This is a genomic window from Brevibacterium sp., from assembly GCF_031179145.1.
GTDB lineage: Bacteria > Actinomycetota > Actinomycetes > Actinomycetales > Brevibacteriaceae > Brevibacterium.
In genome coordinates this window covers 89,867-134,384 of sequence record NZ_JAPSIB010000010.1, presented here as the reverse complement: position 1 = coordinate 134,384, position 44,518 = coordinate 89,867, and the positions used below count along the sequence as shown (strand labels likewise).

Below are 44,518 nucleotides of genomic sequence, written 5' to 3'. Positions count from 1 at the left end.
GGCCCACCTGGACCGGGCCTGGGCCCGGCACCCACAACGATTCCGGCACCGTCCCATCGCTGCCCGAGTCGAACCCACTGGCATCAATATCCCGAAAGTGTCTCAAACAAGTTGACAACTTCCGTGCCTGCCATGTGTTCACGAACCTCCGAGCTGCCTAAGCGTAGCCGAACGGAACACCCCACGCCCAGGGCGATCCAGACCAGCGCACCACGTGGTCCGGATCGCCCTGGGCACCTTTACCACTGAGCCGCTGAGAAAGGAGGAGTCTGCTATGACATTGAACCCAGATGACGAATCGACCCCCACGTCCGTCCCCGATACGACGCTCCAGCCTGTGAATAACCCAAGGTCAGAGGCACAGAACGGGCTGGACTCTTCAGGGCATTCAAGCGTCAATGGACACATGGATACCTCTGCCACCAGTCCGCTCACTGCCCCTCCCCCGGTCGCCATCGCCGATCCGCTGGCCGCGTTCACCCAGTCGTTCACTCTCAAACGCGCTGTCTCATACCTACGCGTCTCAACTCGGGAGCAAGCCCACCGTGGCGGTCGGGAGGAAGGCTTCTCTATCCCGGCTCAGCGCGAGGCCAACAAGCAGAAGGCTGGAGCCCTCGGCGCAAAGGTCGTCAAGGAATTCGTCGAACCCGGGGCTTCGGGAACTTCGCTAAATCGGCCCGGACTCAAAGAGATGCTGCGCTACCTTGAGCAGGAGCACGCGAGAATCGACTACATCATCGTGCACAAGCTCGACCGGCTCGCACGCAACCGCTTCGACGATGCCGACCTCGGTCGGAAGTTCGCCGAGTGGAACATCCGTCTCATCTCGACGAGCGAGAACATTGACCAGACACCAGGCGGCATCTTGCTTCACGGCATCATGTCCTCGATCGCGGAGTTCTACTCGAATAACCTCTCGAACGAGGTCAAGAAGGGCATGACCGAAAAGGTGCGCTCCGGCGGCACCCACGGGAGAGCTCCAATCGGCTATTTGAACACTCGCGAGATCATCAACGGACGGGAGAACCGCACTGTTGTCGTAGATGAGAAACGTGCACCGCTCGTCCGATGGGCGTTTGAGGAGTATGCAACTGGTAATTGGAGTGTCCGGAGACTCACTAACAGCTTGGTCTCGCGGGGACTGACGACTGTCCCTTCGCCGCAAAAGTCCGCAGAACCGATTGGCCGTCGCAGCGTAGAACTCATGCTCAAGAACCCCTATTACACAGGTATGGTGCGTTTTAAGGGGGCTCTATACCCCGGTAGCCATGAGGCGCTGGTCGACAGGAAGCTCTTCGAGACTGTGCAGGCCGTTCTCGCAGGGAAGGCCAACGGCGAACGCACTCGCACTCATGAACATCACCTCAAATCCACACTGTACTGCGGTCACTGTGACTCACGGATGATGATCACGAATGCCAAGTCATCCAGAGGCGAGATTTACCCCTACTATGTGTGCCTTGGAAGACATTCGAAACGGACCCCCTGCACATTGAAGTCGGTTCTCATTGACGCCGTCGAAGAGCAGATGTCCGGTCTATACAAACGGCTGGCTCTGGGCCATCAACTGAGGGGGCAAATGGAACGGCTGTTGCGCGAAGGTCTACGACTCTTGCGCAAGGACGACCGCGAAGCACGCGACCAACTCTGTGCTACACGAGATGAGATCGAGAGGAAACAGCGCAAGCTTCTCGAAGCGCACTACAACGATGCCATCAGTATCGACATGCTGCGCGAAGAACAAAAGTCACTCGGTGCCCAGCTGATCGCGGTACAACGCGATCTGGAGCGCTTCGAGGCAGACGACGCCGACTCGGAACGCGTGCTATCCCAGGCACTGGACTTTGCCGAGTACTGCTTCTCCATGTACACACAGGCTCCAGACCACATCAAGCGAATGTTCAATCAGGTATTTTTCGAGAAAGTACTCGTCATCCAGGATGGTCACGAACACAGAGTCGAGCCGGTATTCAATGCACCGTTCGATGTGATCTTTGATCCATTGTCGGCATCATTGGCAACGAAGGCATCATCGTCCACCAACGCGTCCTCGGCGAGCTCAGAGCAATCAGTAAAACAGCCCGTCGAAGCCGACGGGCTGTACTTGGACGTTCTTGATCAAGCGGCGCTTACTCAGGTCGAATGTTTGAGTAAGAGCGCCGTGGTGGGCCCAGAGGGACTCGAACCCCCGACCCTCTCGGTGTAAACGAGATGCTCTAGCCAACTGAGCTATAGGCCCGTGCCGGTGCCCCGAGGACTCGGGAATCACTGTGCCCGTCAAGTATGTCATATCCTCGATGGGGGCCCGGGCTCCACCACCTGCCTGTGGTGGAGATCACCGACTCGGGGCGAATGGAACGACAGGACGGACTCATGGACACACACTCTTCGGCACGATCAGGCCACCGCTCCACCAGGTGGAAACTGCACGGAGACGGGCGAACCGTGAGGCCAGGTGAGGTGGTGCAGCCTGATGAACGGCTGACGTGGCCGCGGACGATCGGCATCGGCGCCCAACACGTGGTGGCGATGTTCGGCGCCACCTTCCTGGTTCCGCTGCTGACCGGCTTCCCACCCTCGACAACCCTCTTCTTCACGGCCATCGGAACCCTGCTGTTCCTGCTCATCACCCGCGGAATGCTGCCGTCCTATCTGGGGTCCTCGTTCGGGCTGCTGGCTCCCATCGGAGCCGTCACCGGCTTCGCCGCCGGACCGGGCGAGACTCTCGACCCGACCGGGATGGCCCTGGCCCAAGGTGGAATCATCTCAGTGGGTGTGACTCTGGCTCTCGTGGGCCTCGTCGTCCATTTCGCGGGCACTCGCTGGATCGAAGTGACCATGCCCCCGGTGGTCACCGGGGCCATCGTCGCCCTCATCGGCTTCAACCTCGCTCCCGCAGCCTGGGGCTGGGTGCAGAAGGCACCGCTGACGGCAGCAATCACAGTCGCTGCGATTCTGCTCACCACGGTGCTGTTCAAGGGGCTCATCGGCCGGCTCTCCATCCTCATTGGGGTCCTCATCGGTTATGTCGCAGCCTGGCTGCAGGGCGAGGTCGACTTCTCCACAGTCCGTGAAGCCTCCTGGGTCGGCCTTCCCCAGTTCCACGCTCCCGCCTTCGACTTGGGATACCTGAGTCTGTTCGTTCCCGTCGTGCTGGTCCTGCTCGCCGAGAACATCGGGCATGTGAAGTCTGTGGCGGCGATGACCGGCCGAGATCTCGACCCGGTCACCGGCCGCGCACTGTTCGCCGACGGCCTCTCCACTGTCATCGCCGGCACCGGCGGAGGATCGGGCACAACCACGTACGCGGAGAACATCGGGGTGATGGCGGCGACCAGGATCTACTCGACCGCGGCCTATGTCGTCGCTGCCGTCATCGCTCTGGTGCTCAGCCTGCTGCCGAAGTTCGGGGAGATCATCGCGACGATCCCTCCCGGTGTCCTGGGTGGAGCAGCGACGGTGCTGTACGGGATGATCGGCATGCTCGGAGTGCGGATCTGGGTGGAGAACCGAGTGGACTTCTCCGACCCGATCAACCTCAATACTGCGGCTGTGGCGCTCATCGTCGCCATCGGCAATTACGCCTGGGCGCCCGGTGGGATGGTGTTCGAGGGGATCGCTTTGGGCTCGGCCGCAGCCATCGGAATCTACCAGGGGATGAAGCTCATTGCTCGGTGGCGAGGCACCGACGCTTCCGCTCGGTCAGGCGGTGATACTGACGAGACCCATGAAGAGACCCGGCTGGACGGTTCACGCCAGAAGAGCGTTGACGCCCAAGGCGAATGAGTCAGTATCATCGTTTCCGGTGATCTCGAACAGACCGCGATTCTGCTCGATCTGCACTGCGCCGAGCGTGAACGATACCAAGGCCGCCGATCGATCGGCCCCCAGCAGATCGGGATGCAGGGCGTCCGGCGTGGTCTGAGCCGCCTTGATCGAATAGCCGAGCAACACGATTTCGGCACCGTCCCGATAGGCGAGCATGACATCCCGCAGAGCCAGTACCGCCGCGCGCGCACCGGTGCCGGGCGGACACCGACGATTCACCTCCGCGATCATGCGTGTGGCCAACAGCACAAGCAGCTCCTGCTTGTTCTCCACGTGCCAGTACAACGCGGACGGTTGAACCTCGAGTTCTCGGGCCAGTCGGCGCATCGACAGGTCGCCCAGGCCGTAGCGCGACAGAATGTCGAGCGCTGTCTCGGTGATGCTCTCGGCCGTCAGGGCCACGCAGAAGTCCTTCCCTCAGATATCGGTGTCGAACCCGATTTTTATTTTTGGGTCCGCCCTAGATATAGTAGTTCCTGGTCACGGGATATGGCGCAGGTTGGTAGCGCGCCTCGTTCGGGACGAGGAGGTCGTGGGTTCAAATCCCGCTATCCCGACCAGGTGAAATGCCGCGACATCGATTGTTCGATGTCGCGGCATTTCTTCGTTCCGGCGCGATCGGTCATGACAAGGGGTCTTCCTGCTTGCCAGAACGCATGATAGGACTGACGCATACGCGGTCTTCCTGATGATTGGAGTGCATCATGGCCGGCAAGGAACGCAAGAGCCCGACCACACCCGCAGGCCAGGGCAAGGGCGCTTGGCTCGCAGCATTGGAACAGGGCGCGAACCTGCTCCAGAACGCAGCACCACTCAAAGATTTCGATGTCTATGTGGTGGGATTCCACCCCGCGAAGAACGACCCGCAGATGCAGATGGAGGCCCACCATTTCTGTCGCGTCGTCAACGACGATTTCATCCAGTGCGTCCTCTTCGACGGCAATACCCGCGACGCGAACCTCATCGGAATCGAGTACATCGTGTCCGAAGACCTGTTCAACACCCTTCCACCCGAGGAACATGCCTACTGGCATCCGCACAATTTCGAGATCCTCTCCGGCCAGCTCATCGCCCCGGGACTGCCCGCGGCGGCGGAGAAAGCCTTCATGAAACGTCTGCTCAACAGCTACGGAAAGACCTGGCACACGTGGCACACCGGGCGGCACGACGGAGACGCGGGACACCGGTTGCCCCTGGGCGACCCAATGCTCATGTGGTCCTTCAATCGTGACGGCGAGTGTGACAGTGCGTTGGAGAAGGACCGTGAGGCAGCCATGGATCTCGACACCGCCAAGACACGCGAGCAGAGACAGTCCTTCGTCGAGCAGGCGCATCCTCAGGAAGGCGTGAACGTGCTCAAGGACGCATTCGTCGGCACATCTCCTGTGCGCGGTGTCGTCGATATCGCCGATGCGTGAGTATCGCGCTCCGACGACCGGTCGGAGGATGGACGACTACTCATGACGTTACAGCACCACGATGACGAGCAGGTCATCGACGTCCGCACCGTTCCCCGACCGCAGCGCCACCCGCTCGTCTTCCGCGCTTTCGATGATCTAGCGGTGGGCGCCGGACTCATCCTCGTCAATGACCATGAGCCGACGAACCTCCGGCGGGAGATGGAAGAGGAATTCGCCGAGGCGCTCGGCTGGGAGCCGCTGAGCGACACGGCTGAGTTTCGGGTCCGGATCAGCAGACGGGCGTCAACGGCTGTGCCGCGCATCGTTGGTGAAACCGGCGGGTCCGACCATGCCCGTGCCGACAGCTCCCCCAATGCCGCCGTCAGCAGTTCACCCGGCACCGAGGTGACCTCGGGGTCCGTCTGGCAGCTGCGGCCGCAACGGAGGAGCCTCGACGCCAACGTCATCGCCCTCACGCCGGGTGACGAGATCCGCGAGCATGTCGGACCCGACCTCGATGTGCTCATCCATGTGCTCTCCGGCACCGGGACCTTGACCACCGAGCTCACCGAGATCAGACTGGAACCGGGTCAGATCGTGTGGCTGCCGCGCCGGTCCCATCGCCGGTTCGTCGCAGGAGACCAAGGCCTGCGCTACTTCTCCGTGCACCAGCGCAAACAGGGGTTGAGCATCTCCAGCTCTCCCCCATCTCGCGGACACTGAAGGATTCTCATGGCACCCACACCCACCGGAACCAGGGAACAGCGATCAGGAGAGGATATTCTGGTCCTCACCCGCCGGATCAGGGCAAGCGTCGCCGAGGTGTGGGCGACGATCACAGAATCCGACCGGTCCGCGTTGTGGATCGGCACCTGGACGGGAGAGCCGGCGAGCGGGACGGTGCAGTTCACGATGGGATTCGAGGGAGACGCTGCCGAGCCGGAGGTCTTCACGATCGACTCCTGCCGAACGCCCGTGCATCTGGCCGTCACCTCGGCGATGCCCTATGACGCGGAGGCCGACGAGGAGAACCCGACGGTCTGGCACGTGGCATTCGACCTCAGCGATGCCACGGACGGCGGCGACGTTGACGAGACGATCATGCGGTTCTCCCAGACGGTCCCCGATCCGAGTTGGGCGGAGAACATTGGGCCGGGCTGGGAGTACTACATGGACCGACTCGCGGCAGCAGCTGTCGGCGCCGACGCGCTGGCGATCGACTTCGACGACTACTATCCGGCGCAGAGCGTGTTCTACCAGGAGCTCTTCGCCGCTGACCGCTGAGCGAGATATCAGGGCGGTGAGCGACGAGCCGGGATGATGAGTGGCTCGTCAGGACTTCGAACGACGTGTCAGTCGGCCGAAGGATCGGGATCGTCCGGCCTCGCGAAGGCGATTGCGACCAGCCTGGCCAGCACCGCCTCGTCGATGTCTTCGAGCTTTCTGACATACACGCAGCCCGCCCCTTCGGTGAATGTTCCCAGTGAGGGCAGCAGTCGGGCCCCCTCGGGCTGGTCTTTGAGGCCGTAGAGGGACAGCTGCGCTTTCCGCGGGGAGAATCCGGTCTTCGGCCAGAACCCGCGAGTGCGCGGATTGGCCGGGGAAATAAACTGGTACTGCCCGTACCCGACCATCGACGGTCCCCACATGACCGGCTCGACGCCGGTCACAGCAGTGAAGATCGACTCGAGCTTGAGACCGTCGAGCCGTCGCTTCGCCGGGGTCACAGCATCCAGGAACTCGTGGACGTCAGCATCGGTCGGCAGGGTCTTCTGGGTGGCCATGGATCAATACTGCCACGACCTCGCGGTTCCCCAATCTCACCCCGCACCGAGTGCATTCTCGCCGTCCGATCCCCTCACCGGTCTCGGGCTCAGATCTGACCGAGTGTGCCGATCCAATCCGCACCGTCCTGCACGCGGTAGATGAGGTTGGTGCGGGTGTGGGCGACCGCAGGGTACCGGGTCAGGTAGTCGAGGACGAACGATTGGACCTCTTCCGTGTCGGCGGCGACGATGTGGAGGAGGTAATCGTCGGCACCGGCCATGTGATACATCCTCACGACTCCGGGAAACCGTGGGGCGGCTGCGGTGAAGGCGTCGATCTCCGCCCGATCGTGCTTCGCGAGGCGGATCGAGATCAGCGCCTGGAGGGGAATGCCCACCGCGGAAGTGTCGATGTCGACGCTGAAACCCCTGATCACCCCACTGGACTTGAGCCGCTTGAGGCGCAGGGACACCGTCGACTCGGAGACCCCCACGGCGGCGGCCAAAGCCGAGCCCGAGGCCCGGGCGTCCTCCCTCAGTGCCCGAAGCAGCTTCCGGTCGACGTCATCGAGTTCCACTTTCTGCGACATGAGTCACAGTGTCGCACAACGGATGCAAGAATCTCCCGATTCGACCGTCTATTTCGCAGGATCATGAGGTTTGCTTGCCCGGACTTGGAGGAAGCGCTTCCATGGAGGCATGACCGAACTGCATCCCGAAACTCTCATGGTCCACGGCGGACTGGACGGGCTCACCGCCGCGGGCGTCCACGTGCCGGCCATCGACCTCTCGACCACCAACCCGGTCACGGACATCGGCAGCGGAGGCGATTCCTACGAGTGGCTGGCCTCCGGCCATGCCCTCAAAGACGGTGATTCCGCCGTCTACCAACGGCTCTGGCAGCCGGGGGTGGCTCGCTTCGAGACAGCTCTGGCCGAGCTCGAATCCGCCGAGGAGGCGGTGGCCTTCGCCACCGGCATGGCCGCGCTGACCGCAGCGCTGCTGGCCGCCGTCCAGGCCGGGACTCCCCACATCGTGGCTGTCCGCCCGCTCTACGGCGGCAGCGATCACCTCCTCGATTCCGGGCTCCTGGGCACCACGGTCACGTGGACCACTGAGTCCGAGGTCGCCTCGGCGATCCAGGACGACACGGGTCTGGTCATCGTCGAGACTCCGGCCAATCCCAGCCTCGAACTCGTCGACATCGATGCGGTCGTCGCGGCGGCCGGCGAGGTGCCGGTGCTCGTCGACAACACATTCTGCACTCCGGTCCTGCAGAAGCCGATCAGGCACGGGGCAGTGCTCGTCCTCCACAGTGCGACGAAGTACCTCGGCGGGCACGGCGATGCCATGGGAGGGATCATCGCGACGAACTCTGCGTGGGCGATGCGCCTGCGTCAGGTCCGAGCGATCACCGGAGCCATACTCCACCCCCTGGGCGCCTACCTCCTCCACCGGGGCCTGCGCACCCTGGCGGTGCGGATGAACGCCGCGCAGGCGACGGCGGGTCAGCTGGCCCGGCGACTGAGCGTCCACCCGGCGATCGCCGCCGTTCACTATCCCGGTCTGCCCGGCCAGGACGAACGCAGCCTGCTGGGGCGGCAGATGTCGGGCGCCGGGGCGATGATCGCCGTCGAACTCGCCGGCGGATTCGGGGCCGCCCGGTCCTTCGTCGAGCACTGCCGCCTTGTCGTCCACGCTGTCTCCCTGGGCGGGGTCGACACCCTCATCCAGCACCCGGCGTCACTGACGCACCGTCCTGTCAGCGCCGCGGCCAAGCCCGGCGATGGGCTCGTGCGCATCTCCGTCGGCCTCGAGCATGTGGACGATCTCGCCACCGACCTCTTCGCCGCACTCGACGCCGTCCGTTCCGTCGCCTGAGCCGCTCCGTCGCGTGATGCACTGCGTCGTGTGAGTCCAGGCGTCGGCGACGCTGCGGATCTCGACGAACTCCTCCGCCCCTCATCATTGACATTGACGCGTCGTCAACTTCTAAGCTGACTGACATGGACTGGTCCATACAGGAAATAGCGCGGCTGACGGGAACGACGAGCCGAACTCTGCGTCACTACGACGCGATCGGACTTCTGCCCCCGACCCGCAAGGCCGGCAATGGGTACCGACACTATGACGAGGAGAGTCTGGTGCGTCTGCAGCGCGTCCTTCTGCTCAGAGAGCTCGGACTGCCGTTGCCCCGGATCGCCGAGGTGCTCGACTCCGCCGATGATCCGACCAGTGCCCTGCGGGAACATGTGCGCGAGCTCGAACGCGAGCGAGCACGCATCGAGCGGCAGATCGGTGCCGTCACCGCGACGATCGCGCGATTGGAAGCAGGTGAGTCTCTTATGGCAGAGGAGATGTTCGATGGTTTCGACCATCGTCAGCACGAAGAAGAAGTGACCGAGCGCTGGGGCCGCGACGCCTATGAGCGCTCGACGAAATGGTGGGAGTCGATGTCGCCGCAGGAGCAGTCGGCCTGGAAGGCCGAGGTCGCCGAACTCAGCAGCGATTGGAGGGCGGCCGCCGAGGAGGGTGCAGGCCCCGATTCACACCGGAGTCAGGAACTGGCACGGCGCCACGTCGAGTGGCTGCGGTCCGTGCCCGGGACACCCAGGGGTGGAGGCTTCGACGGCTATGTGCGCGGGCTTGCCGACATGTACGTCGACGATCCCCGGTTCGCGGCCAACTACGGCGGGACCCAGGGCGCACAGCTCGTCCGTGATGCCCTCAACCACTGGCTCGACGCGCAGTGACCACCGTCCGGTGATCCACCGCGAACAGTGATCAGCGCGCACGGTGATCAGCGCGCTAGATCAGCGCGCCGCGATCACTGCTGGTCCAGGGCCTGCCGAAGTTTGTCGGCGGGCCCTGCCAGTTCCTCTCCACTGAGCATCGGTGAGCGGTCGCTGAGATCGAAGTCGGCGATGGAGTTCGTCGGCCAGACGTGGATGTGCAGATGCGGGACCTCGTAGCCCTGGATGAGGACGCCGATGCGGTCGCAGTCGAACGCGACCTTCTGGGCTCTGCCGATCCGCCTGGCCACGGCCATCAGATGGTCGAGCAGATCCTGATCCGCGTCGATCCAATGGGAGATCTCCTCGCGGGGTACGACCATCGTGTGCCCCTCGGTCAGCGGGGACACGTCGAGGAAGGCGACGCAGCGGTCGTCCTCGTAGACGAAGGTGCCCGGAATCTCGCCGTTGATGATCTTGGTGAACAGAGTCGGCATGGTCTAACCCTCCTGGAATGCACTCATCGCCGAGGCGATGTCGAGTTGGAAGTCGCGGGCGGCAGACCGCGCGACTTGGCGACTGCTCACGATCGTACCCGTCCGGGAGATGACGAACACCGCGCGTTCGGCCACTCCGTGCTTCTCGTCGAGGACTCCGTACGCCTCGGCGACCTGACCGTGGGGCCAGAAGTCCGAACCCAGGGAGAAGGTCACTCCCGCGTCCCGGGACCACGCCGCCAATGTGTATTTGGAGTCGGCTGCGATGCCGATGACCTCGATCGGGCGGGAGGCGGCCCGGAGCTCCTCATGCAGTTCCTGCAGGGCACGGATCTCGTCGCCGCAGACAGGAGAGAAGGCGAAGGGGAAGAACGTCACAACCGCGACCGAACGTTGCCGTACCTCGGCGAGGTCGAGAACGCTCCCGAACTGATCGGGCACCTGGAAATCAGGCGCCCGATCACCGGGAGCGAGCATCACGAATAGTTCTTCTTGCCGACGAGACGGAAGCCGGCCCAGTCCTCAGCGGCGCTGGTGGTCGACGTCACATGCATCCCCGCTGTCGGGGCGGCCTCCGAGATCTCTGCGGGGCTGATGTGGCCGGGTCGATTGGCTTTGGGGGTCAGAAGCCACACGACTCCCCCTTCTTTCAGCGTGACCTGGGCGTCCACCAGGCCGTCGATGAGATCATCGTCGTCCGAGCGCCACCACATGAGGATGACGTCGAACACGTCGTCGACATCCCCGTCCGCTAATTTCTCACCTGTTATCTTCTCGATCGCCTGACACAGATCAAGATCGACGTCATCGTCGTAGCCGATTTCTTGCACATAGTCTCCCGGTTTCAGGCCAAGGTTCTGACCGAGTTCACCCGGGAGAGTCGACGTGGAAGATGTCCTTTCCGAAGCGGAGTTGCTCATGCCCTCATTGTTCCGTCAACAGCACCCAAGGCGCAAATGCCCGCGCGCCCAATCAGCAACATTCGTCAGCAATCGACAGCGAAGTACACGAACCGGTCGCCGGGTCCCGTGCCGGTCTGACAGATCACGTCGAACCGGGTCAGCCAACCTCAGCGAGACAGGACTAAGGTGATGAATGCATCGGGTGGACCCTGCGCTCAATCAACGTTTGAACCGTATTCCACTTGGTTGAATGATCTTCGAACCTCGGGAAGATCGTGACAGCGACAGAGAGGAACACATCGTGGACAATCGCAATCAGGGCGGACCGATCCTCAACGGCCTGCCCAGCCAGGTTCCCGACATCGATCCGGAGGAGACCGAGGAGTGGTTGGACTCCCTGGACGCGCTCATCGACGAAGGCGGCCGGTCCCGTGCCCGCTATGTCATGCTCCGCATGCTCGAGAGGTCCAGGCAGAAGCAGATCGGCGTTCCCAGCCTCACCGCCACTGATTACGTCAACACGATCGGCCCCGAGGACGAACCCTGGTTCCCCGGCGACGAGGAGGTCGAGCGTCGGTACCGGAGCTGGAACCGGTGGAACGCCGCGATGATCGTCCACCGCGCGCAGCGTCCGGGCATCGAGGTCGGCGGACACATCTCGACCTACGCGTCCTCGGCCACCCTCTACGAAGTCGGGCTCAACCACTTCTTCCGCGGCAAGGATCATCCCGGTGGCGGAGACCACATCTTCTACCAGGGTCACGCCTCACCGGGCATGTACGCACGCGCCTTCCTCGAAGGCCGGATGAGCGCCGATGAGCTCGACGGGTTCCGGCAGCAGCAGTCGCACTTCATCGACGGCAAACCGGGAGGGCTCCCCTCCTATCCGCATCCGAAGCAGCTCGAGCACTTCTGGGAGCATCCGACGGTGTCGATGGGGATCGGCCCGATGAATGCGATCGCCCAGGCGCAGTTCGACAAATACCTGCACAACCGCGGCATCAAGGACACCTCAGGGCAGCAGACCTGGGCGTTCCTCGGCGACGGCGAGCTCGACGAGCCCGAGAGCCGCGGCATGCTGCAAGTCGCGGCCTACGAGGAGCTCGACAACCTCAACTTCGTCATCAACTGCAACCTGCAGCGCCTCGACGGCCCTGTCCGCGGCAACGGCAAGATCATCCAGGAGCTCGAAGCCTTCTTCCGCGGAGCCGGATGGAACGTCATCAAGGTCATCTGGGGCCGTGAGTGGGACGAACTGCTGGCAAAGGATCGCGATGGCGCCCTCGTCAACATCATGAACGAGACCCCGGACGGGGACTATCAGACCTACAAGGGAGAGTCCGGGGGCTTCATCCGCGACAACTTCTTCGGCCGCGATCCCCGGACGAAGGCGATGGTCGAGGGCTACACCGATGAGCGGATCTGGAGGCTCAAGCGCGGCGGCCACGACTACCGCAAGGTCTACGCGGCCTACAAGGCGGCCTTCGAGCACACCGGGCAGCCGACCGTGATCCTCGTCAAGACGGTCAAGGGCTATTCGCTCGGACCGCACTTCGAGGCTCGCAACGCCACGCACCAGATGAAGAAGATGACCATCGACGACCTCAAGCTGGCCCGCGATCACTTCCAGATCCCGATCTCCGACAAGCAGCTCGAGGAGAACCCGACGTTGCCGCCCTACTACCACCCGGGCCCCGACGCCCCGGAGATCAAGTATCTGCAGGAGCGCCGCGCCGGCCTCGGCGGATACTCCCCCGAACGTCGCAGCACCCACGTCGACCTCAAGCTGCCCGGTGACAAGGCCTACGAGGTCGGCAAGCGCGGATCGGGCAAGCAGGAGATCGCGACGACGATGGGATTCGTCCGGATCCTCAAGGACCTCATGCGCGACAAGGAGTTCGGCAAGCGGATCGTGCCGATCATCCCTGACGAGGCCCGCACTTTCGGCATGGACTCCTTCTTCCCGACGGCGAAGATCTACAACCCGCATGGCCAGAACTACGTCTCGGTCGACCGTGATCTGTTCCTCGCCTACAAGGAAGCCACGGACGGGCAACTGCTCCACGTGGGCATCAACGAGGCCGGTGCCACCGCTGCGCTGACCGCCGCCGGCACGTCCTACGCCACCCATGGTGAGCCGATGATCCCCTTCTACATCTTCTATTCGATGTTCGGATTCCAGCGCACCGGCGACTTCTTCTGGGCCGCAGGCGATCAGATGGCCAGGGGCTTCGTCCTCGGGGCGACGGCCGGCCGGACCACTCTCGTGGCCGAGGGCCTGCAGCACGGCGATGGGCACTCCCATCTCCTCGCCTCCACCTATCCCTCGGTGATCTCCTACGATCCCGCGTACGGCTACGAGATCGCCCACATCCTCCGCGACGGCCTCCACCGGATGTACGATCCCTCGGATGAGCGTGACCCGAATGTGCTCTACTACCTGACGCTATACAACGAGCCGATGGTCCAGCCACCCGAACCCGAGGATCTCGACGTCGAGGGCGTGCTGCGCGGCATGTATCTGCTGGCCAAGGGACCGGACAACGGCGGCCCGAAGGTCCAGCTGCTGGCGTCCGGCGTCGGTGTGTCGTGGACCCTCCAGGCGCAGCGGATGCTCGACGAGCACTGGGGCGTGTCCGCCGACGTGTGGTCGGTGACCTCGTGGACCGAGCTGCGCCGGGAGGCGCTGCTCTGCGACGACGAGCGGCTGACGAATCCCGAGCGCGAACAGCGGGTGCCGTTCGTCACCGCGAAGATGGCCGAGGCCGAGGGCCCGGTCATCGCGACCTCGGACTACATGCGCGCGGTCCCCGACCAGATCCGTCAGTACGTGCCCAACCACTTCACGTCGCTGGGCACCGACGGCTACGCGATCTCCGACACGCGCCCGGCGGCTCGCCGCTACTACCTCGTCGATGCGGCCTCCGTCGTCACCCAGGCCCTGATCTCCCTGGCTGACCTCGGTGTCCTCCCGATCGACAAGGCCGCCGAGGCGGCGCAGAAGTATCAGCTCGACGACGTTCGCGCCGGCGACTCCGGATCGACCGAAGGCGCCAGCGCCTGAGTCGAAATCCCCCTCAAGCGGTGGCCGGAGCCACGCAGGCTCCGGCCATCACTCATCTGGCGACAGTTGTGCATTTCACTCCCGTTTTGTGAGTCGCACACAACGCGGTTGTCCCCAATCCTTTAAGGTTGTCCTCATGACAACTGACGCCGAGACCCTCCGGCGCCGCGCAGAGACGGGACGACGGCTGCGGGCGGGAGTGGGAGTCCTTTCCACAGTGACGCTGCAGAGACTCGAATCCCGGCTCCCCTGGTACCGCAGCATGTCCCCCTCGGACCGCTCCTGGGTGAGCCTGCTGGCCCAATCCGGTATCTCCTCCTTCATCGACTGGTACCGCCGCCCCGATACCGATCTGCGGGTGGTCTCCGAGATCTTCAAATCCGCGCCGCGCGACCTCATCCGCTCAGTCAGCCTGCAGCAGACGCTGCAGCTGCTCAAAGTCGTCGTCGAGGTCGTCGAGGAACGAGTTCCCGACATCGCGCGGTCCGCCGAGCAGCCGGCGCTGCGCGAAGCGGTGCTCGTCTACTCCCGGGAGATCGCCTTCGCCGCTGCCGACGTCTACGCCCGGGCCGCCGAGGCGCGTGGCAGCTGGGACGCCCGTCTCGAGGCGATGGTCATCGACTCCCTCGTGCGTGGGGACTCCGTCGACGAGCTGGCCAGCCGCACCGCCGCCTTCGGGTGGCAGTCGGAGGGACCGGTGACGGTCCTGGTCGGCCGGGCCCCGCAGCGCTCGGCGAAGCGCGGCGTCGACGAGATCCGCCGTCGTGCCCGCAAGTGGGCCGAGGACGCACTCGTCGGCATCCACGAGAACCGCCTGCTCATCGTGCTCGGCGGCGTCACCGACCTCGACCCTGCCGTCGAGGAGCTCTCGGAGTGCTTCGGACCCTCAGAGGTCATCGTCGGCCCCAGCGTGTCGAGCCTGGCCGAAGCGGCCACCTCGGCGAAGGCGGCGATCATGGCGCTCAAGGCGGCGACCGCGCGGCCGGATTCCCCCCGCCCGGTCAGAGCCGAGGAGCTCCTGCCCGAACGGGCCCTGTCCGGGGACGCCACAGCCCTGCGGGAGCTGATCCGCCGCTACTATGAGCCGCTGACCTCGGGCACGGGGCAGCTGTTGAGAACGGTCAGCGCCTACGTCGAGTACGGCTCCTCTTTGGAAGCCACGGCCAAGGCCCTGTCCGTCCATCCCAACACCGTCCGCTACCGGCTGCGGAAGATCACCGAGGTGATCTCACTCGATCCCACCGCCTCCCGCGATGCGTTCGTCATCCACATCGCGTTGGTGTACGGACGACTGTCAGATGCCGGGCTGTTGTCGCAATCCGACAAATCCGGCTGAACTCAGACCACCATCCACTAGATTGATCACGACGCCGAACGAAAAGAGAACTTGAGTGCTAGTCATCACATGCCCGGGCCAGGGAGCCCAGAAGTCGGGATTCCTCACATCCTTCCTCGAGCTTGAGACCTTCTCCGCACAGATCGACGAACTCGCCACCGCCTCCGGAATCGACCTGCGCATGCATGGGACCGAATCCGATGACGAGACCATCAAGGACACGGCACTCGCCCAGCCGCTGCTGGTCGCCTCGGCGATCGCCTGCGCCCGCGAACTGGGCGTGACCCCGGCGTACGTCGCCGGGCATTCGGTCGGGGAGATCGCGGCAGCGCAGATCGCGGGAATCCTCACCCCCGCCGAGGCGATGCGCTTCGTCGCCGTGCGGGGAACGGGGATGGCCGCGGCTGCGGCCCAGACCCCGACCGGCATGTCGGCCGTCGTCGGCGGGGAGCCCGACGACGTGCTCTCCGCGATCGAGGCCGCCGGCGCCGCCCCCGCCAACGTCAACGGCGGCGGCCAGACCGTGGCCGCCGGTTCCATGGAGTCCCTGACGAAGCTCGCCGAGAACCCTCCCGAGCGTGCGCGGGTCATCCCCCTGTCCGTGGCCGGAGCCTTCCACACCGAGTACATGCGTCCGGCGACGAACGAACTCGTCGAGGCGGCCCGCACCCTCGACGTCAGCGACCCCACGGTCCCGATCCTCACCAACTCGGACGGCTCCGTCGTCGACTCCGGTGAGAAGTACGTCGAACTCCTCGTCAAGCAGGTCACCAGCCCGGTCCGCTGGGACCTGTGCCAGGAGACCCTGCTGGGTGCCGGCGTCACCGGCGTCATCGAACTGGTCCCCGGCGGCACTCTGACCGGGATCGCCCGACGCGCCATGAAGGGCGTGGAGACATTCGCCATCAAGTCCGCCGCCGATCTCGACGGTGCGCGTGAGTTCGCCTCGGCCCACGCCTGAACCTCGAAGGGAACACTCAATGCCCACCTTGAACACTGCAGAGTCCGGCCGCTTCTCCAAGATCACCGGAATCGGCGCCTACCGCGCCGAGAACCTCGTCACCAATGACGACATCGCCGGGCCGATCAACTCCTCGGACGAATGGATCCGCCAGCGGACCGGCATCGTCACCCGGCGCCGGGCCAGCGCTGAGGTCGGCGTGCTCGAGATGTGCGAGGAGGCGGCCCTCGAGGCGATCGCCTCCTCCGGTCTCAAGCCCGAGGACATCGGCGGTGTGATCATCTCCACGGTGACCTTCCCCTACTTCACCCCGTCGGCGGCCGCGGCCCTGACCGATCGCATCGGCACCGGACCGATTCCCGCCTGGGACATCAGCGCCGCCTGCGCCGGCTACTGCTACGGCATCGCCCAGGCCGATGCCCTCGTCCGGGCGGGAACGATGGACAACATCCTCGTCATCGGCGCGGAGAAGCTCTCCGACGTCATCGACCCGACCGACCGGTCGATCTCCTTCATCCTCGGAGACGGGGCCGGCGCAGTCGTCGTCTCCTCCGCCGACGAACCGGGCATCTCCAAGACCGTCTGGGGGTCGAAGGGTGAGAACTGGTCGACGATCCGGATGACCGACTCCCTCCTCGACGTCCGCGACGACCGTGAGACACCGTTCCCGACACTGCGTCAGGACGGACCCACCGTGTTCCGGTGGGCCGTGTGGGACGGCGCCGAGGTGGCCAAGGAAGCGCTCGCCGTGTCCGGAATCGAAGCGTCCGATCTCGCCGCGTTCATCCCCCACCAGGCGAACATGCGCATCATCGACGAACTCGCCAAGCAGCTGAAGCTGCCGGAGTCCGTCGTCATCGCCAGGGACATCGCCGACAACGGCAACACTTCGGCGGCTTCGATCCCCCTGGCCACCGAACGGCTCCTGCGCGAGCAGCCGGAGCTCAGCGGCGGCCTGGCCCTGCAGATGGGATTCGGAGCGGGCCTCGTCTACGGCGCGCAAGTGATCCGGCTCCCTTAAACACCCCATTTCGCGGAAATTCTCCGTGAATGTCCTAAGATGTTCGGCGGGACACTCGTCGAAAAGTTCCGCACCCGACCGAGCACACCTCGGTTGTCACTAGAAAGTAGGAAAGAAATGGCATTCAGCGAATCTGAGATCCTCGCCGGACTGGCGGAGATCGTCAACGAAGAGACCGGACTGGCCGTGGAAGCGGTCGAGCCGAGCAAGTCCTTCACCGATGACCTCGACATCGACTCGATCTCCATGATGACCATCGTCGTCAACGCAGAGAAGAAGTTCGGAGTGAAGATCCCGGATGACGACGTCAAGGACCTCGTCACCGTCCAGGACGCCGTTGACTACATCAACAAGGCGCAGGAAGCCTGAGCTGCTGAAGCGCGAACACGGCCCGTCCACCGACGGGCCGTGTCCACACTTTCGACACTATCGACGAGGTTTGTACCATGACACCTAAAGTTGTCGTCACCGGGATTGGTGCGGTGACCCCCCTGGGCGCGACGGCCGATGCCACGTGGCAAGCCATCCTGGCAGGCACGTCCGGCGTTCACACGATGGACAACGACTGGGCGGAGAAGTACGGCTTGACCGTCGATTTCGCCGCGCAGGTCGATCCACAGGTCGTGCCCGAGAAGCTCAAGCGGGTACAGGCCAAACGACTCGACCCCTCCAGCCAGTTCGCGCTCATCTCCGCACGTGAGGCCATGGCCGACGCCGGACTGGACGAGACCGACCCCGACCGCACGGCTGTCGCCTGGTCGACCGGAATCGGTGGTGTCTGGACACTCCTCGACGCATGGGACACGCTGCAGACCGAAGGCCCCCGCCGGGTGATGCCGCTGACCGTCCCCATGCTCATGCCCAATGGTCCCGCCGCCGCCATCGGCATGGAATTCAAAGCCCGCGCCGGAGTCCAGACCCTGGTCTCCGCCTGCGCCTCGTCGACCGAGAGCCTCGGCCACGCCTACGACCTGGTCAGCTCCGGCCAGGCCGATGTCGTCATCGCCGGCGGCTCCGAAGCGGCGATCCACCCCATCACTCTCGCGGCCTTCAACTCGATGCAGGCCCTCTCCCGCCGCACGGATTCCCCCGAGACCGCCTCACGCCCCTACGACGTGGGCCGTGACGGCTTCGTCATGGGTGAGGGTTCCGGAACCCTGATCCTCGAGACCGAGGAGCACGCCAAGGCGCGCGGCGCCAAGATCTACGCCGAGGTGGCCAGCTGGGGAATCTCGAACGACGCATACCACATCACCGGCGGTGAGCCCGGAGGCAAGTTCGCCCTGCGCGCGATGCAGGAGGCCCTCGACTCCGCAGACCTGACCCCTGCCGACATCAAGCACGTCAATGCTCACGCAACCTCCACCCCTGTCGGTGACATTCCGGAATCGGTCGCGATCCACGAGCTGCTCGGCGATCACGTCAGCGACGCACTGGTCAGCGCGACCAAGTCCATGACCGGTCACCTGCTGGGCGGAACCGGCGCCGTCGAGTCGATCCTCACGGTGAAGGCCCTCCAGGAGCGCATCGCTCCTCCGACCATCAACATCGAAGAGGTCGACCCGGAGGTCCACATCAACATCGTCCGCGACACCCCGTCCGAACTGCCGGCCGGTGACATTGCGGCGATCTCCAACTCGTTCGGGTTCGGCGGCCACAACGCCGTCGTCGCCTTCAAGTCGGTGTGATGATCTGAGCGGTCGAGCCGTTCTCGGCCATCGACAGAGCCCCGGTGAGAATCTCACCGGGGCTCTGTCGTGCACATGGGTATTGCGAGCATATGGATTTGCGGACGCTTGTGCATGCGGACGGCGTGCGAATGCGGATGCGCGAACACCCGGAAGGGCACGCTGGAGGTAGGACAGCGTGCCCTTCCGGGCAAGTCAGGTGTCGGCTTCTCGGCCCCGTGCGGTCAGTGAGGCGGCGCAGCGATCGAACGTGCGACACCGTGGCGTGTGCCGATGGCGGGGTGCGGAACTGCCCGCCGGTTCAGCCGACCTTGGTCAGCCAACGCACGGGTGCGCCCTCGCCTGCGTGTCGGAATGCGTCGAGCTCCTCGTCCCAGGCCTCACCGAGAGCCAGGGCCATTTCGTCGGCGAGCTTGATGGGGTCATTGCCGGCACGTTCCATGACGGAGCGAATGCGGTCTTCGGGGACCATGATGTTGCCGGCGGAATCCGTGACGGCGTGATAGATCCCCAGATCGGGGGTGTGGCTCCAGCGGCCGCCGTCGACGCCCGCAGAGGGCTCTTCGGTGACTTCGTAGCGCAGCGAGTCCCATCCGCGCAGGGCGGATGCGATGCGTGCGCCTGAGCCCGCCGGCGCACGCCAGCAGACTTCGGCCCGCACAAGTCCTGGCGCTGCCGGCTGGGGTGTCCAGTCGAAGCGCGCTTGTGCGCCGATTGCCCCGCCCGCTGCCCATTCGATGTGCGGGCAGAGCGCGCGAGGTGCTGAGTGGACGAAAAGTACGCCCTGTGTCATATCCATTTGTGCCTCCTACCTCGGATACGTCTTCCCCTACGATCCGAATGGAGGCCTACGGCCCATGATAGACGACGATCACAGTCTGGACAAACAGCGAATCGCCTGGTGGCGGGCGTCTTCTCGCGACCCGATCAGCACCTTCCCCGCGCGGGCGCGATCAGCACGGTCCCCACGAGGCGGATTCGCGGTTGCCGATCCCGCGATCGGCAAATGGCTGTCCGACGACCGGTGGTGCTAATCTTGTTTCGGTCTGCCCCCGTAGCTCAGCTGGTCAGAGCAGGGAACTCATAATTCTTTGGTCGCCGGTTCAAGTCCGGCCGGGGGCACCACTGCGTGATCGGTTGGTCCCCCGACGGCAATCGGGTCTCCCCGTCAACCATCTGGTGTGCTGACGACCATGGAGTCTCGCGACACCCAAATTGGGGGGCTCAGTCCGCCGTGTTCGCCGGCATGATCCTCGTCAGCACGCTGCGGGCTGCGTCGACACAGGTGTAGCGTTCGGTCGTGATGTAGACGTCGTACATCGTCTGCCCGTCGCTGCCGGGATCATTGCGCTTCGACGCCGCCACCAGACCGGACCAGTCGGGTCCGACCACGACGACGCCGTGCTCGTTGCGGATCGGATCGGAGGCGTCGACGATGCCACCTCGCACCCCGGGAACCGGCGGAACCGTGAATCCGCCGGAGAACATCGCCGTCAGCCCGACAGTGTCGCGGATCCGTTCGTAGCGATCATAGGTAGCCCGCGAGAAGTCCTCATCCTCGCCGAAGATGCCCAAAGTGACCGTGGCGGCGCCGGACGCCAGAGCACGTTCCTCCAGAGCCGCGATCTGCTTGAGCAGCAGATCCCAGTTCATCTCCAGCGGTTCCCGACGCAGCCCCTTGGCGATCGAGTACGGCGTGCCGGTGGCCGGGAGGTTGCGTGAGTGGTGGTCGGCAAGAGCATCCTCGAAGGGCTGTTCGAAGGGTTCGGGGTCCTTCGTCGACGGGCCGAAGTACGGTCCCGACATGTATCGAGCACCGAGGGCCCGCACCCGATCGAGGTCGGCCTCGCTCGTCACACCCTCAGCCAGGATGACCGCATTCGTCCGCTCGAGATGGGCGTGCAGGAGGCGGTTGAGCTCGGCCAGGTGGGAATTGGAGCCGATGCGCAGAACCTCGGGGTGCAGACCCACGACCGAGGGGTTGACCAGAGGGACGAATGAGGCGGATCGCAGATCCGCGCCGACATTGGACATGCCCACGCCCCATCCCATCGACCGGGCCTGGCGCACCGCGCGAAGGACGGAAGCCGGGGACGAGGACACGCGGGAGGCGTCGAGCTGGAGGATGACGGACCGGTCGGGTTCGCTCGTGCGGTCTTCCAGGGTCGCGAACGACTCCTCCTCGGCACGGATGAACAGGCGGTTGGAGTTGGGAAGCCCCGCCGCCTCGGCGGTTCTGATCGCGGTCTCACGTAGGGAGGCGTCGATGTCGCCGATGAGATCGGACGCATGCAGGGCAGAACGGAAGTTCTCCGATTCCGCGGATCCTAAGGCGGGGTCGCCGACCGGGGCCTGGAAGATCTGGTAGCCGACTTTGTCGAATGTGAAGGAATCGACGACTGGCGCGAAGTAGGTCTCTATCCCGCCGGAACGCACAAGCTCCTCGAGATCCAGCCTCTGTTCGTTCATCGTCTCAGTCAAGGGTGCGTCCTTCCGTGTGCGACTTGCACCATCAGTCTTCCACACAAAGGACACACGGGATTGTCTAAACTCCGTAACATTATTGCGCTCTCAGTTAAGCACGGCGTCCCCGGCGGACCTCGCCGAGCCCGACGAATCCCGCCAGAATGACGACAACCGATATTGCCGCAAAGGACCAGATCATCGCTGTGTCCCAGCCATCTGCTGCCACGACGGCGAAGGCCAACGCCGTCATGATGGCGAGCCCCATCGAGGTGCCGATGCGCTGTCCGGTCTGCAGCACTCCCCCGGCCGCGCCGGCGTAGCGCAGCGGAACCTCCTGCAGTGTCAGTGTCTGGTTCGGGCTGATGACCATTCCCTGAGCGATTCCGATCAGGCTCAGTGTCACAAGCATCCACCATTCGCTGCCGATGCCGAGCGTGAGGAGCCAGACGACTGCGATGGTGGCCACGAGACCCAGGAGGCAGGTGACGATGCCCCAGACGACGAGGCTGCGGCCGACCTGGAACACGAACCTGCCCGACAGGTCGGCCGAGACGGCGGAGAGCAGGGCGGCCGGCAGACCGATCATGCCCGCGGCCAGCGCGGTGTGTCCGAGGCCTTGCTGCATGTAGACGGCGACGAGCACCCACACGCTGGTCACCCCCATGAAATAGAGGGTGATGATGATCGAACCGCTGCTGAAGCTCCTGGTCCGGAACAGTGCCAGGTTGACCATCGGGGTGCGGCCCCGCGCCGCGTAGCCACGTTCCCATCTCACCCAGCCGACGATCGTCGCCGACCCCAGTGGCAGCGCCAGCCAGACGAACCAGCCACCGGAGGATTCGACGAACGGCAGCAGGATGAGAAGAACCCCGAGTCCGAGCAGGACCGTGCCGATGGGATCGAGATCATGCTTCTTCGCGGCCGCAGCCGTGTCGTCGCCGACGGCTCGCCATGCGGAGGCCGGAAGCCAGAGCTTGGCAAGGACGAGGGACAGCACGGCGAAGGGAACATTGACGAGGAAGGCCGACCTCCAACCGTGCTCGTCGCCGAAGAGGGCGACGAGCACACCCCCGAGGACGGGCCCGATCGCGACCGAGACTCCGACCACGGTGCCCATCAGTCCGAAGGCCCGGCCGCGCTGGGAACCCTGGAAGTACTGCTGGAGGAGTCCGACGACCTGAGGGTTGAGGAGACCGGAACCGAGGCCCATGAGCACTCGCGCCAGGTTGAGAATGACCGGATCGGGCGCGAGCCCCGAGATCAGGGAGGACAGGCCGAACAGGCCGACGCCGATGACGAACAGCTGCCCGCGGCCGAACACGTCGCCGGCTCGGCCGGCCGCGACGAGGACGACTCCGAATGACAGGGCATAGCCGGTGAGCACCCACTGGAGTTCTGAGGAGGAGGCGTCGATGGTGGTGGAGATCGCCGGCAGCACGACATTGATGATCGACACCGACAGCAGCGACATGAACAGTGGAACAAGGGAGATGATGAGAATGCGCCTCTGGGTCCGGGTCAGTCGCTTCTCATCGCTCACACCTCAGCTCTACCCGGATCCCCGCCGAGGTGCAAGGGCCCAACCGCAGAGTCTTCCCAGGCGAGACCGGTCAGACCGAGTATCCCTCGACGGGCCCCTCCGTGTTCGGCCTCCACCCCAGTGCCGGGGCGACGTGCTGCGCGAAGGACTCCAGGATGTGGAGGTTGTAGTCGACTCCCAGCTGGTTGGGCACGGTGAGCATGAGAGTGTCGGCGGCTGCGATCGCCGGGTCGGCCCTGAGCTCATCGATGAGTCTGTCCGGCTCTGCCGCGTAGGTCTTGCCGAAGGTCGAGCGCAGACCGTCGATGATTCCGATCTGGTCGCTCTCCGCGCCGCTGCGGCGGCCGAAGTAGAGGTCATCGAGGTCGGAGGTGATCGGGAAGACGCTGCGGCTCACCGACACCCGGGGAGTCCAGTCATGACCCGCTTCTGCCCAGGCCTGCCGGAAGCGGTCGATCTGCTCCCGCTGCAGTTCTCCGAAGGAGGCACCAGTGGCCTCGGTGAGCAGAGTCGAACTCATCAGGTTGACGCCCTGCTCCGCCACCCATTCGGCCGTGGACCTGGACCCTGCTCCCCACCAGATGCGCCGATCAAGGCCAGGCGAGCGAGGTTCGACAGCAAGTTGACTACCTGGTCCGAACTGGGCGGGATCGGCCGCGGCGAGCTCGGTGCCCCGGATCGCGGACATGAATCGCTCGAACTTGTCCCGGGCCATCGTCGCGCCCTTGGCATCTCCGGAGTCCTCGTATCCGAACGCCTCCCAGCCGCGCAGAGCCGGTTCCGGTGATCCCCTGCTGATGCCGATGGCTGTGCGTGCGTCGGAGAGCAGATCGAGGGCGGCCGTCTCCTCGGCGAGGTGGAGCGGGTTCTCATAGCGCATGTCGATCACGCCGGTGCCCACCTCGATGCGCTTCGTCCTGGCCGCGATCGCGGTGAGAAGGGGAATCGGTGCGGCGGCCTGCTTGGCGAAATGATGGACGCGGAAATACGCGCCGTTGACTCCGATCTCGTCGGCACCGACGCCGATCTCCACGGCCTGCTGGAGCGCTTCGCGCGCCCCGAACTCACCCCGTGCCGCCCCGGTGCCGTGGTGACCGAAGCTGAGGAATCCGAATGCTCTCATTCCGGGTCAACCTGGTTGAGAGTTCAATTATTCCGCCGCCAATGGCGACAGGCCCCGCCGCATGTGCGACGAGGCCTCTTCTGCTCCCCCGGCTGGGCTCGAACCAGCGACCCTTCGATTAACAGTCGAATGCTCTGCCAACTGAGCTACGGAGGACGGGCGCAGTTGCCTGCGCACGGTTGACCAGTCTACCCATAGCCGCGGCCGCGAGCCAAAGCCGCATCGAGTGGTTTCCCTCACATTCCGGTTTGCCCCGCCGGGCGATTTCGGGTTCACCCCACAGTTGGGCGACCGTCACTCTCCGACACGGTCGCGAGGTGGCCTCCGTTGTAAAATCGAGGTGATCCAGGCCGAATGTTCTCCTCAGCGGAAGAAGCTCAAGTGACCATAGTGGCGATTGTCTGCGCGGTCCTGGCGGCCGTGGCCCTGGCCTACGGCGCCTTGTTCCAGCACCACGCGGTGGCCGATCAGGACGAGTCGCACAACGGGCTGAGCTGGAGCCACTTCAAGGAGCTGGTCGGGCGCCGGAGTTGGCTGCTGGGGCTGGCGATCCTCGGACTCGGCACCGCTGGAAACTTCGTCGCCCTCGCCCTGGCCCCCGTCATGGTCGTTCAACCGATCGGCGCGTTCTCCCTCATCGTCTCCATCCTGCTCGGCATCTGGCACCGGGATCTGCAGGTCAACCGGCGCCTGGTCGCGGGTGTGGTGGGCTGCATCATCGGCGTCACGGCCTTCGTCGCCCTCGCGGCGACGACGGCCCGCTCCGAGGTGCACCTCGGCCGCGATGCTCTTCCGCTGGTGTGGATCTCCGTCGTCGTGGTGGCAGCGGGCCTCGCGATCATGGTCGCCTGGAGACATGCCCCACAATTGGTGCTCATCACCGCGGCGGGTCTCCTCTTCGCATGCGTCGCCACGAATGCGCACCTTGTCAGCGTGCAGTTCCTGCGCGCCGGAGCCGACCAAGTCACTTGGGCCAATGTCGCCTGCCTCATCGCAGCGGGGGCTATCGGCTCCTGGTTCGTGCAGAACGCGTATGCGGCAGGCCCGCCGGAGATGGTCATCGCCGGTCTCACCGTCGTCGATCCGATCGCCGCTGTCGTGCTCGGCGCGATTGTGCTCGGCGAGGCATCTGCCGCCCCTGTCGGCCTGGTGGTTGTGATGACTATCACGGGATTGGTCGCGTGTCTGTGCGTCGTTGTATTGTCGCGGTATCACCCAGACGTCAGAGATCGAGAAGAGGAACGCCGAGTCGCTCGCCGCACTGACTTGTCGACCGACACCGAGGAGTGCTGAATCCTGTCCGAGCAAAGAAGCCCCCGAGCACGGCGCATTCTCATCCCCTCCGAAACCTACGCCCCGGAAGTCAACGGCGCCGCGAAGTTCGCGGAACGCCTGGCGGCGGGGCTCGCAGCCAGGGGCAACGACGTCCATGTCGCGTGTCCCTCGGCCACTGGCAAGGCCTCGGTCAGCGTCGAGGACGGCGTCACGGTCCATCGCCTGACTTCGCATCGTTGGCCGCTGCATCCGACCTGGACCATCTGCATGCCGTGGGAGGCCAGACCGGAGATCGCCCGTCTCCTCGACACTCTTGAGCCGGAGATCGTCCATACTCAGGCTCACTTCGTCATCGGACGCTATGCGTTCTCCGAGGCGAGCCGCCGCGGAATCCCCGTCGTGGCCACCAACCACTTCATGCCCGACAACGTGCGGCCCTACGTCCGCGCGCCCAAGAAGCTCATCGACGGCGGCACCGCCCTGGCCTGGTGGGATCTGCGCAGGAAATTCCAGTCGGCGGACTTCATCACTGTGCCCACGCAGCTGGCCGCCGATCTCCTCACCCAGAACGGCTTCACCTCCCCCATCAGAGCGGTCTCCTGCGGAATCGACCTGGACAGGTTCTCCCAGGCCCGGTCGAACGGACTCGGAGGGAACGGCACCGCAGCCGAAGCCGGCGACACTGCGCCCCGGGTGCTCTTCGTCGGCCGTCTCTCGGCGGAGAAGCACGTGGACGACATCGTGCGAGCCGTGGCAAGGACCGATCCCGCCCTCGGGCTCGAACTCGACGTCGTCGGCGGCGGCGATCAGGAGGAGCCGCTCAAAGCGCTGGCGGCGGAGCTCGGAGTCGGTGATCGCGTCCACGTCCTCGGCAAGATCAGCGACAAGGCGCTGATGGAGGCCTATCAGCGCAGCACGTTCTTCTGCATGCCCTCGACAGCCGAGCTCCAGTCCATCGCGACACTGGAGGCTCTCGCGTTCGGCAAGCCCGTGGTACTCGCCGACGCGGTCGCCCTGCCCCACCTGGTGCGCGACGGCGTCAACGGCTACCTGTTCCCGCCCCGGGACATCGACGCACTGTCTGAGCGCTTCACCCGCATCTGCACTCAGACGCACGACGAGCGCGACGCGATGTCGGAAGCATCCCTCGACCTCGTCGCCACGCACGACATCGAGCACACCCTCGACACCTTCGAAATGATCTACTCCCGCGTCATCGCGGAGAAGGTCGCGCCGTCGGCCTGAACACCGTCGGTTCGAGGTCCAGGCGCTCGAAGTCGAGGTTCTCGATCATGTCCTCAACGCTGCGCCACGGCGGTTTCCCGGTCCGCGCGCCGAAGCCCAGTGACTCCCCCACCCAGGCGAACACCTCGGCGGGGGTCCAGCCGAGCTGCTGGTAGGTGACGGCTCCGTCACGCTTCGCCAGTCGCCGGCCGGCCGCGTTGAGAACCAGAGGGACATGCATCCAGCCCGGCTCGACCAGGCCGAGCTGCTGCGCCAGATGAGTCTGTCGCGGCGCCGAGGTGGCCAAGTCGTCCCCGCGGACGACCTCGTCGATCCCGCTCGCCCCGTCGTCGACGACAACCGTGAGGTTGTAGGCGAAGACGCCGTCTCCGCGCCTCAGGACCATGTCGTCGACGACCGCGGTGACGGGCCCGAGGAGGGCGTCGGTGATGGTGACCTGACGATTCTCCGCTCGCAGCCTCAGCGCCGGCAGACGGCCGAGTCCAGCGAGTCGTTGACGCTGGGCGGCACGTTCGGCCGCGCCGAGGCTGCGGCACGTTCCCGGGTATGCGCCGGGTGGTGAGTGCGGTGCGCTCGGCGCCTGCTGGATGTCGCGGCGGCTGCAGTAGCACTCGTAGACGAGGCCTGCGCTCGCGAGCTGCCGGATCGCCTCGGCGTAGGCGGGGGTGCGTTCCGACTGCACGAGCGGAGGCTCGTCGGGGACGACGCCAAGTTCGGCGAACACTTCCAGCTGGGATTCCGCGGCTCCGGGCTGCACCCGGTCGAGGTCCTCGATCCGCCACAGGAACCGCCGTCCGGTCTGCCGCGCCCGGGCGTAGGCGAGCAGCCCGGAGCGGATGTTGCCGATGTGCAGGTCACCGCTGGGGCTGGGCGCGAACCGTCCCACCCCACAGGTCTGCGTGCTCACACCGAGGCGACGAGATCGCTGTACTGCGGGAACCGGCGCAGGTAGTCCTGGACATAGCTGCACGTGGGAACGATTCGGCCGTCGTCGGCGCGGACGCCCTCGAGAACATGGGTGACCAGTGTCCGGGCGAAGCCGCGGCGGGAGAACTCCTCGGAGATGATCGTGTGCTGGAGCTCGATCGTCGAGTCGTCAACGATCCGATAGCCGAGGAAGCCGATCAGGCGGGCAGGCTCATCGGTCGTGAAGATCTCGAATCGCTCCCGCTCGGAATGCTTGATCACCGTGACGGGGGTCGGACTGAGTTCTGGCTGCATGCGCGACTCCTTGGACGTCTTCGAACGGACACACCTCTACAGTCAAACATACACAGTGAGGCTGCCGATCCGGGGTATGGATCGACAGCCCCATCCCAGCGACGCCTGCAGCACAGCGCGCGACAGTCACCGCGCACTGCGCAGCCCCGCAGCGCTCGACGGTCAGGTCACGGTCTTGGCCGAGAGCCCCTCCGCGTCGACATGGGCGGTCGTCTTGCGCTGCAGGTGCTTCTCGAGCCAGCGCGCGATTCCGGCCACGATCATGTTGATGATGATGAACAGCACCGCTCCGACGAGGAACGTCGGCAGCAGGTTGTTGTACTCGCGGCCGATCAGGTTCACCTGGTAGAGGAGATCCTGGTAGGTGACGATGAATCCCAGAGCGGAGTCCTTGAGCAGGACCACGATCTGGGCGATGATCGTCGGCATCATCGCGCGCAGCGCCTGCGGCATGAGGACGAGGCTCATCACCTGTCCCGACCGCAGGCCGATCGCCATCGCGGCCTCTTTCTGTCCCTTGGGGACGGCGAGGATGCCGGCGCGGATGATCTCGGCCAGGACCATCCCGTTGTAGAGGGTGAGGCCGATGACCACGGACCAGAACGGTCCGATCGTGTTCCCGAAGATGAGGAACATGGCGAAGATGAGCAGCAGCACCGGCACTCCGCGGAAGAACTCGAGCACGATGGTGCCGGGCAGTGAGATGATGCGCCGGCTCGAGAGCCGCAGCAGAGCGAACACGACGCCGACGACGAGTGCGAGGAGCGCGGCGACGACGGCGACCTTGAGCGTGGCGAGCATTCCCTGGAGCAGGACCAGCTGGATCTGCGCGAACGTGAAGGGGTACCACTTGGCGGCTTCGAGCTGACCTGCGTCGGCGAACTTCCACACTGCGAATGCGACGATTCCGGCCAGCACGAGGGCCGAGACGATCGAGAGGATGACGTTGTTGCGACGGGCCTTGGGCCCGGGAGCGTCGAACAGGACTTCGGTCGGTGCGGTCATCGCAGGATCACCAGCTTCCTCTCGAGGTAGTCGAAGACCCGGCCGAGGATCAGCGCCAGGAGCAGATAGGCCAGCGCGGTGCCGAACAGGATCGCGATGACGAGGTCACCGCGCAGCTCGATGGCATTGCGCATCGCCGAGATCAGCTCCCGGTTGTTGAATGCCGAGGCGATCGAGGTGTTCTTGAGCATCGCGATGATGACGCTGCCCAATGGTGGGATCACAGTCCGGAACGCCTGCGGCAGGATCACCTCGTTCAGTGTCTGTCCGAAGGTGAGCCCGACGGCGCGCGCGGCTTCTGCCTGACCGACCGGGATCGTTGCGATGCCGGACTTGAGGGTCTCTGCGACGAAGCAGGCCGTGTAGGCGGTCAGCGCGATCGTCGCGTAGACGAACGAGTTGAACGAGCTCGAGGCGCCGAAGCGGATGTCGAGGAAAGGCAGCCCGAAGGCGCAGAAGAACATCACCAGGGTCAGCGGCGTGTTCCGCACCACGTTGATGTAGGTGGAGGCGGCGATGCGCAGCACCGGTGTCGGCGAGACCCGCATGCCGGCCAGGATCGTGCCGAGCACGAACGAACCGATGAGTGCGACGGTGAAGAGCTTGAGCGTCCCCCAGATGCCGCTGCCGAAGAGTCGGAGGAGTTCGGGAAAGTCCATTCCGGATTCCTTAATCGATGCGAGGGCACCCGCAGGTGCCCTCGCATCATGTCAATCGGCTGCTCAGTAGCGGTCGATCTCGGGCATCTTCACACCGTCGGCGGAGCCGAGCGAGTATTCGAAGGCCTCTTTCCACTTGCCGTCGTCCATGCCCTTCTGCAGCGCGTCGTTGACGGCATCGCGCAGAGCCTTGTCGTCCTTGGGCAGTCCGACGCCGTAGGGCTCTTCGGTGAAGGGCTTGCCCACGACCTTGAACTCACCTTCGAACTGCGCCGCGTAGCCGCGCAGGATCGCGTCGTCGGTGGTCACCGCATCGACGGAGCCCGACTGCAGGTCGGTCACGCACTTCGAGTACGTGTCGTAGGTGACCAGCTGCGCGTCCTTGTACTTCTCCTCGATGTTCTGCGCCGGGGTCGAGCCGTCGACGGAGCAGACCTTCTTGCCGGCCAGGTCCTCGGGACCGGCGATGTCGGAGTCGGTGGCCACGAGCAGGTCCTGACCGGCGACGTAGTAGGGTCCGGCGAAATCGACGACCTTCTTGCGCTCATCGTTGATCGTGTAGGTGGCGACGACCATGTCGACGTTCCCCTGCTGGAGGAAGGGCTCGCGGTTCGCGGAGACCGTTTCCGTGAACTTGAGCTGATCGGGCTTGAACCCGAGTTCCGCGCCGACCATCTTTGCGATCTCGATGTCGAAGCCCTCCGGGGTCTTCGATCCTGCTTTGACGTTGCCGAGCCCGGGCTGGTCGAACTTCACGCCGACCTTCAGTTCGCCCGCGTCCTTGGCAGCCTGCCAGGTCTTCGAATCGGCGACGTCCGCGGATTCGTTGACGGTGTACTCGGGTGCGGTCTTCGTCTCGCCTCCGCCTTCGGCCGGGGCGTCAGGGGATCCGCCCTGGCCGCATCCGCTGAGGGCGAGCAGACCGACCGCGATCGAGGCGATTGACATGCTGAGCTTCTTCATTGAGCTTCTCCTTGTGAGGGTTGGTGCAGAAATTCCTTGTGAGGGTTGGTGCAGAGGTCCGGGTTTCTTCGGAGCAGTTCTCGATGATCAGTGGGTGAGGATCTTCGACAGGAAGTCCTTGGCGCGTGTGCTCTGCGGATTCGTGAAGAACTCCTCCGGCTCGGCGATCTCGACGATCTCCCCGTCGGCCATGAACACGACACGGTTCGCGGCCTTGCGCGCGAATCCCATCTCGTGGGTGACCACGACCATCGTCATGCCCTCCTTGGCGAGTTCGACCATGACGTCGAGGACCTCATTGATCATCTCCGGGTCCAGCGCCGAGGTGGGCTCGTCGAACAGCATCACCTTCGGCTTCATCGCCAGCGCCCTGGCGATGGCGACACGCTGCTGCTGGCCGCCGGAGAGCTGTGCCGGGTACTTGTCGGCCTGGTGAGCGACGCCGACGCGTTCGAGCAGCGCCATCGCCTGCTTCTCGGCTTCGGCCTTCGAGAGCTTGCGGACCTTGATCGGGCCCAGCGTGACGTTCTCGAGGATCGTCTTGTGTGCGAAGAGGTTGAATGACTGGAAGACCATTCCGACGTCGGACCTCAGCGCCGCCAGCGTCGCCCCTTCGGCCGGCAGCTCTTTGCCGTCGATGGTGATGGTGCCGGAGGTGATGGTCTCGAGCCGGTTGATGGTCCTGCACAGGGTCGATTTGCCGGAGCCCGAAGGACCGATCACGACGACGACCTCACCGTGTTGGATCTCGAGATCGATGTGCTTGAGCGCATGGAAATCGCCGTAGTGCTTCTCGACGCTCGCCATTGATACCAATACCTGTGATTCGGCTCTCATGAGTATCGATCATAGTGAACGAACAGTCGTCTTGAGCAACCTCGCTGGCTCCCGGCTCAACTGCAACACATCTGTGACCTCGATCGGCTGGTCTTTGTCTTCAGAACCCGCCTGATCTTTGACTTGAACCGCCTGATCTTTGACTTCAGCCCGGATCAGGCGGCTGTTCGCACCTTCTCAGGAAGACAATCCCGCCGTGATGGCGATCGAGGCCGCAGAGGAGAACTGGTGTTCCCTGTCCTCCGGCGACATCGCCTCTGCGCCGAACATCTGATCGGTGACGGTGAGCACCGTCAGCGCCTCACGGCCCTCGGCCGCGGCGACGGCATAGAGGGCAGCGGTCTCCATGTCGACGCCGAGCGTGCCGTGGTCGCGCAGGCCCTCGTGCGTCTGCGGCCGTTCGGCATAGAACAGGTCGGAGGAGAACACTGGGCCGACACGGTACCTGGTTCCCTGCTCCTCAGCGGCCTCCGCGGCGGCACGCAGCAGTGGAAATGATGCCACCGGGGCCAGGGTGATCCCGGGGATGCGATGTTCGTTGATCGCCGAATCCGTATGCGCGCCGGAGGCGATGATGACGTCGCCGAGCTCCTGACCGGGAGCGTAGCCGCCGGACGTGCCGACCCGGATGATCCGCTCGACGCCGTAGAACCGAAACAGCTCAGTGGCGTAGATCGTCATGGTGGGCAGTCCCATGCCTGATCCCATCACCGAGATGGGCCGCCCGCCCACGGTTCCGGTGTAGGCCTCCATCCCGCGCACCTCGTTGACGAGGCGCGCGTCGTCGAAGAGCGTCTCGGCGATCCGGCGCGCTCGCCGGGGATCGCCGGGCATGAGCACCAGTGGTGCATAGTCGCCGGGTTCGGCCCGGTTGTGGGCAGTTGCCATCTCAGTCTCCTCCTGCTGCCGGTCCCGCAGCGGCTGCACCGCGGGCGATCCTCTCGCCCTCCTCCCGGAGTTCGACCTTGCGGATCTTACCCGACACCGTCATCGGGAAGGACTCCCGCACCTCGACGTAACGGGGGATCTTGAAGTGGGCAAGCCTGCCGGAGCAGAACTGCCGCACCTCGTCGGCGGTGAGCGACTCCGCGTCGTCCTTGAGGATCACCCACGCCATCAGTTCCTCCCCGTACTTCTCGTCCGGCACGCCGATGACCTGGACGTCCCTGATCTTCGGATGGTGGTAGAGGAATTCCTCGATCTCGCGGGGGTAGATGTTCTCTCCCCCGCGGATGACCATGTCCTTGATCCGGCCGGAGATGTCGACGTAACCGTCCTCGTCCATGACCCCCAAGTCGCCCGAGTGCATCCAGCGTGCGGAGTCGATCGCCTCGGCGGTCTTGTCCGGCTCCTCCCAGTATCCGAGCATCACCGAGTAGCCACGGGTGCAGAACTCTCCCTTCTGTCCGCGCGGCATCGTCTGCCCGGTGACGGGGTCGACGATCTTGACCTCGAGATGCGGCATCACCCGTCCCACCGTCTGGGTCCGGGCCTCGAGCGAATCGTCGACTCGGGTCATCATCGAGACCGGGGAGGTCTCGGTCATTCCGTAGCAGATCGCGACCTCGGACATGTGCATGTCGTCGATGACCCGGCGCATCACCTCGACCGGGCAGGGTGATCCGGCCATCACACCGGTGCGCAGGCTGGACAGGTCCAAGTCCGCGAAGTCGGGATGTTCGAGTTCGGCGATGAACATCGTGGGCACGCCGTAGAGCGAGGTCGCGCTCTCCTCGGCGACGGCCTGCAGGCTGGCCAGGGGGTCGAAGCCCGGGGACGGCAGCACGATGGAGGCGCCGTGGCTGAGCGCTGCGAGATTCCCGATGACCATTCCGAAGCAGTGGTAGTAAGGAACCGGGACCACGACGACATCGGCGGACGAGTAGCCGAGCAGTTCGCCGATGAAGTAGCCGTTGTTGAGGATGTTGTGGTGGGACAGCGTGACTCCCTTGGGGAAGCCGGTTGTCCCCGAGGTGTACTGGATGTTGATGGGATCGTCGGTCGACAGTTCGCCGCTCACCTGCTGCAGGCGCACCGCGTATTTCGCCTGCTCGTCGTCGAGGAGCCGGCGACCGAGGTCGAGGAGGAGTCCGAAGGATTCGTGCTCGCTGACGACGGTCTCGCCGAGGAGGTCGGAGGGCACGGTGTCGAGGAAGATCAGGTCCAGCCCCGCCACTTTCCTCGCGACCTCGGTGGCCATCGCCTGGTAGTCCGAATGGGGTGGGGCGGTGACCTGGGAGATCAGCAGGCTCATTCCCGACTGCTTGACGACGTACTCGAGCTCGTGTGCCCGATAGGCGGGGTTGACGTTGACGAGGATCGCGCCGATCTTCGAGGTCGCATATTGGATGAGAGCCCATTCCGCGACGTTCTGAGCCCAGATGCCCACCCGGTCCCCCTTGCCGACGCCGCGGTCGAGCAGCCCCACGGCCAGGGCGTCGGTGTCCCGGTCGAACTCCTCGTACGTCCATCGCCTCCCCGAATGCCGGTCAACGAGAGCCTGCGCGTCGGCGTAGGCAGCCGCTGTCTTCGCGAAGTTCGCCGGGATCGTGTCGCCGAGCAGCGGCTGTGTGGAGGGACCGGAGCTGTAGGAGAGTTCTGCCACGTCAGGGTTCCTTTCAGGAGGTGTCTACTGTGACCTACTGCACAGTATTCCATCCCTGTCCATCGCGCAGAAGCTGGAGAGGAAATCGTGGCTGTCCTCCCCCGGCGCCGGCTCGACAGCTCCGACCGGTGCGACCAGCGCCACCCTGCCTGATTCGATGAGCACCAGAGTCTCGGCGAGAGCGGTGACGTCCTCGACGTCGTGCGTGATGAGCACGGCGCTGCGTCCATGCAGCTCCTGGGCGAGCACCCGCCGGGTCTCGACCTTGACGTCGACGTCGAGAGCGGCCAGGGGTTCGTCGAGCAGCAGCAGCTGCGGGTCGATGACGAGTGCCCGGGCCAGGGCGATTCGTGCCGCCTGCCCACCGGACACAGCGTCCGGGCGGCGCTGCGACAGGTGACCGACGCCGAGGCGGTCGAGCATCTCCTGAGCAGCTTCCCGGGCAGCCGCTCTCATCGCGCCGTGGGCTCTGAGCCCGAATGCGACGTTGTCGACGACGGTGAGGTGGGGAAACAGCAGCGGATTCTGGCCGAGGTGGACGATGCCGCGCGCGTGCACGGGTGGCCACCGCCCCGCATCGACGTCGAAGATCGTCGACTCGCCGATGCGCAGCAGTCCTGAGTCCGCGGTCAGGGCGCCGGTGAGGATGGAGAACAGGCTCGACTTCCCAGCGCCGTTGCGTCCGATCAGCGCCGTCGTCGAGGAGCCCGGCAGCGCCAGGTCGACGTCGATCCCCCGCTCCGCCAGGCGCGCCTGGAGGCGGATTCCGTCCCCGCGGTCAGCCTCGGCGAGGTCCGAGGGCGGCGACTTCCGGTGCCTCACCGGGGTGGGCTCGGGAAGGTCGACCGCGGGACCTTCGACCGTGGGGCCGTCGACCGTGGGGCCGTCGACCGTGGTCATGCCGCGTGCCGGATCGAGCTTCGGGGCGTGGGGTGAGCGGTAGGCGATGACGATGATGACGAGTGCGACGACGATGAGCAGCAGTGAGAGTGCGATCGCCGATCGCGGATCGGATTCTCGGACGAGGTAGATCTGCAGCGGCATGGTCCGGGTGACTCCGGAGAGGGACCCGGCGAATGTCAGGGTCGCTCCGAACTCCCCGAGCGAGCGGGCGAAGCACAGGATTGCGCCGGTGATGATCCCCTGACGCAGGAGCGGCAGGGTGATCGAGACGAACACCCGGGTGGGCCGGGCTCCGAGTTCGGCTGCAGTGAGTTCGAAGTCACGCCCTCGCGCGGCCACGGCCGTCTCCACCGACATCACCATGAACGGCAGGGACACGAACACCTGGGCGAAGACGACGGCGGCGCTCGTATACGCCAGCCCCAGCCCGGCGCTGTCGAGGGCCGAGCCGATCAGCGCCGTGCGGCCGAACGTGTAGAGCAGCGCCAGTCCGCTGACGACCGGCGGCAGCACCAGAGGCAGCAGGATGAGGGTCCGCAGGATCCGGTGACCTCGGAACGGTCGCGACCCCAGCAGGCAGCCGAGGGGGAAGCCGATGAGCACGCACACGATGGCCGCGATGAGCGAGGTGCCCAGCGAGACCCCCATCGCCAGACGGGACTCGGGGGCGACGAGGACCTCGCCGAGATGGGCGATGTCGATCCGGGCAGTCAGCCCGATGATGGGCAGGAGCAGGAATGCGACTCCCACTGCGGCGGGCAGCCACAGCCATCCGGGCGCCCCGCCATGACGGCTGATCCGTGGTCGTGCGCGACGCTCGCGGGGCCGGCTCATGGGGTGGTGAATCCCGCGCCGGTGAGGATCTTCCTGGCCTCGGCGGAGCGGAGGAAGTCGATGAAGGCCGCGGCGTCGGCCTGGTTGCCGCCCTTGACGGCGGCTGCCGGGTACCGGTTGACGGCGGCGTCGGATCCTGGGAGCTCGACCTGGTCGACCTCCGATTCGGCGCGCCGCACGTCCGTGACGTAGACGATGCCGGCGTCGGCCTGCCCGGAACGGACCTTCCCGAGGACGTCCGTGACCGAGTTCTCCTCGCTCACGGGATTGAGGACGGTGCCGCTCGTCTTCGCCCATTTCGTCGTCGCCGCGCCGCAGGGCACCTGAAGCGCGCAGACGACGAGGGCCTTGCCGTCGAGATCGGCCGAGGTGCGGATCGACTTCGGGTTGCCCTTGCCGACGGCCAAGGTCAGGGTGTTCGCGGCGAAGACCGTGGGGGCGTCGGCGAGCAGTTCCTGACCCCGCAGGGTGCTCATGGTCGCTTCATCGGCGGTGGCGACGACATCGGCGGGCGCCCCCTCGGAGATCTGGGAGACGAGGTCGGCCGAGCCCGCGAAGGAGAACTGGAGATCGACGTCGGGGTCGGACTCGGAGAACGCCGTCTTCACCTCGGCGAAGACGTCGCTGAGCGAGGCCGCGGCGAAGACCCGCAGCGTCCGGCGGGACTCCTCACCGGTCCCGCAGCCGGTGAGGATGAGGAGGGAGAGAGCACAGATCGCTGAGACGAACTTCATCCACCCATGCTAACCCGCAGATGCGGGAAATTGCGCTTTTCAAGTCCGCAGATGCGCGGCTGGAGCGTCAGCTCGTCGGAGTGTCGATCGAAACCATCGTCGCCTTCACCGAGGCGGTGGCGACACGGCCGGGCTCGAGCTCCAATTGGCGGCACGCCTCGGCCGACATCAGGGACACCACCCGGAAGGGCCCGCATTGGAGGCTGACCTGGGCCATGACGCCGTCGATGACGACCTCGGTGACGAGCCCGGTGAAGCGGTTGCGGGCCGAGCTGAGGACACCCGAGGGATCATCGAGGGCATCCGCGTTCGCGGCGGCGACTGCGGCCAGTTCGCGGCCGTCGACGACGACGCGATTCGAGGAGTCCCGGCTTCCGGTGAGCCTGCCGTCGGCGATCCAGCGTCGCAGCGTGTCATCGCTGACGCCGAGATAGCGAGCAGCCTCGGCGATGCGCAGACTGCTCACTCGAGGGCACCCACCCATTCGTCGTCACCGTCGGCGAAGTGCTGATGCTTCCAGATCGCCACCCGCTCCTTCACCTCGTCGACGAGCTCGGAGCAGGCGGCGAAGGACTCGGCTCGGTGCGCCGAGGCAGCGACTGCGGCAAGCGCCACGTCCCCGATGCTCAGATCGCCGACCCGGTGGACGACGGCCAGGCGCACCTGAGGGTGACGGCCCGCGATGTCGGCGGCCACCTCGGCGAGCTGATCGGGAGCCACCGGATGGGACTCATAGTTGAGGCGAACCACAGAGCGACCCCCGTCGTGGTCACGGATGACACCGGAGAAGCTGACCACGGCGCCGCATTCCTCGGTGGCGACGAGCGGTTCGAGCTCGGCGGTGCTGATCGGGGTCTCGACGATCCCGGTGCGCACGACGCTCATCCCTCACGACTCCAGTCACCGCTGCGCCCGCCCGATTTCTCGATGACTTTGATGTCGCCGATGACGGCCCTGTTGTCGACGGCTTTGATCATGTCGAAGATCGTCAGGGCCGCGACCGACACGGCGGTCAGCGCCTCCATCTCCACCCCGGTCTTCGAAACGGTCTTGACTGCACCCCGGATGCGCACGGCGTCCTCGGAGAGTTCGAATTCGACGTCGATTCCGGTCAGCGGCAGAGGGTGGCACAGCGGGATGAGGTCGGAGGTCCGCTTGGCCCCCATCACCCCGGCGATGCGGGCCACGGGCAGGGCGTCGCCTTTGGGCAGGCCCGCCTCGGCGATCATGTCGATGACCTCGGGGCGGGTCGTGATGGTCGCGGTCGCCACGGCGCGACGCTTGGTCACGTCCTTGTCCCCGACGTCGACCATGTGGGCGGCACCGGTGTCGTCGATGTGCGAAAGTGTCATTCGATCCTCCAAGTCTTCAGCATATCGTCCGCTCCAGTCCCGGCCCCGGCGTAGTCCGAGCCTGAGTCCTGGGATCCGGTCTCACGTGACGGAACGAACACGAGATGCGTGCTCTGAGCGTAGCTGTGGAGCAGGTGAGAGCGGGAGCCGCCGACGAGTTCGAGACCGGCGTCGGTGAGCACGGCCCGCCGGATCTGCAGCTTCCCACTGGGCGGAGCCTCGTCGAGTCCTCCCGGCAGGCGATGATGCTCGACGGGCCGCGGGTCCTCGTCGACGTCAAAGCCCAGCAGCGCCGGGCGGAGGAACATCTCGAAGCTGATCAGGGCGCTGACCGGATTGCCGGGCAGGGCCACCCAGGGCCGGCCGGCCAGCCGGCCGCAGCCCTGCGGGCCTCCGGGCTGCATCGCCACCACGGTGAAGTCCATGGCGGCGGAGTCGTCGATCTCGGCGGCGAGCTTGACGACCTCATGGGCACCCTTGGAGATGCCACCGGTGGACACGACGAGGTCGGCCTCGCAAGCCCCGACCTTCTCGAGCAGGAGTTCGGGAACGTCGGGAACCGTGAGCGTGTCGACCTGCGCGCCGAGGCGGCGTAAGTGTGCGGCCAGCGTGATCGCGTTCGCGTCGTGGATCCTCGCCGCATTCGCACTGCCCGAGTCGGACGAACCACCGGGGACACCCGGATCGCCGGTATCGGACGGACCGTCCTCGACGACCTCATCGCCGGTGCTGACCAGGAGGATCCTGGGCAGACCCCGAACCGGAAGCTCAGCCACTCCGCAGGCGGCCGCCACGCCGAGGCGGGCCGGTGTCAGCAGCGCGCCGGCACTGAGCACGGTGGTGCCGGCGGTGACGTCGCTGCCGAGCCTGCGCACATAGGCGCCGAGGGCGACGTCCGCGGTGACCGTGATCTCGGGGGCCTCGAAACGACCGGGTTCGGTGGCCTCGATGGGCACGACCAGTTCGGCTCCCGGCGGCAGGGGCGCACCCGTCATGATCTCGACGGCGGTCCCCGGAGCCACCTCTGCGCCCTGGGATCCGGCGGCGACCCGACCGCACACGGGAATCGGGCCCCGGGCACGGCTCAGAGTCTCTGCCGACAGTGCATATCCATCCATGCTCGAGTTGTCGAAGCCGGGCACGTCGACCGGGGATCGGACGTCGGACGCGAGGCGACGCGGATGCTCGAGCAGTTCCGTGAGGCGCAGGGTCTGCGTCTCACACAGAGGGGAGATCAGCTCGCGCACACGTTCCCGGTGCATGATGGGAGTGGTCATGGGACGATACTATCCAAGGTGACTTCATCAAGGAGGTGGACGCGAATGGGCAGGATCAGCTTGCCGACCCCGATGCCGAGAACGCCGACCGTCGACCCCGGCGACGCGTTCACCGCTCATCAGGAGGACTCGCTGCTCGACACGTTCGGGCGTCGCGCTCGCGATCTGCGCGTGTCCCTGACGGACTTCTGCAATCTCCGCTGCAGCTACTGCATGCCCGAGGAAGGTGTGGAGTTCATGTCCCGGGACTCGGCGATGACCGCCGAGGAGATCATCCGGTTCGTGCGCATCGGCGTCGAGAAGTTCGGCGTCGACCAGGTCCGGTTCACCGGTGGTGAGCCGTTGACCCGCAAGGACATCACCGACATCATCGCCGGCGTGGCTGCACTCACGCCGCGGCCCAACATCGCTCTGACGACGAACGCGATCGGCCTCGACAACCGGGCTGCGAAGCTCAAGGCCGCCGGCCTCGACCGGATCAACGTCTCCCTCGACACCGTCGATGCGGACACATTCACCCAGATCACCCGCAGACCGTTCCTCGACCGGGTCCTCGCCGGCATCAGGGGCGCCCAGGACGCAGGCCTCGACCCGGTGAAGATCAACGCCGTCCTGCTGCCGGGTGTCAATGACCACCAGGCCCCCGACCTCCTGCAGTGGTGCCTCGAGAGGGACCTGCGTCTGCGCTTCATCGAGCAGATGCCGCTCGATGCCGGGCACTCCTGGCAGCGCACCTCCATGATCACGGCGGCGGACATCTTCGCCCTGCTCGAACCCCGCTTCGTCCTCACCCCGGATTCCGCTCCCCGCGGGGGCGCACCCGCGGAGAAGTTCCTCGTCGCCCGCCGCGAGGAGCCCGAGACCATCCTCGGCGACGTCGGCATCATCGCCTCGGTGACGCGCCCGTTCTGCGCCGACTGCACCCGCACCCGTCTGACCGCCGAGGGCCGGGTCCGCACTTGCCTGTTCTCCCGCACCGAGGTCGACCTCCTCTCCGCTATGCGCGCCGGCGCCGACGACGAGGCGATCGCGAATCTGTGGAAGGGCGCGCACTGGGCGAAGCTGGCCGGTCACGGCATGGATTCCGACGATTTCGAACAGCCCCAACGACCCATGAGTGCCATCGGAGGATAAGTGCCACAGGTCAGCGTCCGCTTCTTCGCCGCCGCGCGAGAAGCCTTCGGAACGAAGGAACAGTCCGTCGCAGGTGAGTCCCTCGCCGAGGTGATCAGCTCACTCACCGAGGCAGCGAACCCGGAGGCAGCGACAGTGCTCTCCCGTTCGAGCTTCCTCGTCAACTCCATCGCCGCCACCGACCGCGATCAGCCCTTGACCGACGGCGACACCGTCGACGTGCTCCCACCCTTCGCCGGCGGCTGATCTCCCACGGCGGCCGAGCGTCAGAGCCGGTGAGCCGGCTGGCTGGGCTGGCCCGCTGGGTCGGCTGGCCTGGATCGGCTTGTCGGTTGGCTTGTCGGCTGGTCGGCTGGCACCGGTGAGGAGAAGTGAATCCGACAACAACAAAATCTTGCCGGATTCACTTCTTCTCACCATTTGCAATGCGGCCCTCAATTTCTGGGCGTCAGAACGGGTTCTGGTCGCTGAGAACTGCCGCTGTCTATCCCGAGTGGGCGTCAGAACGAGTTCTGGCCGTTGAGAACTGCCGCTGCTGAGCCCTGATTCGGCACTTTCCGGAGATGCCGGCGGTTGGCCCCGGGTGGGAGCCGGCGACTGAGCGTCAGGGCTGGGAGAGGTACGCGAGGTATCCGCCGGAAACCGAGTGGACCTCGTACCCTTGCGCCCGCAGAGCTGCGCAGGCCTTTGCCGAGCGGACTCCGGACCGGCAGTAGAGGGCCACCGAGGTGCGTCCGGCGATGCGTTCGGGGCGGTCGAGGAGCTCGTCCAGCGGCACGTGCTCCGCACCCGGGACCATGCCGGCCGACACCTCGGCGGCCTCCCTGATGTCGATGAGGTCGGTGCCGTCCGCGATCTCAGCCCAGGTCAGCACCCGAGGACTGGGTTCCACCCCTGTTGTCGCCTCGCCGTCGCCGGTCGGGCCGCCGGAACTCTCGGATCCGCGCTCGCCGCTGTCGGACACACCGTCGAGACCATAGTCACCGAGGTGACTGCGCAGGTCCGTCACCGCCTCTCTCCCGGGATGGCGTCCGACGGGGACCGTCTCCCAGGAGGCGGTGAGGCTGTCGTGGATCGACACCGCGTTGTAGAGCGGAGTCCCGATTCCGGCGAGGACCTTGATCGTCTCCATCGCCATGGCGGCTCCGATGCTCCCGCACAGTGCCCCGAGGACGCCTGCGGTCGCGCAGTCGGGCACCGAACCGGGTGCGGGGACGACCGGGTAGAGGTCCCGCAGGGTGGCTCCTCGGTCCGTGTCGAAGACGGCGATCTGACCGTTGAAGCCGAGGATGGTGCCCCACACCAGCGGTTTTCTCAAGATCTCGCAGGCGTCGTTGGCGAGGTAGCGGGTGGCGAAGTTGTCGCTGCCATCGACGACGATATCGGCTTCGCGGACGAGCTCGAGGGCGTTGTCGGGGGTGAGCAGAGTGGGGTGGGTGATGATCTCGATCGTCGAGTTGAGCTGGGTCAGCCGCTCCCGAGCGGAGTCGACCTTGCGTCTGCCCACGCCGTCCTCGGAGTGGATGAACTGGCGGTGGAGATTGCTCAGCTCGATGACGTCGGGGTCGACGATGCTGATCCGACCGACCCCGGCCGCCGCCAGGTAGGTGAGCACCGGTGCGCCCAGCCCGCCGGCGCCGATGACAAGGACATGAGAACGCAGCAGAGCCCCTTGGGCATCCGCGCCGAATCCGGACAGACGGATCTGACGGGCGTAGCGCTGCCGTTGAGCGGCGGTCAGGGGTGACATGTCCTCCAGTCTAGAGCTCGTGACCCAGCTCGCGCCTCCACTCCCCAGCACGCGCCCCTCAGCTGTGGAGCACCTCGATGACGTCACCCGCCTGCACTCTCCCCGGGGCCGCGGGCACTCGGATGATGGCCTCGGCGCGAGCGAAATCGCGCAACCGGGCCCACTCCGCAGCTTCGATCTCGCCGGTGGAGGTGTATCGCCCGGGCAGCAGCGACACCCCGCGCCGGTGGCCGATCAGGTCCGCGCCGGTGAATACCGCCTTCCGCCACCGCTCGGCCAGGGCGCGACCGTCGAAGAACGTGCGGGCGAAGAGGTGGAACGACAGGTACGCGGCGGCTGGTGTGCCCGGGAAGTGCAGGAGAGGGGTCCCGTGGAACCGGCCGTGCCCCTGCGGTCCGCCCGGTCTCATCGCGACCCGGCCGAACGTCGAGTGCGATCCTTCCAGCGCCGTCCGGACGACTTCATAGGCACCCTGGCTGATCCCCCCGGTGGTGATGATCAGGTCGACCTGGCCGGCGAGTTCCTCAAGGAGTCGTGAGAACCTCTCCGGATCGTCGTCGCATACGCGCGGGTGGGCGATGCCTCCGGATTCGCGGACCGCTGTCGCGAGCATCGGGAGGTTCGAGTTGTGGATCAGCGCCGCCGGGTTCTCGGCCTGCTCATCGGCGGTGACGAACTGCTCGGGCCGCAGTTCGTCACCGGTGACGATGAGCCCGACCTCGAGCGGACGGATCACATCGAGGGCGCTGATGCCGAGCATCGCCAGCGTCCCGACCCCGGCATCGGTGATCCGATCCCCGGCGCCGAGGATGAGGTCGCCGACGTTCGTGTCCTCCCCGATCGCACGGATGTTCCAGCCGTGCCCGGCGGTCTCGGGCAGGTCCGAGACCCGGATGGTGGCCGGCGGCTCCCCCGTCGGATCGGCGTCGGTGAATTCGACCGGGATGACCACCTCGGCGCCGTCGGGCACATGCGCGCCTGTCATCACCCGCAGTGCGCTGCCCGGAACGAGCCCGGGCGCGGGGTGGCCGGCGGGCACATCCCCGCCGACTCGCACGTCCTCCCCCGCCTGCGCCGCTCTCAGCGCGGTGGCGTCGAGGGCGAACCCGTCCATCGCCGAGGTGGGGAACCGCGGGACTGGTTGCCGCGCACTCACGTCGTGGGCACAGCGTCGTCCTGCCGCCGTCTCGAGCGTCACGACTTCCGAGTGCACGCTCGACGCCAGCTCGGCGAGCAGGCGATCATAATCTTCGGGTTCCACGGAGCTCCTTCCAGTCCTCCCCCGATCCTACGAGGTGACCTGCTTTTTTACCGTCTCGAGAAGCTCCGTTCCCGGGTCGCGGTGCTCTAGGGTGAGAACGTGGACAAGGACCTCGCAGCGGACAGGGGATCGAGTCGGCGCTTCGGCATCGTCTCGTGGCCCGGCTGCGCCGCGCTGCTCCTCGCCGCTGCCGCCGTCGTGCTCTTCGGCATCGGCACCTCAGCACCCCACTGGCGCCCGCTCGGATATGTGCCGATGCTCGTGTCCGTCCTCGTGGCCTGGTGGGCACAACGGGAGTTCGGGCGCGACCTCACCATCATCGCCGCCTGTCTGGCCCTGATCTCGTCGATCTCCGTCGAGGCCGACATCTCGTGGACGAACATCGCCCGGATGGGTGCCGTCCTCTCCGCCGTCGTCATCGGCCCGTGGCTGGTCACCAGGCACTGGTTCGGTGATGACACGATCGTGTTTCCCCGTCGAAAGGGTCAGCGCTGGTCGCGGCTCGAGTGGTCGTGGCTGCTGTTCGTCATCATCGTCGCCTGGCTGATCCTGCCGGTGTACTTCATGGGCACCGGGGTCTATCGCAACTGGCCGCCGGTGACCGAGTGGCATGAGATCGTCCGCCTGTTCTTCGGCGTCAACGCCGTGGGCATCTGGGACGAGCTGTTCTTCATCTGCACGGTCTTCGCCCTCCTGCGCAAGCACTTCGAGTTCTGGAGCGCGAACGTCGTGACATCGATCATCTTCGTCGCCTTCCTGTGGGAGCTCGGCTACCGCTCGGTCGGCCCGCTGCTGACGATCCCCTTCGCCCTGATGCAGGCGTTCATCTTCACCCGGACGAAGTCACTGCCCTACACGATCGCCGTTCATCTGCTCTTCGACGCGATCGTGTTCCTCACGATCGTCGCCGCCCACCACCCCCAGCTGCGCTGGATCTTCCCCTGGTTCTGACACGAATGCCGCCCTGCTGACCGGACGATCTCCGGCAGACAGGGCGGCAGTGCGGACCCGAGCGGTTCGCGACCGGGCCCGGGCCTCAGCGCACTCCGCGCAGCGCTTTCAGCATCGGCTTGGTCAACGTCAGGGCGAGCAGGCCGAGGATGATCGAGGCGAAGCCCAAAGCAGTCCAGTAGGGAACC

At 65.6% G+C, this 44,518-nt stretch carries 45 protein-coding genes and 4 tRNA genes (1 of these 49 only partly in view); 20 read left to right on the top strand and 29 right to left on the bottom strand.

What is annotated here, in order from left to right; all coding sequences use genetic code 11:
• Window positions 1-274: 274 nt before the first annotated feature.
• On the top strand, window positions 275-2,206 hold the full coding sequence (locus tag RIT73_RS17235) for a recombinase family protein (protein ID WP_375294991.1): 1,932 nt from the start codon (window positions 275-277) through the stop codon (window positions 2,204-2,206).
• On the opposite strand, the gene RIT73_RS09495 is transcribed toward RIT73_RS17235, so the two are convergent.
• A tRNA-Val gene (locus RIT73_RS09495) sits at window positions 2,163-2,239 on the bottom strand. The two genes, RIT73_RS17235 and RIT73_RS09495, sit on opposite strands and share 44 nt — an antisense overlap.
• 134 nt (window positions 2,240-2,373) lie before the next feature.
• Between RIT73_RS09495 and RIT73_RS09490 the strand changes: the two genes are divergently transcribed.
• A complete protein-coding gene (locus RIT73_RS09490; RefSeq protein ID WP_309131823.1) occupies window positions 2,374-3,786 on the top strand; it encodes a solute carrier family 23 protein in 1,413 nt (470 codons plus the stop codon).
• Here the strand turns inward: RIT73_RS09490 and RIT73_RS09485 are convergent.
• Window positions 3,751-4,230 carry a TetR family transcriptional regulator gene (locus RIT73_RS09485; protein WP_309131822.1) on the bottom strand — a complete coding sequence of 160 codons (480 nt, stop codon included), beginning with the start codon at window positions 4,228-4,230 and terminating at the stop codon, window positions 3,751-3,753. The genes RIT73_RS09490 and RIT73_RS09485 overlap by 36 nt on opposite strands.
• A gap of 81 nt (window positions 4,231-4,311) precedes the next feature.
• Between RIT73_RS09485 and RIT73_RS09480 the strand changes: the two genes are divergently transcribed.
• From RIT73_RS09480 to RIT73_RS09465, 4 genes are all read left to right on the top strand, one after another.
• A tRNA-Pro gene (locus tag RIT73_RS09480) sits at window positions 4,312-4,388 on the top strand.
• Window positions 4,389-4,532: 144 nt separating this feature from the next.
• Window positions 4,533-5,246: an OBAP family protein gene (locus RIT73_RS09475; protein WP_309131821.1), complete on the top strand. Its 714-nt coding sequence runs from the start codon at window positions 4,533-4,535 to the stop codon at window positions 5,244-5,246.
• A 42-nt stretch (window positions 5,247-5,288) separates the two neighbouring features.
• Window positions 5,289-5,951, top strand: coding sequence for a DUF2249 domain-containing protein (locus RIT73_RS09470; protein WP_309131820.1), 663 nt, complete (start codon window positions 5,289-5,291; stop codon window positions 5,949-5,951).
• A gap of 9 nt (window positions 5,952-5,960) precedes the next feature.
• A complete protein-coding gene (locus tag RIT73_RS09465; protein ID WP_309131819.1) occupies window positions 5,961-6,512 on the top strand; it encodes an SRPBCC domain-containing protein in 552 nt (183 codons plus the stop codon).
• A 68-nt stretch (window positions 6,513-6,580) separates the two neighbouring features.
• Here the strand turns inward: RIT73_RS09465 and RIT73_RS09460 are convergent, their stop codons facing one another.
• Together RIT73_RS09460 and RIT73_RS09455 are read right to left on the bottom strand one after the other, a co-directional pair.
• Window positions 6,581-7,012 carry a DUF1801 domain-containing protein gene (locus RIT73_RS09460; protein ID WP_309131818.1) on the bottom strand — a complete coding sequence of 144 codons (432 nt, stop codon included), beginning with the start codon at window positions 7,010-7,012 and terminating at the stop codon, window positions 6,581-6,583.
• Between the two features lie 89 nt (window positions 7,013-7,101).
• Entirely contained in the window at window positions 7,102-7,584 is a 483-nt protein-coding gene (locus RIT73_RS09455) for an Lrp/AsnC family transcriptional regulator (RefSeq protein WP_309131817.1), read from the bottom strand.
• 109 nt (window positions 7,585-7,693) lie between these two features.
• On the opposite strand from RIT73_RS09455, the gene RIT73_RS09450 reads away from it, so the two are divergent.
• Both RIT73_RS09450 and RIT73_RS09445 read left to right on the top strand, forming a co-directional pair.
• Window positions 7,694-8,875, top strand: coding sequence for a PLP-dependent aspartate aminotransferase family protein (locus RIT73_RS09450; RefSeq protein ID WP_309131816.1), 1,182 nt, complete (start codon window positions 7,694-7,696; stop codon window positions 8,873-8,875).
• Window positions 8,876-9,000: 125 nt separating this feature from the next.
• Window positions 9,001-9,747 carry a MerR family transcriptional regulator gene (locus tag RIT73_RS09445; protein ID WP_309131815.1) on the top strand — a complete coding sequence of 249 codons (747 nt, stop codon included), beginning with the start codon at window positions 9,001-9,003 and terminating at the stop codon, window positions 9,745-9,747.
• A gap of 74 nt (window positions 9,748-9,821) precedes the next feature.
• On the opposite strand, the gene RIT73_RS09440 is transcribed toward RIT73_RS09445, so the two are convergent.
• Genes RIT73_RS09440 through RIT73_RS09430 form a run of 3 tightly spaced genes read right to left on the bottom strand, consistent with a single transcriptional unit; the run spans window position 9,822 to window position 11,143 of the window.
• Window positions 9,822-10,223 (bottom strand): HIT family protein, encoded by a 402-nt coding sequence (locus RIT73_RS09440; RefSeq protein WP_309131814.1) that lies wholly within the window; start codon window positions 10,221-10,223, stop codon window positions 9,822-9,824.
• Window positions 10,224-10,226: 3 nt separating this feature from the next.
• Window positions 10,227-10,700, bottom strand: a complete 474-nt coding sequence (locus RIT73_RS09435; RefSeq protein WP_309131832.1) for a redoxin domain-containing protein — start codon at window positions 10,698-10,700, stop codon at window positions 10,227-10,229.
• Window positions 10,700-11,143, bottom strand: a complete 444-nt coding sequence (locus tag RIT73_RS09430; RefSeq protein ID WP_309131813.1) for a DUF3052 domain-containing protein — start codon at window positions 11,141-11,143, stop codon at window positions 10,700-10,702. Before RIT73_RS09430 ends, RIT73_RS09435 begins: the two co-directional genes overlap by 1 nt.
• 283 nt (window positions 11,144-11,426) lie before the next feature.
• On the opposite strand from RIT73_RS09430, the gene aceE reads away from it, so the two are divergent.
• The 6 genes from aceE (at window position 11,427) to RIT73_RS09400 (ending at window position 19,195) form a co-directional block, all read left to right on the top strand.
• Window positions 11,427-14,189, top strand: coding sequence for a pyruvate dehydrogenase (acetyl-transferring), homodimeric type (gene aceE / locus RIT73_RS09425; protein ID WP_309131812.1), 2,763 nt, complete (start codon window positions 11,427-11,429; stop codon window positions 14,187-14,189).
• A gap of 136 nt (window positions 14,190-14,325) precedes the next feature.
• Window positions 14,326-15,525: a helix-turn-helix domain-containing protein gene (locus RIT73_RS09420; protein WP_309131811.1), complete on the top strand. Its 1,200-nt coding sequence runs from the start codon at window positions 14,326-14,328 to the stop codon at window positions 15,523-15,525.
• A gap of 55 nt (window positions 15,526-15,580) precedes the next feature.
• On the top strand, window positions 15,581-16,486 hold the full coding sequence (locus RIT73_RS09415; RefSeq protein ID WP_309131810.1) for an ACP S-malonyltransferase: 906 nt from the start codon (window positions 15,581-15,583) through the stop codon (window positions 16,484-16,486).
• A 19-nt stretch (window positions 16,487-16,505) separates the two neighbouring features.
• Window positions 16,506-17,507, top strand: coding sequence for a beta-ketoacyl-ACP synthase III (locus RIT73_RS09410; protein ID WP_309131809.1), 1,002 nt, complete (start codon window positions 16,506-16,508; stop codon window positions 17,505-17,507).
• A 117-nt stretch (window positions 17,508-17,624) separates the two neighbouring features.
• Window positions 17,625-17,876, top strand: coding sequence for an acyl carrier protein (locus tag RIT73_RS09405; protein WP_309131808.1), 252 nt, complete (start codon window positions 17,625-17,627; stop codon window positions 17,874-17,876).
• 77 nt (window positions 17,877-17,953) lie between these two features.
• Window positions 17,954-19,195 (top strand): beta-ketoacyl-[acyl-carrier-protein] synthase family protein, encoded by a 1,242-nt coding sequence (locus RIT73_RS09400; protein ID WP_309131807.1) that lies wholly within the window; start codon window positions 17,954-17,956, stop codon window positions 19,193-19,195.
• Window positions 19,196-19,496: 301 nt separating this feature from the next.
• Here the strand turns inward: RIT73_RS09400 and RIT73_RS09395 are convergent, their stop codons facing one another.
• The gene (locus tag RIT73_RS09395) at window positions 19,497-19,988 is read right to left on the bottom strand and encodes a DUF3145 domain-containing protein (RefSeq protein WP_309131831.1); all 492 of its coding nucleotides are present in this window, start codon (window positions 19,986-19,988) and stop codon (window positions 19,497-19,499) included.
• Between the two features lie 255 nt (window positions 19,989-20,243).
• Between RIT73_RS09395 and RIT73_RS09390 the strand changes: the two genes are divergently transcribed.
• Window positions 20,244-20,320 (top strand) — tRNA-Ile (locus tag RIT73_RS09390).
• Between the two features lie 99 nt (window positions 20,321-20,419).
• Here the strand turns inward: RIT73_RS09390 and RIT73_RS09385 are convergent.
• The 4 genes from RIT73_RS09385 to RIT73_RS09370 all read right to left on the bottom strand — a co-directional run bounded on the left by RIT73_RS09385 (window position 20,420) and on the right by RIT73_RS09370 (window position 24,480).
• On the bottom strand, window positions 20,420-21,664 hold the full coding sequence (locus tag RIT73_RS09385; RefSeq protein WP_309131806.1) for an EAL domain-containing protein: 1,245 nt from the start codon (window positions 21,662-21,664) through the stop codon (window positions 20,420-20,422).
• Between the two features lie 106 nt (window positions 21,665-21,770).
• A complete protein-coding gene (locus tag RIT73_RS09380; protein ID WP_309131805.1) occupies window positions 21,771-23,201 on the bottom strand; it encodes an MFS transporter in 1,431 nt (476 codons plus the stop codon).
• Between the two features lie 70 nt (window positions 23,202-23,271).
• Window positions 23,272-24,324 (bottom strand): LLM class flavin-dependent oxidoreductase, encoded by a 1,053-nt coding sequence (locus RIT73_RS09375; protein WP_309131804.1) that lies wholly within the window; start codon window positions 24,322-24,324, stop codon window positions 23,272-23,274.
• Between the two features lie 83 nt (window positions 24,325-24,407).
• Window positions 24,408-24,480, bottom strand: a tRNA-Asn gene (locus tag RIT73_RS09370).
• Between the two features lie 225 nt (window positions 24,481-24,705).
• On the opposite strand from RIT73_RS09370, the gene RIT73_RS09365 reads away from it, so the two are divergent.
• Window positions 24,706-25,617: a DMT family transporter gene (locus tag RIT73_RS09365; RefSeq protein WP_309131803.1), complete on the top strand. Its 912-nt coding sequence runs from the start codon at window positions 24,706-24,708 to the stop codon at window positions 25,615-25,617.
• Window positions 25,618-26,844 carry a glycosyltransferase gene (locus tag RIT73_RS09360; RefSeq protein WP_309131830.1) on the top strand — a complete coding sequence of 409 codons (1,227 nt, stop codon included), beginning with the start codon at window positions 25,618-25,620 and terminating at the stop codon, window positions 26,842-26,844.
• On the opposite strand, the gene gluQRS is transcribed toward RIT73_RS09360, so the two are convergent.
• The 14 genes from gluQRS to RIT73_RS09290 form a co-directional block, all read right to left on the bottom strand.
• Window positions 26,813-27,751 carry a tRNA glutamyl-Q(34) synthetase GluQRS gene (gene gluQRS / locus RIT73_RS09355; RefSeq protein WP_309131802.1) on the bottom strand — a complete coding sequence of 313 codons (939 nt, stop codon included), beginning with the start codon at window positions 27,749-27,751 and terminating at the stop codon, window positions 26,813-26,815. The genes RIT73_RS09360 and gluQRS overlap by 32 nt on opposite strands.
• Window positions 27,748-28,065 (bottom strand): GNAT family N-acetyltransferase, encoded by a 318-nt coding sequence (locus tag RIT73_RS09350; protein ID WP_309131801.1) that lies wholly within the window; start codon window positions 28,063-28,065, stop codon window positions 27,748-27,750. The genes gluQRS and RIT73_RS09350 overlap by 4 nt, the downstream gene beginning before the upstream one ends.
• A gap of 162 nt (window positions 28,066-28,227) precedes the next feature.
• Complete coding sequence (locus RIT73_RS09345; protein ID WP_309131800.1) at window positions 28,228-29,070, bottom strand: amino acid ABC transporter permease; 843 nt, start codon at window positions 29,068-29,070, stop codon at window positions 28,228-28,230.
• The gene (locus RIT73_RS09340) at window positions 29,067-29,729 is read right to left on the bottom strand and encodes an amino acid ABC transporter permease (protein WP_309131799.1); all 663 of its coding nucleotides are present in this window, start codon (window positions 29,727-29,729) and stop codon (window positions 29,067-29,069) included. The genes RIT73_RS09345 and RIT73_RS09340 overlap by 4 nt, the downstream gene beginning before the upstream one ends.
• 63 nt (window positions 29,730-29,792) lie before the next feature.
• Entirely contained in the window at window positions 29,793-30,692 is a 900-nt protein-coding gene (locus tag RIT73_RS09335) for a glutamate ABC transporter substrate-binding protein (RefSeq protein WP_309131798.1), read from the bottom strand.
• An 87-nt stretch (window positions 30,693-30,779) separates the two neighbouring features.
• Complete coding sequence (locus RIT73_RS09330; RefSeq protein ID WP_375294990.1) at window positions 30,780-31,499, bottom strand: amino acid ABC transporter ATP-binding protein; 720 nt, start codon at window positions 31,497-31,499, stop codon at window positions 30,780-30,782.
• Between the two features lie 207 nt (window positions 31,500-31,706).
• Window positions 31,707-32,417, bottom strand: coding sequence for a purine-nucleoside phosphorylase (deoD, locus tag RIT73_RS09325; RefSeq protein WP_309131797.1), 711 nt, complete (start codon window positions 32,415-32,417; stop codon window positions 31,707-31,709).
• Window position 32,418: 1 nt separating this feature from the next.
• Window positions 32,419-34,134 (bottom strand): AMP-binding protein, encoded by a 1,716-nt coding sequence (locus tag RIT73_RS09320; RefSeq protein ID WP_309131796.1) that lies wholly within the window; start codon window positions 34,132-34,134, stop codon window positions 32,419-32,421.
• A gap of 24 nt (window positions 34,135-34,158) precedes the next feature.
• Entirely contained in the window at window positions 34,159-35,871 is a 1,713-nt protein-coding gene (locus RIT73_RS09315) for an ABC transporter permease (protein ID WP_309131795.1), read from the bottom strand.
• The gene (gene modA / locus RIT73_RS09310) at window positions 35,868-36,605 is read right to left on the bottom strand and encodes a molybdate ABC transporter substrate-binding protein (protein WP_309131794.1); all 738 of its coding nucleotides are present in this window, start codon (window positions 36,603-36,605) and stop codon (window positions 35,868-35,870) included. The genes RIT73_RS09315 and modA overlap by 4 nt, the downstream gene beginning before the upstream one ends.
• Before the next feature lie 67 nt (window positions 36,606-36,672).
• Window positions 36,673-37,071, bottom strand: coding sequence for a TOBE domain-containing protein (locus RIT73_RS09305; protein ID WP_309131793.1), 399 nt, complete (start codon window positions 37,069-37,071; stop codon window positions 36,673-36,675).
• Window positions 37,068-37,490 carry a molybdenum cofactor biosynthesis protein MoaE gene (locus RIT73_RS09300; protein ID WP_309131792.1) on the bottom strand — a complete coding sequence of 141 codons (423 nt, stop codon included), beginning with the start codon at window positions 37,488-37,490 and terminating at the stop codon, window positions 37,068-37,070. The genes RIT73_RS09305 and RIT73_RS09300 overlap by 4 nt, the downstream gene beginning before the upstream one ends.
• Complete coding sequence (moaC, locus tag RIT73_RS09295; RefSeq protein ID WP_309131791.1) at window positions 37,487-37,957, bottom strand: cyclic pyranopterin monophosphate synthase MoaC; 471 nt, start codon at window positions 37,955-37,957, stop codon at window positions 37,487-37,489. Before moaC ends, RIT73_RS09300 begins: the two co-directional genes overlap by 4 nt.
• A complete protein-coding gene (locus RIT73_RS09290) occupies window positions 37,954-39,234 on the bottom strand; it encodes a molybdopterin molybdotransferase MoeA (protein WP_309131790.1) in 1,281 nt (426 codons plus the stop codon). Before RIT73_RS09290 ends, moaC begins: the two co-directional genes overlap by 4 nt.
• 45 nt (window positions 39,235-39,279) lie before the next feature.
• On the opposite strand from RIT73_RS09290, the gene moaA reads away from it, so the two are divergent.
• Both moaA and RIT73_RS09280 read left to right on the top strand, forming a co-directional pair.
• Window positions 39,280-40,368 (top strand): GTP 3',8-cyclase MoaA, encoded by a 1,089-nt coding sequence (gene moaA, locus RIT73_RS09285; RefSeq protein WP_309131789.1) that lies wholly within the window; start codon window positions 39,280-39,282, stop codon window positions 40,366-40,368.
• Window positions 40,369-40,614: a MoaD/ThiS family protein gene (locus RIT73_RS09280; RefSeq protein ID WP_309131788.1), complete on the top strand. Its 246-nt coding sequence runs from the start codon at window positions 40,369-40,371 to the stop codon at window positions 40,612-40,614. It begins immediately after the preceding gene.
• A gap of 358 nt (window positions 40,615-40,972) precedes the next feature.
• Here RIT73_RS09280 and RIT73_RS09275 read toward each other — a convergent pair whose 3' ends face one another.
• Both RIT73_RS09275 and RIT73_RS09270 read right to left on the bottom strand, forming a co-directional pair.
• A complete protein-coding gene (locus tag RIT73_RS09275) occupies window positions 40,973-42,118 on the bottom strand; it encodes a ThiF family adenylyltransferase (protein WP_309131787.1) in 1,146 nt (381 codons plus the stop codon).
• A gap of 58 nt (window positions 42,119-42,176) precedes the next feature.
• On the bottom strand, window positions 42,177-43,379 hold the full coding sequence (locus RIT73_RS09270) for a molybdopterin molybdotransferase MoeA (RefSeq protein ID WP_309131786.1): 1,203 nt from the start codon (window positions 43,377-43,379) through the stop codon (window positions 42,177-42,179).
• Window positions 43,380-43,478: 99 nt separating this feature from the next.
• Here RIT73_RS09270 and RIT73_RS09265 point away from each other — a divergent pair, with 99 nt between their 5' ends.
• Window positions 43,479-44,330 (top strand): type II CAAX endopeptidase family protein, encoded by an 852-nt coding sequence (locus tag RIT73_RS09265; protein WP_309131785.1) that lies wholly within the window; start codon window positions 43,479-43,481, stop codon window positions 44,328-44,330.
• An 85-nt stretch (window positions 44,331-44,415) separates the two neighbouring features.
• Here RIT73_RS09265 and RIT73_RS09260 read toward each other — a convergent pair whose 3' ends face one another.
• Window positions 44,416-44,518 carry the final stretch of an oligopeptide:H+ symporter gene (locus RIT73_RS09260; RefSeq protein ID WP_309131784.1) on the bottom strand. The gene runs 1,370 nt beyond the window's last position, so the window shows 103 of its 1,473 coding nt (coding positions 1,371-1,473); its start codon lies off the right edge, out of view — the gene reads right to left on this strand; it ends in the stop codon at window positions 44,416-44,418.

What these genes read in the sequence shown, in the direction of transcription:
- RIT73_RS09490 (WP_309131823.1), top strand. Translation starts at nt 2,374, where the DNA reads ATGGACACACACTCTTCGGCACGATCAGGCCACCGCTCCACCAGGTGG.
- RIT73_RS17235 (WP_375294991.1), top strand. Translation starts at nt 275, where the DNA reads ATGACATTGAACCCAGATGACGAATCGACCCCCACGTCCGTCCCCGAT.
- moaC (WP_309131791.1), bottom strand. Translation starts at nt 37,957, where the DNA reads ATGACACTTTCGCACATCGACGACACCGGTGCCGCCCACATGGTCGAC.
- RIT73_RS09315 (WP_309131795.1), bottom strand. Translation starts at nt 35,871, where the DNA reads ATGAGCCGGCCCCGCGAGCGTCGCGCACGACCACGGATCAGCCGTCAT.
- RIT73_RS09450 (WP_309131816.1), top strand. Translation starts at nt 7,694, where the DNA reads ATGACCGAACTGCATCCCGAAACTCTCATGGTCCACGGCGGACTGGAC.
- RIT73_RS09375 (WP_309131804.1), bottom strand. Translation starts at nt 24,324, where the DNA reads ATGAGAGCATTCGGATTCCTCAGCTTCGGTCACCACGGCACCGGGGCG.
- RIT73_RS09290 (WP_309131790.1), bottom strand. Translation starts at nt 39,234, where the DNA reads ATGACCACTCCCATCATGCACCGGGAACGTGTGCGCGAGCTGATCTCC.
- RIT73_RS09435 (WP_309131832.1), bottom strand. Translation starts at nt 10,700, where the DNA reads ATGCTCGCTCCCGGTGATCGGGCGCCTGATTTCCAGGTGCCCGATCAG.
- RIT73_RS09395 (WP_309131831.1), bottom strand. Translation starts at nt 19,988, where the DNA reads ATGACACAGGGCGTACTTTTCGTCCACTCAGCACCTCGCGCGCTCTGC.
- RIT73_RS09335 (WP_309131798.1), bottom strand. Translation starts at nt 30,692, where the DNA reads ATGAAGAAGCTCAGCATGTCAATCGCCTCGATCGCGGTCGGTCTGCTC.
- RIT73_RS09465 (WP_309131819.1), top strand. Translation starts at nt 5,961, where the DNA reads ATGGCACCCACACCCACCGGAACCAGGGAACAGCGATCAGGAGAGGAT.
- deoD (WP_309131797.1), bottom strand. Translation starts at nt 32,417, where the DNA reads ATGGCAACTGCCCACAACCGGGCCGAACCCGGCGACTATGCACCACTG.
- RIT73_RS09420 (WP_309131811.1), top strand. Translation starts at nt 14,326, where the DNA reads ATGACAACTGACGCCGAGACCCTCCGGCGCCGCGCAGAGACGGGACGA.
- RIT73_RS09330 (WP_375294990.1), bottom strand. Translation starts at nt 31,499, where the DNA reads ATGGCGAGCGTCGAGAAGCACTACGGCGATTTCCATGCGCTCAAGCAC.
- RIT73_RS09345 (WP_309131800.1), bottom strand. Translation starts at nt 29,070, where the DNA reads ATGACCGCACCGACCGAAGTCCTGTTCGACGCTCCCGGGCCCAAGGCC.
- RIT73_RS09455 (WP_309131817.1), bottom strand. Translation starts at nt 7,584, where the DNA reads ATGTCGCAGAAAGTGGAACTCGATGACGTCGACCGGAAGCTGCTTCGG.
- RIT73_RS09440 (WP_309131814.1), bottom strand. Translation starts at nt 10,223, where the DNA reads ATGCCGACTCTGTTCACCAAGATCATCAACGGCGAGATTCCGGGCACC.
- RIT73_RS09405 (WP_309131808.1), top strand. Translation starts at nt 17,625, where the DNA reads ATGGCATTCAGCGAATCTGAGATCCTCGCCGGACTGGCGGAGATCGTC.
- moaA (WP_309131789.1), top strand. Translation starts at nt 39,280, where the DNA reads ATGGGCAGGATCAGCTTGCCGACCCCGATGCCGAGAACGCCGACCGTC.
- RIT73_RS09410 (WP_309131809.1), top strand. Translation starts at nt 16,506, where the DNA reads ATGCCCACCTTGAACACTGCAGAGTCCGGCCGCTTCTCCAAGATCACC.
- RIT73_RS09430 (WP_309131813.1), bottom strand. Translation starts at nt 11,143, where the DNA reads ATGAGCAACTCCGCTTCGGAAAGGACATCTTCCACGTCGACTCTCCCG.
- RIT73_RS09475 (WP_309131821.1), top strand. Translation starts at nt 4,533, where the DNA reads ATGGCCGGCAAGGAACGCAAGAGCCCGACCACACCCGCAGGCCAGGGC.
- RIT73_RS09340 (WP_309131799.1), bottom strand. Translation starts at nt 29,729, where the DNA reads ATGGACTTTCCCGAACTCCTCCGACTCTTCGGCAGCGGCATCTGGGGG.
- RIT73_RS09300 (WP_309131792.1), bottom strand. Translation starts at nt 37,490, where the DNA reads ATGAGCGTCGTGCGCACCGGGATCGTCGAGACCCCGATCAGCACCGCC.
- RIT73_RS09400 (WP_309131807.1), top strand. Translation starts at nt 17,954, where the DNA reads ATGACACCTAAAGTTGTCGTCACCGGGATTGGTGCGGTGACCCCCCTG.
- RIT73_RS09350 (WP_309131801.1), bottom strand. Translation starts at nt 28,065, where the DNA reads ATGCAGCCAGAACTCAGTCCGACCCCCGTCACGGTGATCAAGCATTCC.
- RIT73_RS09470 (WP_309131820.1), top strand. Translation starts at nt 5,289, where the DNA reads ATGACGTTACAGCACCACGATGACGAGCAGGTCATCGACGTCCGCACC.
- modA (WP_309131794.1), bottom strand. Translation starts at nt 36,605, where the DNA reads ATGAAGTTCGTCTCAGCGATCTGTGCTCTCTCCCTCCTCATCCTCACC.
- RIT73_RS09385 (WP_309131806.1), bottom strand. Translation starts at nt 21,664, where the DNA reads ATGAACGAACAGAGGCTGGATCTCGAGGAGCTTGTGCGTTCCGGCGGG.
- RIT73_RS09445 (WP_309131815.1), top strand. Translation starts at nt 9,001, where the DNA reads ATGGACTGGTCCATACAGGAAATAGCGCGGCTGACGGGAACGACGAGC.
- RIT73_RS09275 (WP_309131787.1), bottom strand. Translation starts at nt 42,118, where the DNA reads ATGTCACCCCTGACCGCCGCTCAACGGCAGCGCTACGCCCGTCAGATC.
- RIT73_RS09460 (WP_309131818.1), bottom strand. Translation starts at nt 7,012, where the DNA reads ATGGCCACCCAGAAGACCCTGCCGACCGATGCTGACGTCCACGAGTTC.